Here is a 56,487-nt window from a genome sequence, read left to right on the forward strand (position 1 = left end):
CTAACCCCCTCCCGTGAACGGGAGGGGGAATTGAATTTTTAGTTTCTTTTTGACGGAAACCAGAACGAGAGAGCCGCGCGAGCGCGGCCGATTGGCGCACGGCGCTTATGTTGAAAGCGCCGTGGGTCCGACACGAAAAGCCCAGCTGAAAACCAGGGTTTTTCTGCACTCCCGCCCGCCCGTGACAGGCGACCGATTTCACGGTTTGCCTGCTTCAGTGCGACCCTCGTCGCAGTTGCACGACTTGCCGATCGATCGACCCTTAAGCGAACGCTCGTAGGGCCGATGCCCGCTGTGTCTGCCGTTACACCGACGGCACCGCTTTACAGACCAGCTGGAGTTAAGACAAATGAATCGCAAGTTGCTCACCATCGGCGCTGCTCTCGCCGTCGCCTTTGGCGCGGCTACCGCCCAGGCCGAATGCGCCTTCCCCAAGGCCCCGGCCTCCATCCCTGACGGCAAGACCGCGTCCGAAGCGGAAATGGTCGCCGCCATGCAGGCCTTCAAGGCCTACAACGAGGAAGTGAACGCGTTCGGCGCCTGCTTGGAAGAAGAGACCAAGAGCAAGGCCGCCGGCACGGCTCAGCTGATGCAGCTGAAGACCATGCAGACCAAGAAGCACAACGCCGCCATCGACGAGCTGCAGGCCAAGGCCAAGCTGTTCAACGAGCAGGTTCGCGTGTTCAAGGCTCGCGGCTAAGAGCTCCGAGCAAAGCCGGGCACATCCTGGGCAGGGAGGCCCGCCTTGATTTCTCGAAAGGCCAGGCGCTTGCAGCGCCGCTGGATTGATGTGCCATCGGCGAAGCAGGCAACAGGCCTTGGAATGGAGCGAATCAGCCGCTCCATGGGGAGCTACGGAGCAGTTTCCCTGCTTACGCGCGGATCTGGATCCACGGAATTGAGGCCTCCAGTCCCGCGTCTTTACCAGCCCGAGGCGATAGTCTCGGGCTGGCACAATCTTGCTCATTTCTGCGCAATTCCCGATCCGATATAGCGCTGCCGGATGGCTCGTGACACACTGCCCGGGTGTCCAGCCGCCTCCTCACACCCGCTGAAGCCGAAGCCGCGATTCGCCAGCACGCGACGCAGTTGCCGGCCGCCCGCTTGCCCCTGACCGAGCTGTCGGGCGCGGTGCTGCGCGAGTCGATCACGTCCACCCGCGATCAGCCGCCGTTCGATCGGGTCACCATGGACGGCATCGCCTTTTCGTTCGCTGCCTGGGAGGCCGGGCGCACTACTTTTCGCGTCGCCGGTACGCAGGCGGCCGGAGCTGCACCGCTGACTCTGCGTGAATCGAGCGACTGCATCGAAGTCATGACCGGTGCGATGCTGCCGGCCGGCTGCGATTGCGTCGTGCCTGTCGAGAACATCGACGTGAACGACGGCGTGGCTCGACTTCGCGATGACGCCCCTGCCCCGGTTCGCAATATCAACGTGCACGGTCGCGGCATCGATTCGCGTCGCGGCGATTTGTTACTGCCGTCGGGCTGCCGACTCGGCCCGGCCGAAGTCGCAGTGATCGCGTCCAACGGACAGACGCATGCATTGGTCGCGCGTCCGCCTCGCATCGTCGTGATATCCACGGGTGACGAGTTGGTCGAACCGGGCCAGCCGCTGCAGGACTGGCAGATTTCCCGCTCGAATGTTTATGGCGTGCTCGCCTCGTTGCGTAAGCACGGCTATACCTCGCTTGCCCACGATCACGTGCCCGACGATCTGCCCACGCTGCGCGAGCGGCTCCGATCTCACCTCGAAACGAACGATGTGATGATCCTGAGCGGCGGCGTCTCGATGGGCCGTTTCGATTACGTCCCGCAGGTTCTGCAGGAACTGGGCGTGCGCATGATCTTCCACAAGGTCGCGCAGCGCCCCGGCAAGCCGCTGTGGTTCGGCGTAGGCCGCGACGGACAGACGGTGTACGCGTTGCCCGGCAACCCCGTCTCGACGCTGGTTTGTCTGACACGCTATGTGTTGCCTGGCTTACAGGCCGCCCAAGGCGCCACACCACTCGCCGTTGAAACCATCACGCTTGCCCAAAGCTACGAAGTGAAACCGGCGCTGACAGTGTTCCTGCCCGTGATGGTCGCCGGCCGGTCCGCTGTGCCTCATCCCACACGAGGCTCCGGTGATTTTACATCGCTGATCGGCACCGTCGGATTCGTGGAACTGTCGCCCGGTCCGCAGGTCGTTTTGGAAGACGCCTCGTTGCCCCTCTATCGTTGGTAATGGATCGCAGCCCAGCCATGACCTCCGACATCGTCGATCTGCCCGTGAAGCACCGCCCGCACGACACGCTGGGCAGGCCGCTGCACGATCTGCGCATCTCGGTGATGGACCGTTGCAACTTCCGCTGCCCCTACTGCATGCCGAAGGAAACGTTCCATGAGAACTATCGTTTCCTGAAGTCCAACGAACGGCTGTCGTTCGAAGAGATCACGCGCTTGACGCGCCTGTTCGTCGATCTCGGCGTGAAGAAGGTGCGCCTAACCGGCGGCGAGCCGCTGCTGCGTTCGAACCTTGCCGATCTGGTGGGCGATCTCACCGCCATCGAGGGTGTCCAGGATGTGGCGCTCACCACCAACGGCGTGTTGCTCGCTCAGCACGCGGTCGAGTTGAAGGCCAACGGCCTGCATCGCATTACCGTCAGTCTCGACTCGCTGGATCCCGAGATCTTCAAACAGATGAGCGGCGGGATGGGCGAATTGGATCGCGTGCTGGAGGGCATTCGCGCCGCCCAGGAAGCGGGCCTCGCGCCCATCAAGATCAATACGGTGATCGAGCGTGGCTTGAACGATCACGCGGCCATCGATCTGGTCGAGCATTTCCGTGGCACGGGCGTGATCGTGCGCTTCATCGAATATATGGATGTGGGCAACCGCAATCATTGGAGCCAGGACCGCGTCGTTCCTTCGCGCGAGCTGGTGGACCGCATCGGGCAGCGCTGGCCGCTGCATCCGGTTCAGGAGAATTATCGCGGCGAAGTGGCCGAGCGTTACGCATTCGACGACGGCATGGGTGAGGTGGGATTCATTTCTTCCATCACCAATCCGTTCTGTGGCGATTGCACGCGGGCCCGACTGTCCTCGGAAGGCGTGCTTTACACTTGTTTGTTCGCGCGCTCGGGCGTCGACCTGCGCGCACCCATGCGCGACGGTGCTTCGGACGCGGAGCTGAGCCAGTTGATCTCGAACACCTGGCTCAAGCGCGGCGATCGCTACAGCGAAATCCGCTCGACGGTCAAGAACGGCGAGCAGCCGTTGCGCAAGATCGAGATGTATTACATCGGTGGCTGACCGAATGGCGACTTTCACTCATGTCGACTCCAGCTCACGACCGACCATGGTCGACGTGGGCGATAAGGTCGTCACCAAGCGCACGGCGACGGCGCAGACGCGCGTGCGATTTCCCTCAGATGTAGCTGAGGCGCTGCGCTCGCAGCAGTTCAACACTTCCAAGGGGCCGGTGTTTCAGACGGCGATCATCGCCGGGACTATGGCTGCGAAACGAACGCATGACCTGATTCCGTTCTGTCATCCGCTCGGCATCGAGAAGTGCAAGCTCGAGATCGACATGGAAGGCGACGATGCGGTCATTCGCTGCACGGTGTCCGTTCATCACAAGACCGGCGTGGAGATGGAGGCGTTGACGGGCGCGAGTGTCGCGGCGTTGACTGTTTACGATATGTGCAAGGCGCTCTCGCATGACATCGTCATCGCGGAGACGCGCCTGGTCGAGAAGCGTGGAGGCAAGAGCGATGTCGGCTGAAGCACCTTTGTTCGGCCTGGTGCTGGCCGGGGGCGCCAGCACCCGCATGCAGCGGGACAAGGCGGCGATCGAGTATCACGGTCAGTCGCAGCTGCATTGGACGTTTCATTTGCTGTCGCACGTGTGCGCGGCGACGTTCGTTTCCGTTCGCCCCGATCAGCGTGAAGAGCCGACCCGCGCGGGGTTGCCGCAGATCGTGGATCGGCAGCCAGGCATCGGGCCGATTGCCGGCATCACGGCGGCTCTGCAAGCTCACCCGAAAGCTGCATGGCTGGTTGTTGCTTGCGACCTGCCGTTCTTGAACGAGCAGACGCTGCGTCATCTGATCGAGCACCGCGATCCGCACAAGCTGGCCACTGCTTATAAAAGCAGCCACGACGGCCTGCCCGAACCCTTGTGCGCCATCTGGGAGCCAGCCGCTCGCGAGCCCCTGCTCGCCTATCTCGCCGCCGGCAAACAGTGCCCGCGTAAATTCCTGATCAACGCCGACACGCTGCTACTCGACCTCCCGGACGCCCGCGCCCTGGACAACGTGAACACCGCCGACGAATACCGCGCGACTGTGACCGAACTCGGCGCCCCCTCAACTCCGAGCCACGCCGGGCACGGCGACCATCATCCCTCTTCTCCGAGCCAGAGCGGCACCGATCAATCAATCAATACGGCTGCGTTAAAAGCCGAGGCTGGCAGTACCGACTCCAAGCCCCGCACGCTCCGAATTCAGTACTACGCCATCCTCCGCGAACAAGCCGGACGCAGTGAGGAAACATTGGATACGACGGCTGCGACGCCTGCCGAGCTGTACGACGAGCTGAGTCGCCGTCATCCGTTCCAACTAGCAGCAGCGCAGCTGAAAGTCGCGCTCAACTCCGAATTCAGCGACTGGCATACGCCGTTGCGCCACGGCGATACCGTCGTGTTCATACCTCCGGTGGCAGGCGGATGAAACCATTTTCCTTCAGCACCACGGCCCTCACCCTGGACACCTACCGCCAGGAGCTGGCCGATCCCGCCGCCGGCGGCTATGCGTCCTTCGAAGGCTGGGTGCGCAATCACAACGAAGGCCACGCCGTCACGCGCCTGGAATACGAAGCGTTCGAAGCGTTAGCGAACAAGGAAGGCGAGCGCATCGTCAACGAAGCCATCGCCCGCTTCGGCGTCCTGAAAGCCGCCTGCGTGCATCGCGTCGGTTCGCTGGAAATTGGAGATGTGGCCGTGTGGGTAGGCGTCAGCTCGCGGCACCGCGCCGAGGCGTTTGCCGCCTGCCGCTACATCATCGACGAAGTGAAACACCGTGTGCCCATCTGGAAGAAGGAGCACTACATCAACGGCGATTCAGGCTGGGTGAATTGCGAGCGCTGCGCGGTGCCGGGCCACGATCATGCGCACGAGCATCCTCATGCGCACGATCACAAATAATCAGCCGCTACCCTGCACGTGAATGACCAGGTCGATGCGCCGATTGCGCGCGCGACCGGCGGCGGTCTCGTTGGTCGCGACCGGCCGCGCCTCGCCATAACCGATCGAGCTGACCTTCTCGGCGTTCGCACCGAACTGCGACACCAGATACTGCTTCACCGCATCCGCCCGATCCTGCGATAGGATCAGGTTGGCCGAGTCGCTGCCGTTCGCATCGGTGTGCCCTTCGATCACGATCGACGCGTCAGGAAACATCGCGAGCGCCTTCTGCACTTTCTGCATCAGCGCCGCGCTGCTGCCATCGATGTTGCTGCGACCCGAAGGGAAATTGATCCCCATCAAAGACACCACCACGTCCTCGCCCTGGCGATAGACGCGAGCCTCGTCCGCGGTGAACGATGCTTCGATGGATGCAATGTTCGAACGCAGCCGCGCCTGCGCATCGACTTGACGCTGTAAGGCAATGCGCTCCTGCGACTCGCCGCCGAGCCGCGACTCGACGCGCTTCACCTGATTGTTGAGCGATGCAATCTGCTCGTCGCGATCCTGCAACTCCAGCTTCAGCCGGCGCACTTCCTGCGACTGTTGCTGCGCGTATTCCCCCAGTTCCTTCATCGCGCCCTGGTGCCCTTCGTCGAAGCGGACATCCAGCTCCATCGTCGAAGCAACGCGCTGAAGCGGCTCTTCCCAGGACAGGATCAACGCTTCCACGCCGGCCTGATCGTCCTTCTCCTGCTGCAACACCCGCTCGATCTGCTTCGCCAAGTAACTCGCATGCCGAGCCTCGTAGCGCGCTTGCGCCGCGAGCTTGCGAGGTTGAGCAACGTCGTATCGATTGCGCTGAATTTCCTGCTCGGCCTCGGCCAGATGCCGCTTGGCCGCTTCCAAAGTGCGGGGCGCATAGCGGGCAACCTTCGCCTCGTCGGCTTGCGCGATCAGATTGCGCGCCTCGTTGAGAATGCCGCCTTTGATGCCGATCAACTCGGCGTCGCGCAACAGCACTTCGGCCTCGGCCGCGCGCTTCTGCGCATTGGGCAGATCGCCACTCTCGTTCTCGCGCATGGCCTGCAGAAAACGTTCGTGCGCCTTGGCCCATGCTTCCGGCGCGAACTTGGGCGCCTCCGCAACCAATGCATCCTGACGAGTCTTGATCACGCCGCCCAGCGTCTGCTTGGCGCTATCCGCGACACTGCGCGCCTTTTGCAACGCCGCCTCGCCTTCCTGCACCCGGGTGGCGACTCTCTCGGCAGCGCGCCCGCGTTCAGCTTCCTTGGTTGCGTTCTGGCTGGCCTGTACGGCTGCAGCGAAAGCGCGGGGCGCGAGCACATCGAGCTGCTCGGCGCGTCCTTTCTCGACGGCGGCCGCCAACCCGGCGGCGTCGAGATTGCTGGCCGCCAGCGCCGGTCCCGCGACCAGGCTCAGAAATGTAACAACGATCAGCGCGAATACCTGGGCCATACGAACGGGCTCGAGTCGTGACTTAATGCGGGAGTATACGTCGCCTGGCGCGCCAGGGACCTTGCACTGGCGCTCATCCAGGCCGGATTTGTCCCGAACCGCGCACGACATACTTGTAACTGGTGAGCTGCTCGACGCCCACCGGCCCGCGCGCATGGAATTTATCGGTGGAAATGCCGATTTCCGCGCCCATGCCGAATTCGCCGCCGTCGGCGAACTGGGTCGAGGCGTTATGCAAAACGATGGCGCTGTCGACGCCGCCAAGGAAGCGTTCGGCCGTGGCCTGGTTGGCCGTGACGATGGCTTCGGTGTGAGCCGATCCGTACCTGGCGATGTGCGCGATGGCCTCGTCCACACCGTCGACCGCTTTGGCGGCGATGATGGCGTCGAGATATTCGGTGCTCCAATCCGCTTCGGCGGCCGGCACGATGCGCGAATCGAGGCGTTGTAACGTTTCATCGCCGCGCACTTCGCAGCCCGCATCCAAGAGCGCCTTCAACACCGGCGCGGCCGCGTTGCCGCCGCGATCGAACAACACCGTTTCGGCGGCTCCGCAGACACCGGTGCGACGAAGCTTGGCGTTGAGCACGACCTCATGCGCCATGGCGAGATCGGCCTCGCGATCCACATACACGTGACAATTGCCGTCGAGGTGACCGATGACAGGCACTCGTGCTTCGGCCTGCACTCGCTCGACCAAACTGCGACCGCCGCGAGGCACGACGACATTGATGTACTGAGTCATGCTCGACAGCATGTAACCCACCGCGGCGCGGTCGGTGGTCGGCACGATTTGAATGGCAGCGTCGGGGAGCCCGGCGGCGCGCAGCCCAGCGACGAGGCACGCATGAATCGCGGCAGTCGAACGACTGCTCTCGCTGCCTCCACGCAAGATCACGGCGTTGCCCGACTTCAAACAAAGCGCGCCGGCGTCGGCAGTGACATTCGGTCGGCTCTCATAAATGATGCCCACTACGCCGAGCGGCACGCGCACGCGCTCGATCTTCAAACCGTTCGGCCGTGTCCAGCTGGCGATCACGCTGCCGATCGGATCCGGCAGCGCGACGATGTCCTCGATGCCTCGCGCCATCGCTTCGACGCGTTGCTCATTCAAGATCAGACGATCGCGCAACGACGCAGAAATCCCACGCTGCGTGGCCTGCTCGACATCGGCGCGATTGGCCGCGAGCAACTCGTCTCGCCGCTCGCGAATCGCCGCGGCAGCGGCTCGCAAGGCAACGTTCTTGGCGTCGGCGTTGGCCTGGGCCAGAGTTTTAGCGGCGTTTTTTGCCGCGCGGCCGAGGTTCTGCATCAACTCGGCAATGGCGGCGGCGTCACCTTCGGGCTGGGGTCTGGGAGAGGAGGCGTTCATCAGTCGATTCTAGCGGCAGCGGGCCCGGGTAAAGAAGTGTCAATGGGGACTCTCGCTTCTACATCGCGAAACTGGTGGGCCGCGCCAGCGCCCGATCGGGACAGTCATGGTCATTTCTTGACCAGGCGCGCCATTACAAACGCGCCCTGCGGTGACACAATGCCGCGACGTTCGACAAGGGGGGATCGTATGGCAGTAGAAGCTGGACCGGTCGGCGACCGAGCCGTGAATGCGAGCGCCGGCTCGGCCACATTCAGCGCCAGCAATGCCTACCGCAACTACGTCGTCTGGCTGCTGTTCGTCATCTACGTGTTCAACTACGTCGACCGGCAGATCCTGTCCATCGTGCTGGAGCCCATCAAGCAGGAATTCGACCTGCATGACTGGCAGCTCGGCCTGCTGAGCGGTCTCGCGTTCGCCGCGTTCTATTCCACGCTCGGCATTCCCATCGCGCGCATGGCCGACACGCGCAATCGAGTGAACATCATCACCGCCTCCATCGTGGTATGGAGCGCGTTCACCGTCGTGTCAGGCATGGCGAAGAATTTCTGGCACCTGCTGATCGCGCGCATCGGCGTCGGTGTCGGCGAGGCCGGCTGCAGTCCGTCGGCGTATTCCATCATCAGCGACTACGTGGAGCCGAAGAAGCGCGCCACTGCACTGTCGATCTACTCGATGGGTGTGTATGGCGGCAGCGCGCTCGGCTTCCTCGTCGGCGGTCTGGTCGCGCATGAATACGGCTGGCGTGCCGCGTTCTTCACGGTGGGCTTGCCGGGCCTGGTCGTCGCGCTCATTTTGAAACTCACCGTCAGAGAACCGCCTCGCGGCTTCTCCGATCCCGGCACCACTGTGGCGGCGGAGCCGCCGCCCTTCAAGCAGGTGATGGGCAATCTGTGGGCGAAGAAATCCTTTCGTCACTTGTCGGTGGCGGCCGGCCTGCACGCGTTCGTGAGCTACGGCCTGAGCTCGTTCTATTCGCCGTTCTTCATGCGCAGCCATGGCATGAGTCTGGGCGATGTGGGCGCGTGGCTCTCCCTCGTCGTGGCGCTGGGCGGTTTGAGTGGAACGTATCTTGGCGGCGCATGGTGCGATCGTTACTACGCTCGCACGCAAGACCCGCGTTGGTACGTGTTGATTCCTGCCATCACGCTGATCATCGTCGTTCCGTTCGGGATGGTGGTGTACTCCCTCGACAACACCGTCGCCGCGATGCTGCTGCTGACGCTGTACATCGCATTGGCCGCCGCGTACTTGGGCCCGAGCATCGCCTCGACACATCGCCTGGTCGGATTGCGGGAGCGCGCTCTGGCTTCGGCCTTCCTGCTGCTGATCCTGAACTTCATCGGGCTGGGCCTGGGCCCGATGTTCACCGGCGGCCTGAGCGATCTGTTCAAGGAATATTTCGTATCGCAGGGAGTCGCCGAAAAGGTGGCGCTCGCGGACGGCTTGCGCTGGTCCATCCGCGTCACCTTGCTGATCAACCTGTGGTCCGCGCTGCATTACTATCTGGCGGCCAAGACCCTGCGCGAAGACATCGAAGCGGGCAACACAGCGCGCGCCGCCAGCTAGCTCGAAGATCACACCAGCGACGGCTCGTTCTTCAGAAATTCCTGTTCCTCGGGCGTCGACTGGCGCCCGAGGATGGCGTTGCGATGAGGAAAGCGGCCAAAGCGCTCCACCACGTCGTAATGATGGCGCGCCCACTTCATCCCATCGGGGTCCAGCTCGCTGAACAGGCGCATCGATTCGGCCTGCGTCGCGCGATCTTCGCTGTGCATGAACGGCATATAAAGGAAATGCCGTTGCTTCTCTGGCAATAATCGATCTTTGCCATTGGCCACCGCAGATTTCGCAAGCGCCAAAGCGTTGCTGTCCGTCGCATAAGCCGCCGGCGTGCCGCGATAAATGTTTCGCGGAAATTGATCGAACACGATGATCGCAGCGAGCATCGTGCGCACATCCGCGCGTTCCAGCGCTGGAGGATCGTCCCGCAAGGCCGCGCACAAATCGCCGAAACGCTCGCGGATCTTTTCATCCAGACGAGCGTGACTGCTGAACCAGTCCCGAGGCTGCAACTCCTGGAACCAGAAATGCAGCACATCCTCGGCCCAGCCGTCCGGAAAAAGGCGTGACTTTTTCCGGACTTCTTCGGTCGAAAGTGGCCGAGGCCCTTTCGACACATCCGGTAATTTTTTCGAGGACATGGTCCCTCAGTGATCCGCGAGATCCGGAGAGAGTACCAAAGCCGCGGTTCGTGCGAATGTTCCCGACGTGCGCGGGCTCGCTGTACAAAATTTTTGGCGCTGAATCGATCCAGGCTGCCCTCTCACGCATTAGTACCTACGCACGAGCGAGGAAGCCGGGACATGTTCAAAGGGTGGCGATCGGTTGGGTTGAAAGCATTCGCTGTACTTGGCTGCGCCATGCTCGCCGCCTGCAGCAGCAACGACGACGATGACGAAGGCTCGGAGTCGGAGCAACCGCCGCCGGCGCCCGCGCCGACCGCGGGCACGCTGATCGAGAATCCGCCGCAGCGGCTGGTTTCGTTCTCCATCACCGACCTGATCAACGCGGTCAACGTGAATTCCACGGCGGGAGCGATTCTGGACTTCATCGTCGATCCAGAATGCGGCGTCGACGTTCACCAGCTCCGATACAACACGCTCGACCCGGCTCAACAGGCGACCACCGCTTCCGGCGCGCTGATGATTCCAACGGGTACGAACGCTGCCTGCCAGGGCGCCCGGCCCATCATCGTGTACACGCACGGCACGTCGGCCGAGAAGAACTACAACATCGCAAATCTTGCGAACCCGGACAATGCAGAAGGATTGCTGATCGCCGCCGCGTTCGCCGCGCAGGGTTACATCGTCGTCGCGCCCAACTATGCGGGCTTCGATACGTCGACGCTGCCATATCATCCTTATCTGCACGCCGAACAACAGGCGAAAGACACGGCTGATTCGTTGAGCGCCGCGCGAAGCGCGCTGCCGATCAGCACTGCCCCAACGATCACCGACAACGGGCAACTGTTCATCACCGGTTACTCGCAAGGCGGTTTCGTGGCGATGGCCACGCATCGGCTGTTACAAACGAACGGCGCCCCGGTGACAGCCTCAGCGCCGATGTCTGGGCCTTATGCACTGGCGGCGTTTGGCGATGCCGTGTTCCAGGGTCAGGTTATCGGCAGCGCGCCGCTGCTGATGAGCTGGACGATGACGACCTATCAGCGCGTCTACGGCAACATCTATTCGACTCCAACCGATGCCTTCGACGCCCGCTACGCCACCGGTATCGATGCGTTGCTGCCGACGACCGGCACTCGCTCGCAGCTGTACGAACAAGGCCGCTTGCCACGGGAGCAATTGTTCAGCAGCACGCCGCCCGATCCCGCTTACGCCGCTTACACACCGGCGACGACGCCAGCCGATCTCGCTTTCGTGTTCGCTCGTGGCTTCGGACCCGAGGCGTTGATTACGAATTCGTTCCGAGCGAACTATCTGCAGGACTCGTTAGCACACCCCGATGGCGGCTTTCCAACGGTCACCGACGGTCGCCCGGCGGCAGCGCCAGCCAATACACTGCGTATCGCGTTCAAAGCGAACGACCTGCGCAACTGGAGCCCGACGGCGCCGGTCCTGCTCTGCGCGGGGCATGACGATCCGACAGTTCTATATATGAATACGGAGTTGATGCAGCAGTATTGGGCGGGCGCCGGAGTCACCGCCAACATCCGCGTGCTCGACGTGGATGACGAACCGTCCTTCGACGATCCCGATGCGGGCATCAAACTCGGCTTCAACACCGCTAAAGCATCCATCGCGGCGTCCGCGGTCGCGGGCGGAGCGACGGATGGCGGCGCTGCTGCGGTGGCCGAGGCCTATCACAGCACGTTGGTGCCGCCGTTTTGTCTCGCTGCCGTCCAGTCGTACTTCGACGATTTCTAAATGGAGCTCAGCAGCGCGGAGTACTGATCGCGCAGGTCGCGCTTCAACACTTTGCCAATCGCATTGCGAGGCAGCTCAGTGGCCAACTCGACCGCGGCGAGGCGTTGTGTCTTGCCGAGGCGGGAGTTGGTCCACTGCTTGATGTCTTCGGCGCTCGCAGTCACGCCCGGCCGCAACACCACGAACGCGATGGGCGTCTCGCCCCACTCTTTGGACGGCACACCCACGACGGCGCCGTCGCGCACCGCCGGATGTTGAAACAGCACGCTCTCGAGATCGCTCGGATAAATGTTGAAACCGCCGGAGATGATCATGTCCTTGCGGCGGTCCATCAGCGTGAGAAAGCCGTCGGCATCGAAGCGGCCGACGTCGCCAGTGCGAATGAAACGATTGCCTTCGGCGTCGTACCACTCGGCTTCGGCCGTCTTGCCGGGCTGATTGAAATACCCCTTCATCATCGCCGGCGAACGACCCACGACTTCGCCAATGGCGCCCGCGGGCACTTCCTTGCCCTGCTCGTCGATCAATCGGATGTCGTGACCGGCGACGGGCTGACCGACCGTGTGCAGTTTGTCCGGGAACTGATGGGCGAGCAGCATGCAGGTGCCGCCGCCTTCCGTCATCCCGTAGTACTCGATGAGTCCGCCCGGCCAACGACGCAGGATGTCGGCCTTCAACGCAGCCGAGAACGGCGCGCTGGTGCAGAACTTCATGCGATAGCTGCTCAAGTCGTAGCTATCGAAATCCGCTCGATCCATCAGACGCTGATATTGAACCGGCACCAGCATCGCGTGCGTCACGCGATGCCGCTGCGACAGCTCCAGGAACTTGCCGGCCTCGAACTTCGGCATCAGCACCACGGCGCCGCCGCCTGCGATCGCGGGAAAGAAACTCACCAACGTGGTGTTGGAGTAAAGCGGCGTCGAGCACAGCGTCACTGCTTCCCGGTCGTAACCGAAGTTACGAGCACGGCGCACGTGCGCCCAACGCATGCTGTGAGGCTGCACGATGCCCTTGGGCGTGCCGGTGGTCCCCGAGGAATAAATGATGTTGAACGCCGCATCGGGCGCGGGCGTCACCGGCACGGGCACACTGCCCGATGGAGCGAGCCACGACTCCAACGAACGCACACCTGGAGCGCTATCCAGACGCACGAGTTGCAAGCCGGCCGGCAACGCGACGGTCGCCAGGGTCACCGCGACATGCTCGTCGAGAAACAAAAACCTCGCGCCGCAGTCGGCCAGCATGGTCACCAAAGATTCGGCGGTGGACGACGGCGACAGCGGTGCCACGGCGGCACCAGCCCGCAGCACGCCGAGAAAGACGACCCCGTAATCGACGCTAGCCGCCGCGCAAATCGCAATCGCTTCACCGCTGCGGACCTGATCCCGTTGCAGCGACATGGCGACCCGGTCCATGCGTTGATCGAGCTCGCCGAAATCGACGCTGCCTCGTTCGTCGATCAAGGCCGGATGCCGAGGGCGTTCGTGAGCGTGGGCATGGATCAGCTCGGCGATCAGACCGAAGTCCTGCTCGAGCAACATCTCGGGAGATTTCACGTTCATCGTGGCGCCACCGGATCGGGCGAGCACCATGCCACAGCGGACCCCGGTCCAACAGCGGGGTTGCCGCGCCATTGCATTAATTCATACTCGCGGACACACTCGAAGCCTGTCGACGCCCGCTCACATACAGACCAGAAGGGCGTTCCGAGCTGCGAAAAACGCTTTCAAAAAACAGGTGAAGGACAGCTATGCAAATCCCCGATCCCGCCGTTGAAGGTCAGCTCAAAGGCAAGGTCGCGCTGGTCACCGGCGCGGCGAGCGGCATTGGTCGCGCCAGCGCTATCGTATTTGCCCAGGCCGGCGCGGCGGTGGTCGCCTTGGATCGCGCGGGCGAAGTGGAAGACACCGTCGCCTGCATTCGCAAAGACAACGGCCGCGCGGTGCCGATCGTCAGCGACTCGTCGGACGAAGGAAAGATCGCCGAGGCCGTCGACACCGCGGTCCGTGAGTTCGGCGCGCTGGATGTTTGTTTCGCCAACGCCGGCATCAGCGGCGGTCTGGTGCCGCTGCAGGAACAAACGCCGGAGCACTGGCTGCAGGTGCTGACGATCAATCTGGTCGGCACGTTCCTGGCCGTGAAGCATGCGGCCAGAGTCATGACACCCCGTAAGCGGGGTTCGATCATTTGTACCGCGTCGGTCGCGGGGCTGCGCTCGGGCGCGGGCGGCTCGCCCTACAGCGCCAGCAAAGCCGGCGTCATCAGCCTGGTGCAGACCACCGCTTATCAGTTGTCTGGCAGCGGCGTGCGGATCAACGCCATCTGTCCCGGCCTCATCGAGACGGGCATGACCCGGCCGATCTTCGATCAGGCGCGGGCCCGCGGCACGGATAACAAGATCGGTCAGCTCAACCCGCTGCGACGCGCCGGTGCTCCCATCGAGATCGCGCGCATGGCTTTGTTCCTTGCTTCGGACGCGGCGTCGTACGTCAACGGTCAGGCATTCCCGGTCGACGGCGGTCTGTCCAGTTCGCACCCGATCGTGCCGCCCCGAGTGCCCTGAGGAACTCCGGTCCGCGGCGGAGCGTCTCCTTCCCACACCGACGGAGAACGCTCATGCGCGACTACGAGCGCTACGCTGACGATTTTGACGATGATTTGGACGACTACGCGCCGACCCGGCGCCGCTCGGCGTTCGACGCAGTCGAGTCGCTGTTGCTGTTAGGTGCGCTCGCCCTGATAGCAACACCGGCGATCAAGGGCATCGCGCGGCGCTATCGAGTACACCACCCGCACGCAGCCTGCGAAAACGAAGTCGATAAGTCACTCAAAGACACGTACCCCGCCAGCGATCCGCCGGCGCAACGTTACGTCGACATTCCGGTGAATCGGCGCTAACCCGCGCCGGTTATCGCTTCAACCGCAGCAGCTGCGTGATCAAGACGTTGGGTAGCACTGGCTTCGACAAGCGCGGCGCTCCCAGCGTAGCTGCCTGCGAGAACAACCGATCTTCGTCCGCATAGGCAGTCGCGAACACGAACGGCACATCCTGCGAGCGCAGTTGGTCCGCCAGCGGAAACACGTACTCGCCGCCAAGATTCACATCGAGCACCGCGACCGTCGGCCGCTCGCTCGCCAGCAATTCCCGAGCTTCGGCCAAGCTGTGCGCAGGCCCCAGCACGCGCGCGCCTTGCTCTTCCAACATCATCTGCATGTCATAGGCGACGATGAAATCGTCTTCGACGACCAGCACGGCCATGCCAGACATCGGCCCTTCGTTTTTCCCCTCACCGCCGGAACCATCGCTGCCGTCCCCATACGGCGCGCGCCGAGCAGGGAACAACAACACGCGCGCATTCCGCACGACCGAGGGCAGCCTCAGCGGCGAAGCGCCCCCGGTGCGGACGACCTCAGGTGGCGGGCATGATGTGGAGCTTGGTGAGGTTGACTCGGATGCGCGTCCCAGGCCGCCGCCCTTGCGCAGCAAGGCCTTCGTGAAATCGAGCAGAACGCTCCGGACGCCCGCCGAACTGGCGCGCGACCATGTCGATGATCTTGGTCCCCAAGCCGCCCGCTTCTTGTGAATGTTGCTCATGCCAGCCCACTCCGTCGTCCGAAACTTCCAAAACCGCCACCGAATCCTTGCCGGGCGCGAGCACCACGCTGACCTCCCCGGCTTCGCCCGGCGCGAACGCATGCTTGACCGCGTTCATCACCAGCTCGCTGGTCAGCACGCCCAGAGACACGGCGTCGCGCGCGTTGATTTCCAGCGGTTCGACCTGGCACTGAATTCGGATCAGATCTCCCGGCGGCAACCCCGCGCTGATGTCGTCCAGCACGGCCCCGAGCACTTCGTTGACTTTCACTGTCGCGAAGTCCGCACCCAGGCGCAGCTTTCGATGCGCGGAAGCGATGGCCTGCACGCGCATACGAGCAGCGCTCAGAGCGCGAGCCGCATCGGGATTCTTCACCGCGCGCTGCTGCATCGTCAGGAACGAAGACACCAGCGCGAGATTGTTGCCGACGCGATGATTCACGTCGGTGAGCAGCGACTCCGCCCGGGTCCGCTCGCGATGCGCTTCTTCGGCCGCTTTCTCCAGCTCTTCGGTGCGCGCCTGCACCCGCTGCTCGAGCTCAACATTATGCGAAGCAAGTCGCAACCGACTTTCGTGCACCGTCGTGAGATACCGACGTACGCTGATCAATGCGAACAAAGTCAGCACGCCCGAGGCGAGCAACATCACGACGACCGCGTTGGAAAAGCGATCGCGCAGCTCGGCCGCCGCTCTCTGGCGCTCACCCAGCAGACGCTGCTCCAGCTCCGACGCAGCTTCGATGCGCGAGCGGATGTTGTTCAAGGTCGGCAAGCCAGTGCGCTGAAGTGCGGCGATCGCATCTGCGCGACGGCCGGCGCGCTGCGCGGTTACGGCCGCATCGATATCCGCCAGCCGCTGCTCGATCAACGGAGCGAACACATCGAAGTTGGCGAGTTGCTCTGGATTGTCCGCGATCAGCGCGCGCAAGTCGGCCAGTTGCTTGGGCATCAGCTCGCGGACTTCCGAGTGAGGCTTGAGAAAGGATTGATCGCCAGTCAGCAGGAAACCCCGCAAACCCGACTCAGTACCGCCGATCGTGAGTAACGTCGCGTTGAGCGCGCGCTGCACTTCGGTGGTGTGCTCCACCAACGCATCGGCGGCGACGCCTTGTTGCGACACATGGAAGGTGAGGCCTGCCGAGCACAACAGCAGCAAAAAACTGAGCGCAATCGTAGCGACCAGCGCGCGGTTCCTGCGCAGAGAAGGTTCTTGTAAGACTTGCATGCATCCGCTGATGGACGGCGGTCCAAGCGAACGATACTAACAAACTTACATTGTGAGTCAGCTCGGGCAAAACCCGCAGTCTGTTGGCGAAAGGACCCTAGAGCGCTTGCGATCGAAACATTCAGCGCGTGAGCACCAGATCGTCGCGATGAATCATCTCGTCGCGTCCATGAAAGCCGAGCAGCGCTTCGATCTCGTTCGACTTGTGCCCGAGCAAACGCTCGGCGTCCGCGCTCGAATATGCAACCAGACCGCGCGCGATCTCCATGCCCGTTTCGTCGCGCACGATGAGCGCATCGCCGCGTTGAAACGGACCGGCGATGCGAGTGACGCCAGCTGGCAACAAACTCTTGCCGCGAGCGAGTGCGGCAGCGGCGCCCGCGTCGACGAACAACTCGCCAGCGGGTTGCAGCGTGCCCGCGATCCATTGCTTGCGCATGGTCGCGGGACTCGCCGATGGATAGAACCAGGAGCAGCGCGCGCCTTCTTCGATTCGCCGCACCGGATGCAACTCTCTGCCCAGCGCCACGCACATATGGCAACCTGCACCGACGGCAATTTTCGCGGCCGTGATTTTCGTCGCCATGCCGCCGGTGCCCACCGCGGATGCTGACCCGCCGGCCATCGCCTGGATTTCGGGGGTGATGGCGCGCACTTCGGGAATGAATTGCGCGTTGGGATCGCGCGTCGGATCGGCCGTGTACAAACCATCCACGTCCGACAGGAGAATCAGGCAGTCGGCGCTGATCATCTGCGCGACCCGCGCCGCCAGCCGGTCATTGTCACCATAACGTATCTCGGCGGTGGCGACGGTGTCGTTCTCGTTGATGACCGGCACCGAGCCGAGCTTCAGCAGCGTTCGCAGGGTATTGCGCGCATTCAGGTACCGGCGGCGCTGCTCGGTATCGCCCGGAGTGAGCAGGATCTGGGCCACGCTGAGCTCGTGATGCTCCAGCACTTCGGTCCAGGCGTGCGCCAGGCGGATCTGGCCCACGGCCGCGGCTGCCTGCTTCTCTTCCAGTTTGAGCTTGCCCGGCGCCAGCCCCAGCTGACGACGGCCCAGGGCAATGGCGCCCGACGACACCAGCAGCACTTCCTGACCGCGCCGGCGCAGGGAACCTATGTCCGCCGCCAGAGTTTGAAGCCAGTCGCGTTTGACCGCGCCGCTGGCGCTATCGGCCAGCAGGGCGGAACCGACCTTGATGACGATGCGCCGTGCCTGCAATAGCGGCTGGGCGGATGCATGAACTGGAGGCGACGGTGTCATACGCAAAGGTGAACCAGACATGGCATTAACAGGGACGGCGGGCGCTCTGGCACGAAGCATGTAAGGGCGCGGCAGTGTAGGCAGGCGCCGAACCTCCGTCCATCCGCCCAGCCGGTCGCCGCGCCGCCGCTGTTTCACTCACTTGGCAGTCTTGGAGAATGCCCCTAATATTCCGCCGCCGGTGAGCACACCGGTCCCCCGTCTTGAGGTGTTTGCGTGGCCAGAGATTACGACCCGGTCCAGGGAAAATGGTACGAGGATCTCGAAGAAAACGAGGTCTTCAAAGTCCTGTCCGTGGATCCCGACCAGGAGTTGGTCGAAGTGCAGTACGAGAATGGCGATATCGAGGAAATCGACCTCGATACCTGGCATGAGCTCGACCTCGAGCAGGCCGAGGAGCCGGAAGGCTGGGCCAGCGACGACGAGGAAGAAGAGGAAGAAGAAGAGGAAGACGAGGACGAGGAAGACTGGGACGAGGACGACGACGATTGGGACGACGACGAGGACGAAGACCTCGACGACGACGATGACGATTACAACGACCGGGACGACGCCTAAAACACGTCTCGGTGCCGCCACCCCGCCTCACTGCACAGCGATAGCCGCCCGCGGCCGCCTGGCTGAGGCGGCGTGAAAGCCCACCAGACCGCCCTGGTCTGGTTCCGGCGCGATCTGCGCCTCACGGACAATCCAGCACTGCTCCACGCGCTTGCAAATGCCGAGCGCGTGGCGCCGTTGTTCGTGTTCGCGCCTGACGAAGAGCAGCCCTGGGCCACGGGCGCCGCCAGCCGCTGGTGGCTGCACCACAGCCTCGCCGCGCTAGCTGAGCGGTTGCGACAACTCGGCAGCCGGCTGGTGGTGCAGCGAGGGCCTTCCCAGGCGGCGCTGCTGTTCGAGCCGGGCACGATCTTGAACGGACAGAAGCTGCCCTATCGTGTGTTCACACCATTCTGGCGCACGGTAGAAAAGGCCCTGCCGTCGTTAGCCGTCCCGCGCAAAGCGCCGCGCAAGTTGCCGGCAGTTCCGCGCAAACTCACCGGGATCGAGATCGCGGACCTGCAACTCCTGCCGACGATTGCCTGGGACCAAGGACTCGCGGAAACGTGGACTCCGGGCGAAGCGGGCGCGCTGAAACAGCTCGAGCAGTTCACCAAGCAAGTCGCGAGCTATCCCTCCGGGCGGGATCGACCGGACCGACCGCAGACGTCGCGCCTGTCACCGCATTTACATTTTGGTGACATTGGCCCAGGGCAGATTGTCGCCGCGCTCCGACACTCGAGCGCTGGAGCTGCACAATCCCGAGGGGTCGACAGCTATCTGCGGCAGGTCGGTTGGCGCGAGTTCGCGCATCACCTGTTATTCCATTTTCCACAGACCACCGACGCCCCATTGGACGCTCGCTTCGCCAAACAAAAATGGCGACGCAGTCGTGCCGACTTGCGCGCCTGGCAGCGCGGCGCGACTGGCATTCCACTCGTCGATGCCGGCATGCGCGAGCTGTGGCGTGTTGCAGGCGAAGCGCTTCGATCCTCAACGCAATTACATCCAACAGTGGCTGCCGGAGCTCGCGCGTTTGCCGGATCGATGGATTCACCAACCTTGGGCTGCCCCCGACGCAGTTTTGCAACAGGCGGGCGTCGAGCTCGGCGTGACTTATCCAAAACCCGTGCTCGATTTGCGGGAATCCCGCCATCGCGCGCTTCAGGTTTATTCCCAACTGCGTTAATGATCTAGCTCTGAATCCGTAAATCGCAGCTCGTGCGAAATCCTGTTCCGAGGAACGCATGAGCATGACCAACTCCACCACTGAAGCCGCGCCGCGACGCAGCCTGTTTACGAGCCTGACCAGTTGGCTCGATGCAGGCGCGGGCTTGGCCAAATTCGACGCTGCGAAAATCGACAGCGTCGATTGGATGCGCGTGATTCCGTTTATCGGCATGCACCTCGCCTGCGTTGCAGTCGTGTTCGTCGGCGTGAGTCCGATCGCATTGCTGGTCGCCGGCTTCATGTACGTGATCCGCATGTTCGCGATCACGGGTTTTTATCACCGCTACTTCTCGCATCGCTCTTTCAAGACTTCGCGCGCCGGCCAGTTCGTGTTCGCTCTGCTCGGCGCATCCGCCGTGCAGCGCGGCCCGATCTGGTGGGCTGCGCACCACCGTCATCACCACGCGTTCTCCGATACCGAGCACGACGTCCATTCGCCGGTGCAACGCGGATTCCTGTGGAGCCACATGGGCTGGTTCCTGTCGCGCCGTCACTTCGAACCGGATCTGTCGCGCGTCCGTGACCTGCTGAAATTTCCCGAGCTGAAGCTGCTCGATCGGTTCGACATCCTGGTGCCGGTCGCGCTGGCCGTCGGATTGTTCGGTCTCGGCGCCCTGCTCGAACATTACGCGCCGGGCCTCCACACCGGTCGCTGGCAAATGCTGGTGTGGGGCTTCTTCGTGTCGACGGTGGTGACCTATCACGCCACCTACACCATCAACTCGCTCTGCCATCGCTTCGGCAAGCGCCGTTACGAGACCAGCGACGACAGCCGCAACAACCTGTGGCTGGCGCTACTCACCTTCGGCGAAGGCTGGCACAACAACCATCATCACTATCCCGTGTCGACGCGCCAGGGATTCTATTGGTGGGAGATCGACCTGACGTACTACGGGCTGCGTGTGCTCGCGCTGCTCGGCATCGTCTGGGATCTCAAGCCGGTGCCACGCGAAGTGCGCGATGCGCGCACTCGCATGCGCGCCGAAACGAACTAAGAACAAGCATTCATCACTTACCGGGTAAGGAACCAACATGCGCATCGGAGTCATCGGCGCGGGAATAGCAGGGCTTTATGCGGCCTGGCGGCTCAGCCGCCAGCACGACGTCACAGTGTTCGAAGCGGGCAACTATCCGGGCGGACACACCAACACCGTCGATGTCGAGTGGCAGGGCAAGCAGTACGCCGTCGATACCGGCTTCATCGTCTTCAATGACTGGACGTATCCGAATTTCATCGCCATGTTGCGCGAACTGGGTGTGGCGTGGCAGCCGTCGAACATGAGCTTCAGCCTGCGCTGTGAGCGCACCGGCCTGGAGTACAACGGCACTTCTGTGAACGCGCTGTTCGCGCAGCACTCGAACATCGTGAGCCCGTCGTTCCTGCGCATGATCTACGACATCCTGCGCTTCAATCGCGAGTCACGCGCGCTGCTGAAGACCAACGACGACAAGCTGACGCTGAGCGAGTACTTGCGGGCGAACGGCTATTCCCAATCGTTCGCGGAGCGCTACATCCTGCCCATGGGGCGCGCGATCTGGTCCGCCGAAGCGGACGCCATGCTGTCGTTCCCGGCGCGCTTCTTCGTGGATTTCTTCGAGCGTCACGGCTTCCTCAACATCGACAACCGTCCGCAGTGGCAGGCGGTGAAAGGCGGCTCGCGGGAATATGTTCGCAAGCTGATTGCATCCATGAAAGCCGACGTTCGGCTGTCGACCCGCATCGAAGGTGTGCGCCGACGAGCGAATGAAGTCGAGGTTTGCACTCAGCGCGGCGAAGTTCATCGCTTCGATCACGTCTTCATCGCCTGTCACAGCGACCAGGCGCTCGACATGTTGACCGACCCGTCACCGGCGGAACGTGAAGTGCTCAGTGCGTTTCCGTACTCGGCGAATGAAGCCATTCTGCACACGGACACGTCGGTATTGCCGCGGCGTCCGCTGGCTCGCGCTGCCTGGAACTATCACGCGCTGAAGAGCCCGCAGCAGCCGGTCGCGCTGACGTACGACATGAACATTCTGCAGACGCTGGATGCGCCGACGAAGTTTCTGGTCACGCTCAACCACGCGGACGCGATCGACAAGAGCAAGATCATTCAGCGCATCCCCTATCACCACCCCGTGTATCTGCCGGCCGGCGTCGCCGCCCAGGCGAGACACCGTGAAGTCAACGGCGCGCGCCGCACTTACTACTGTGGCGCGTACTGGCGTTATGGCTTCCACGAAGACGGCGTCGTGACGGCGATGCGGGCGCTGGAACATTTCCAGTGGGATCTCACCTCTCGCGGCGACGGCGCCGTCGAGCCGCAAGCTGTGCCGGCTGCCGCCAGCGTCGCGTAACCCGGTCGATTCGAAGCGAGCCACGCTCATGGAAAGCTGTATCTATAACGGCTCGGTGCGACATCGCCGGCACGAGCCCTCCGGCAACCAGTTCCGTTATGAGCTCTTCATGATGTATCTGGATCTGGCCGAGCTGCCGCACCTGTTCGATCAGTACTGGGGCTGGTCGGCGCGCGGCCCGGCGCTCGCGCGCTTCAAACGCTCCGACTATCACCACACCCTCAACGACGGCGACGACGATGGCGAGTTGAGCCTCGACGAAGCCGTTCGCCGCACGGTGACTGCGCAGACGGGTCGGCGGCCGGAAGGCCCCATCCGCATGCTCACCCACATGCGCTACTTCGGTTACATCTTCAACCCGGTGTCGTTCTACTACTGCTTCGACAGCAGCGGCACCAAGGTGCAGACCATCCTGGCCGAAATCACCAACACGCCGTGGAAGGAACGCCACGCGTACGTGCTGCCGATCTCGGCGGCGACGCGCAGCGACTCGGTGATGCGCTTCGAGTTCGGCAAGGAATTTCACGTCTCGCCGTTCTGGCCCATGGATATGCGCTATGACTGGCGCTTGAGCACGCCGGGCGAGCACCTGCGCATTCACATGGACAATCTGCAGCAGAAGGACGGGCATACCCGACGCGTGTTCGACGCCACGCTCACGCTGCAGCGAGAGGAGATCTCCAGCGCCGCGCTGTCGCGCGCGCTCATGAGATATCCGCTCATGACTGCCAAAGTTTCCGGTGCGATTTACTGGCAGGCGCTGCGCCTGTGGTTCCGACGCACGCCGTTCTTCACTCACCCGAAGTGGACCGTGACGCCATGACAACAGCAAGACCGTCGATTCTTCCCAACACGCCCGCCCTGGTCGCGAACGACTCGTGGCTGCAGCGGACCGGCCGCAACGCCCTGCTGGGTCAGCTGAAACATCTGAAGCATGGCGAGATCGCCGTGGTCGAGGGCAATCAAGTGCATCGCTTCGGCAAGCACACGCCCGAACGCTCGCTATCCGCCACCGTCGAAGTCGTGCATCCGCAGTTCTGGGCCGACGCCGCGTTCGGCGGCACGACCGGCGCGGGTGAAGCGTACATTCACGGTCATTGGCGTAGCGACGATCTGGTCGCGCTGGTTCGCATCATGGTGCTGAATCGCGAGATCATGCAGAACATGGAAGGCGGGCTGGCGTTCCTCACCTCGCCACTGCGGCGGATCTTCCATTGGATGAATCGCAACTCCAAGGACGGCAGCCGCAAGAACATCGCCGCCCACTACGACCTGGGTAACGATTTCTTCCAGCTGTTCCTGGACGACACGATGGCGTACTCGTGCGGCATTTTCGAGGCGCCCGAAGCGACGCTGAAGGAAGCTTCGCTCGCCAAGTTCGAGGCGGTATGCCGCAAGCTGCAATTGAAGCCCACCGATCATCTGGTCGAGATCGGCACCGGCTGGGGCGGGCTGGCGATCTACGCCGCGAAAAAATATGGCTGCCGCGTCACCACGACGACGATCTCCAAGGAACAGTATGCGTTGGCCAAGGAGCGCGTAGCCGCCGAAGGGTTGAGCGATCGCATCGATCTGCGCCTGGACGACTATCGGGATCTCACCGGGCAGTACGACAAGCTGGTGTCCATCGAGATGATCGAAGCCGTCGGTCATCAGTTCCTCGACACTTACATTGCCAAGTGCGCTTCGCTGCTCAAGCCCGACGGGGCCATGCTGATTCAGGCCATCACGATTCAGGATCAGATTTATGACGATGCGTTGAAGAGCGTCGATTTCATCCAACGCTTCGTGTTCCCGGGCAGCTTCATTCCCTGTGTCACGGCGATCACCAATGCGGTGACGCGAGCCACGGACATGAAGGTGTATCACCTGGAGGACATCGGCCCGCACTACGCGACGACGCTGCGCATGTGGCGCGAAAACTTCTTCGCCAACATCGGCCGCGTGCGCGCGCTTGGTTACCCGGAGGAGTTCATCCGTCTCTGGGACTACTACCTGTGCTACTGCGAAGGCGGTTTCGCCGAGCGTCAGCTCGGTGACGTGCACATGCTAATGGTGAAGCAGGGCTGGCGCGGGTAAAGTCGCCGGCAGCATGCTGCCGCTACGCCTCGCCATCTTCGCCGCGGTCTTCGGTATCGCTCTCTCCGGGCTGTTCTGGCTGCTCGGCAACTTGAGCGAGCCGGAACTGCTACGTTCCAAGAAAGCCGTGGTCGTCAAAGGCTGCGATCCCATTGAAACCGAGGACGCGGCCCGCATTTGTCCGCAACTGTTCTGCCAGAAGTTCCTGCTCGACTCGCGTGTGTTTGAGCTGCGGTATCGGTTCGATGTCACGGTCGACAAGAAGTCAGGGGCGGAGCAGTTGATTGGCGGAGTGGCCAAGCCGTTCGTCGCCAAGCCTGGCGACGGGCCGGTGCGGAGCTTTGTGTGCGTGCTCGAGCGGAACAAGGTGATCGAAGGCCGCGCGTTGGATGCGGTCGAACTCGATGAGCTTGCCGAGCAAGACACCTGGCTCGCGGCTAGCTCCGACGAGGAATAATCGCGTTATCGCGAGCGGCCCCGGGCGCCGACCGGCCAGATTTCCACCAGCGTGCCGCCACTGACGACGTGGTACGAGTCGTATAAGTTGACGGTCGGGTCGCAGTGAGGCACGGCCAACCTCACCATATCGCCAATCGTCCAGACCTTTTTCATGTCCGGATCGACGATGGCGCCGTGCTCATCGCCCCTGAAGTGATACACAGTGCCCTTCGGTGCGCCGCTCAGCACGACCGGCGCGCCCCCATCCGTCGCGAATGCTTTGTAACCTGCATCGATGGTAGCCATGCCGGGCGTGTTGGCGCTCACCACTCTGGCGTCGACGAACAAGGAGTACTCATACGGCACGCTCGGCTGATTCGCTAGATCGCAGTCCGCGTACTGGCGGTCCATGAAGACATACGAGCCGACCTGCCATTCGTTGAACGCTCCGAGCGCGGCGTCGATGTAGTGCGTGCCTGTCCCACAGCCAGTTATGACTTGCGGCGCGCCTCCCTGAGCCTCTAACTCCGAAATGACCGTCCGCAAGTATTCCACGCGGTCACGAATGGCCGCGGCGCGCTCGTCGTAGTTGACGATGTGCTGCTGAGTGCCGCAGTACATTTGCACGCCCCGGTAGTTCAAGTTCTTCCGTCTGCGGATCGCCTCGAGCAACTCAACGGCAGCCGCCGCCGACGGCACGCCCGTGCGCTTGATGCCGGGATCGATATCGATCAGCACATTCAGCGGGCGCGTGAGCACGTTCGCGAGCGCTTCGACGTTCGCGACATTGTCGACGACCACCGCCAGATCAGTTATTCGCTCGTTGAGCGCGCTCAAGCGCGCCAGCGCGGGCCGCGAGACTACGGGCGAGGTAATCAGGATCGACTCGACACCGCCGTCGGCCAGCACCTCCGCCTCGCCCAACTTGGCGCAGCACAAGCCCACCGCACCGGCCGCGATCTGCAACTTCGCGATGTCCACGCTCTTGTGAGTTTTTGCATGAGGTCGCAGCGAGACACCGTGTGTCTTGGCTAGCTCGGACATTCTGCGGATGTTCCGAGCCAGGGCGTCGCGATCGACGACCAGCACGGGCGTGTTGAATTCGCCGCGCGAATCCGCCCGGCCGATCAGCGCCTGATGCAAACGAACGTCATCCAACATCGACCTCTCCCGCTCGACCGCCCCGCCCATGATAGGGCCTTTGGCGGTAAGCTTGCAGGCATGAGCCTCAACACCTCCCTGCTCGCCGATCTCCGCCGCGTCGTCGGACCCCAGGGTTATCTCGATCAGGCGGCGGACCTCGAGCCCTTTCTGGTCGACCATCGCAAACTGTATCGAGGCGCGACGCCGTTGGTGCTGCGACCGGACAGCACCGAGCAGGTCTCAGCCATCATGCGCATGTGTAACGAGGCCCGAGTCGGTGTCGTGCCTGTCGGCGGCAACACCGGCTACTGCGGTGGAGCGACGCCGAGCGAGGACGGTTCGCAGATCGTGCTCTCGCTCGGACGCATGCGACGCATCCGCTCGATCGATCCATTGAACTACACGATGATTGCCGAAGCGGGCTGCGTGCTTGCGGAAGTGCAGGCGGCGGCGGCCTCGGTGGATCGCTTGTTCCCAATGAGCCTGGGCTCGGAAGGCTCGTGTCAGCTCGGCGGCAATCTGTCCACCAATGCGGGCGGCACCGCTGTCCTCCGCTACGGGATGATGCGCGATCTCGTCCTGGGGCTCGAAGTCGTGCTACCGGATGGCCGCGTCCTGGACGGCCTCAAGCCTCTGCGCAAGGACAACACAGGTTATGACCTGCGCGATCTGTTCATGGGCGCGGAAGGCACGCTCGGTGTCATCACCGCGGCCGCCTGCAAATTGTTTTCGCGGCCGGCCTCGACGGTCACCGCCTTGGTCGGTCTCACCGAGCCTCGAAACGCGGTCGCATTGCTCTCCCGGCTGCGCACGTTCACCGGCCACGCGGTCTCTACGTTCGAGCTGATTCCCCGCATCGCTCTCGAACTGGTGCTCGAGCACGTTCCGAACACCGCCAACCCTCTCGACACCCTGCACGACTGGTACGTACTGCTAGAAATCGGCATGGGCAGGCACGACGAATCGCTTCGTGGCGCCATCGAAGCGGAGCTGGCGGCGGCCATGGAAGAAGGCCAGATCAGCGACGCGGCGCTGGCGGCCAGCGAAACGCAACGTGAGATGTTCTGGCGGCTGCGCGAGACCATTCCCGAAGCTCAGCGCCGCATCGGCGCCAGCATCAAGCACGATGTTTCGGTCACGACCAGCGAATTGCCGGAATTCATCGTCGAAGCGTCCCGGCTGGTGCGTGCGATTTCGCCGCAAGGTCGCATTGTTTCTTACGGCCACCTGGGCGACGGTAACCTGCATTTCAACATCAGCCGCCCCAGCGACGGCGACGATGAATCGTTTTTGCGGCTGGCGCCGAACATTAACCGCGCGGTGCACGATCTGATCGCCCGTTACGGCGGCAGCATCAGCGCCGAGCACGGCATCGGGCGACTGAAGCGCGAGGAGCTGGTTCGTTACAAACAACCGGTCGCGCTCGATGTCATGCGCGCCATCAAACAGGCGCTGGACCCGAACGGCATCATGAATCCGGGCAAGGTGCTGTAGGGAGTCTGATCACTAGTACCAGGGAGGTCACAATGACGGCACGGCGAAGTCTGTTCGCGCTGCTCGTCATTTGCGCCGCTGGTTCGGCCAGCGCGGCCGACCAGGCCGAATGGCACCATCCAGGCCTGCTCCGCGGGCGCGATCTCACACCGTTCGGATTGTTTCGCCTCGACATGCTGCCCGCGCATACCGTCGATGCGCGGCCTGGCAGCTGGGCTGTCGAGGTTCTGACTGCATATCAGAACACCTTCGTGATGAGCGACAACGTGCGCGACTATCTGGAAGCGCGCGATGTTGGCCGGCAACGGCTCAGCAGCGGCGACGCCAACGCGATCCTGAACATGCCAGGCGACGCCTATTACGTCGACGCCGAGATCGGCCTGATCGACGTGGTCTTCCACAAGCGCATGAGCACCTGGTGGACCACGTATCTGAGCATTCCATACATCGCCTATGGACGCGGCGTGCTCGACGGCACCATCGAATCCTTTCACGACGGAGTTGGATTCAGCCAGCAGGGCCGCGATCTGGTGGCGCGCAACCAGTTCCAGATGGTTTACAACATCCGTGGCGCCCGCCTTTCGCAATTGGCGCAGTCGCCTGGGGGCTTCGGCGATCCTGTATTCGGCGTCCGTTATTCCCTGCCCGAGCCGCGTTATGGATGGGATGTCGTGTTCGAGCTGGCGGCGAAGATCGCGGTGGACGGCGAACGTTTCCTGTTATCGACGGGTCGCGACGACTACGGCACGCAGCTCACGTTCCAGCGCACCTGGGGCCGGCATGCCGCATACATTGCTGGCAGCGCCGTGTATTACGCCGGCGGCCCGGAAACGCCCGCGGACGAGCATCAGATCATTCCAACGGGGCTGCTGGGCTACGGCTTCGGCATCACTCGCAACACCACGGCCATTCTGCAGGCGTATGCAAGCCGCAGCACCGTGCAGAACGCGGAGGATCTCGAAGAGCTCACCGAAAACAAATATCAGCTCAGCATCGGCCTGCAGCAGCGTGTCGGTCAGGTGCAGTGGAGCTTTGCGGTGACCGAGAACGTTTCAAACTTCAGCAACACGCCGGACATCGGCGGGCAGTTGACCGTGGCCTATCTGCCCGTGAGCCTCCGCTAACCGTTCAGCTGCCGACGACGCCTCCGTCCTCTTTCCGGATCGCAATCACACTTGGCCGCGGCTGGCTCGTGCCGCCGTCGGGCCAGTGGCTGCGCGGCGAGGCGGTGCTGCCGCCCGCGCCCGGATGCTGAATGCTGATGAACAATGTTTCATCGTCCGGCGAGAACTGGCAGCCGCAGACTTCGCAGCCCACGGGGCCGCTCATGAACTGCTGCAAGCGGCCGCGATTCGGGCCGACGGTGGGCGTTACCCAGCAGCCATCGTTGCCGCCGCCAGGCTGCGAACCATCCGTGACCATCCATAGATTGCCCGCCCTGTCGAAACCGACGTTGTCGGGCGAGCCGATGGGACTCAGCTCGGCGGCGTTGGCGTAACCGGCGTAATAAGCGCTGTCGCTCTTGACCTGGCTCAGATCGGTGATCAAACGGCCGCCGGAGGGATCGCCGGCGAGCAGGAACACTTCCCAGGAAAATTCCAGCGACGTGTGATCGTCGCCCGCTTCCGTGATCTCGATGATGTGGCCGAAGTTGTTTTGGCCGCGCGGATTCGCGGCATTGGGAGCGGAGTCGATCTCGCGTCCGCCATACGTGATGGTGCCCGCCTCGACGGTGCGATTCTCGTTACGCGTGCACGCGATGTAGATGCGACCGGTCGTGGGATTTGCTTCGACATCCTCGGGGCGATCCATCGGCGTCGCGCCCAGGAGGTATGCGGCCATTCGAGCCTTGATGAGCACGTCAGCCTGATTTCGGAACCCGGCGGCGGCATTCAGCGGGCCCTTCGGATCGAACACCAGCGGCAACCATTGTCCTTTGCCACTGGCGTCGAAGCGCGCCACGTGCAACGTCCCTTGATCGAGCAAGCTGCGATTCGCCGCTCGGTTCTTCGGGTCGAAGCGATTCGTGGAGATGAACTTATAGACGTACTCGAACTTGTCGTCGTCGCCCATGTACACGGCGACGCGACCGTTGCCCGCGATCACAGGGCTCGCACCTTCATGCGCAAAGCGTCCCAGCGCCGTGCGCTTGACGGGAGTGCTGGTCGGGTCGAGTGGATCGATTTCGACGATCCAGCCGAAGCGGAACGGCTCGGTCGGCGACGTCGGCAAGTCGAAGCGGCGGTCGGCGATGTCCCAGTTGTACAGCGATTGCGCCTTCCACATGCGCCAGCGACGATGCGCTTCGACAATGAACGGATCGACGTCCTTGCGCGCCTTGAGCTGATCGAGATTGGCGAAGTAGTCCTGGATGTTTTCTTCGGCGGTGAGATACGTGCCCCACGGCGTCTCGCCGCCCGCGCAGTTCGCGAACGTTCCGAAGGCGCGCTCACCATTGGGATCGTCCTTGGTTTTCATCAAAGCCGCGCCGCGCGCCGGACCGCCGATGTCGATGGGCGTGTCCGCAGTGATGCGACGATTGAAACGCGAGTCCTTTACGAAGCGCCAGCGACCGCGCTCGCGCTTGATCTCGACGACCGACACACCCTGCGCCGCTTTGGCAACGGGCACGACTTGCGGATGTTTCTGCACATAAGCGCGGGCTACAGCACCGCTGATGCCGCCGAAGCCCGGATGGCCTGGAAACATCAGCGAGTCCTCGGTGTACTCGTTGTTCACGCACAGCACACCGTGATCGCTGCGGCCGTTCAGGGGGAAGAAATGAATCGCATCGCAGTTCGTGCCGAACTGATTGCGTTGGTGCTCGGCGGCCGTGGGCTCCAGTAGCGCGCCGGCGTCGAGCTTGGTTGCGTCCAGATCCGGCACCTTCGACGTCAGACTCTCGCCCCATCGAATCAGCACGTCGTAGGTGTATCCCGGCGGCAGGACGACGGCATCGGCCTTGCTGCCTTTGATGGGCTTGAAACCCAACTGCGCGGTCTTCGAGGCCTGCGCCGGCGTCAACAACGCGGAGCCGACCATGGCCATCGGTGCGATGGCGGCGCCGGCTTGCAGCAGATGCCGGCGGGTCAGTCGCTGTGTGAGCAATTCCTCGAAAACTGGAGCGTCGGGGGCGCGGCGGGTCATGAGCAGTGGACGTCGTAGGCTGGGGCTGAAGACTCCCCAGCCTACCGCAAATCTACTGCTCTCCGTATTACAGTGCGGTTACTGCAGGCCGCTTTGTTTGCGGAACCAGTCGACCTGCTGTTGGAAGTAGCCGTCCTCGTACCCCAGGATCTCGCGCTCGCCGTCTTCCTTCTGCTCGAAGCGCAGGATGCCGTGCTCGGCCTCGGGGTAGACGAAGTACTGGATGGGCTTGCCGGCGGCCTGCAACTTGCGCAGTTCTTCGACGCTCCACTCCGTGGGAGCGCTCGAATCCTTACCGCCGAAAATCCAGAAGCTGGGAGTGTCGAGCTTGGCGAGCGTCTGCACGGGGTCGTACAGGCGATCGATGAAGGGCGGATCCATGCGGCCGTACTTCCACCACACGTAAGGACGCACGATCCACAGCGGTTTCTCGGTGCCGACGATCATTCCGAACATCGAATCGCTGTGTTTCGCGGTTTCGAACCAGGGCTTGTCGCGCGCAGCCTGGAGTGCGTCGGAGAAGTCGGACCAGCGATCCTGACCGCGATCGAAGATGTCGCCGATGATGGCGGAGATGCTATCCATCTCGGCAATCTCCTTGTCGCCGAAACCTTTCCGCTGGAGCGCGTAGACGTAACCCCAGCGATCCTCGCCCGTGACGGGCACCGCCACGCCGAATCCGACGAACACGCTGCAGATGTTGCCGTCCTTCAACGCGGCCAGCGGCGCGATCCAGCCACCCTGGCTGTAACCGCCAAGATGAATGTTGTCGCCCTCGATTTCCGATCGCTTACGGAGATATTGAACGGCCGCGATTGTGTCGTCGGAGAGGACGTCGAAGTTCGCGGTGTATTCGCCTTCCGATCCGCCGGTGCCGCGTTTGTCGTAAACGAATGCGGCGACTCCGTTGGCGGCGTGCATGTAAGGATCGGAATAGTGATCGACGGCGCTGTAATCTTCGGAGCCGTGCACGGGGATCATGACCGGAAACGGGCCGTCGCCTCGAGGAAGAATCAATTTCCCGCGCAACTTGAGCTCGCCGCTCTGAAACGTCACGATTTCTTCGCGCAGAGGTACGCGCGCCGCTTCGATGTTGGACCACTGGCCGTCCGAGATTCGCTCCCACCTCATTCCGGTGAGTTGACCCGCGGCGTTACGCTCGAATCGCACGCGGTTCGCGACTGGTTCACGGCCATCCCAACCTGCGCCGCCTTCGAACGTGTCGGCTTTGTCGGTTGGCCACAGCGCGCCGGTTTCGCCATTCATTTTCTTGAATCGCAGATCGACCACGTCTCGCGGCCCGACGACCACGAGCGTGCCGTCTTCGAATCTATAAGCGCCCGTATATCGGGTTTCGGTGGGTTGCTCGCGATTCTTCGCAAACAACGCCACTCCGGCCAGGAGCAAGACTCCGGCCAAGGTCCACATTATTTTTTTCCGCATGTGCGGCGCGTCTCCCTGAAACATCATGGCGGCCCGGCGTGGGCCTTCAGGGCGTTGGACGCAGCAGCCGCGCGGAAGGTTGCGACGCGGCTATTTACTCGAAATATTCGGTGTTACGAACCTTTGCGGCCCGTCACCATCATCCACTCCACCCCCGCCGGCGTCTGCCGCCCCGGCGGCGCATAACGAAACGTCTCCACCCACGCCGTCAACGCCTGCTGCATACACGCCGGCCCCGGCGGCGCCTGAATGTTCCCAGTGCGCCCGTCACTCAGCACCGTGAACTCCACAAAATAACTTCCCGTGACCTCACACGTCTCCGCCACCTTCAGCGGCTTCGCCTCCAGCAACTGCAACTCCGGCGCCGGCGGCGCCACCGTCGACACCGTCTGGCACCCGCTCAACGCAACCGCGCCGGCGAATAAGAGCACGAAGGTCGAACGTCGGCGAATGTGGTACATCGACATGTTCATCTGTGGCTCTCGCAAGCTAGTCATCGATCCCTTACTGTGCGCTTCCGCTGCGAGGGTTTATACCAGCTCTTTGTTTCAAACGGCACAAGCCCCCCTCCTTTCACGGGAAAGGAAGTCGCGCGCCGAATGACGGCGTCCGGCGAGCCATAGGGCGTCTCGCGCCCTTCGGACTTGGGGGATTTCTGTTGTTTCAATCGCTTAGTGCCCGCTTGCGCAGCGGACCTCCGGCGTTTGGGTGAGCTTGCCGAATTCCGCGCGGCTTTGACTGCCGAAACCGTCAGATTCCGAGGCACCTGATATTCGATCCCCTTGCCATCTTTTATTTCACGGATTGCCTGAATGAGTTCAAGACCGATGTCCCGCTTTGCATCTCTGGATTGAAGAACTTTCTCGCGCCTCGACATGCCTCTTATCCTCTGCGACCGAGAAATGACGCACGCGATATATCTGCCTCTGGCGCCCATCGCAATGGCTGGACACTCACGTGCTTCGCGCGCACGGCCGCGCAAAGTGCGCGGAGCCCGCGCCACTGAGCTGGTGATTTAGCAGCGCAAGAAATCGCGCTGAACAATCGACTCAGCGATATCTGCTGTTACGCGAGCTGAAATTCCGGGCGCGGGGATGGCGATTCCGTGATATAGGCGCGGGTCCAGTGCAGACCTTCGAGGAGGCCGCGGTAGGAGAGGAGTTGCTGGCATTCGTCAGCGGTGCACCAGCGGGATTCGGAATGTTCCCAATCGAGAGTGATGCGGTCGGTGTGTTCGACTTCGGCGGCAAAGACTGGGATGAGCATCATGCTGTCGAAGCGGCGGTTGTAGATCGGATACACGTGCTCCACCGCCCAAATGGATTTCGCGACTAGCCCCAACTCGCTCAGACAGCGGTGGCCGGCAGCCACGACGGATTCATCTTTTTCAATCAGCGTGGCAGGGATCTGCCAGAAGCGGCCGCCATTGAAGAAACGATCGGCCTTCTCTTGTGACGTGTGCAGAAGCAGATAACGCACGCCATCGGGGCCGCGGCTGAATGCCCAGAGATCCATCGGATCGGTGCGAAGCTCCATGGCTATCTGTCCGTGCTGGTGCGAAAGGTGAAATGCGTTACGGCCGCAGGTTCGCCGCCATGCTGGCCATGATGCCTCCACGTCGGTTTCACCGCCACTGTCCCTTACAGCCGCTGGTTACTCGTAGCGAGTCGGAGCCCGGAAGGAGCTCCGACTCGATTATTTCCTCACGAAGAACGGACCAACGCGGCTGTGGCTCGCCGCACGACGGGCAGTACCAGCAGCAGCGTTGGAAACGCGACGAGCCACGAAATCAGCCAGGCGCTTGGCCAGATGCGCAGGAAGTTCGGCGTGAACCCGACGCCGCGCAAGGTGCTGATTGCGGAAACGATGCAGGTCATCAGGATGGACAGCAGCAAGGGCATTACCAGCGAGCCATAACGCGCCGGCAACTTGGGCAGTCCGAACAGGGAAGTTTCTCTAGCGTTCACAAAGATCTCTCGAAGAAATCCGGTCAAGCAAAGGCGCCGCGCCTCGCGTGGAGGCTCCGCCCCGGCGAGCCGGAGGGTTGGCGCGTTGTTTGACGTGAGACGCTTACGACAGCTCGCGACCGAGCTGCGGGCGCGATACTACTCAGCGACGCTGAACCACACAAGCCGAGCGCATCACAAACGACAGCGGGGCTGCGCTCAACACGCAGCCCCGCATGTAAGTCATGCAGCGAGGTGCGATCAGGCGCTCAGTCGTTGCTGAAATCCACCAAGAGTGGTGACGCCCTTCGCAACTTCCGCGACCGGCACCGGCTGACCGTTCTGCGACAAGCCAGCAGCGTCGAGCAGACCCTTTTCCGCCAGCCACTTCTTGTTGAACAAGCGCGACTGATACTTTGCGCCGTTATCGCAAAGAATGGTGACGATGGTGTGACCGGGACCGAGTTGCTTGGCGATCTGCACGGCCGCGGCGACGTTCACGCCGCTGGTGCTGCCGAGGAACAAGCCTTCATCGCGCAACAGCTGATAAACGGTGCGCACACATTCGATGTCCGTCACATGCAGCGCATCGTCGATGGGCGAGCCTTCGAGGTTCGCGGTGACGCGGCCGATGCCGATGCCTTCGGTGATCGAGCCTGGGCCGGTGGCCTTCAGCTCGCCATTGCGAATCCAGTGATACAAAGAGCTGCCCTGAGGATCGGCCAAAGTGACGCGCACCTTCGGATTCTGTTTCTTCAGGAAGCGAGAGATGCCGCCCAGCGTGCCGCCCGTGCCGGTGGCGCAAACGAATGCGTCGATCTTGCCGTCGGTCTGCACCCAGATCTCGGGGCCCGTGGTCTGCTCATGAGCATCGCGATTGGCCGTGTTGTCGAACTGGTTGCCCCACACCGCGCCCGGAATCTCGCCAGCCAGGCGGCCCGCGATCTTCTGGTAATGGTTCGGATCGCTGTACGGCACTGTCTTCACGCGCAGCACTTCGGCGCCGAGCGTTTCAATCATCTGATACTTCTCGTTGGACTGGTTGTCCGGCATCACGATGACGCAGCGATAGCCGCGAGCGTTGCAGACGTGCGCGAACCCAATGCCGGTATTGCCCGCCGTGCCTTCCACCAGCGTCCCGCCCGGCTTCAATTTGCCGCTACGCTCGGCCGCTTCGATGATGGCGCGCGCGGCGCGATCTTTCACCGAGCCGCCCGGGTTCATGAACTCGGCCTTGCCCAGGATTTCGCACCCAGTGAGCTCGCTGAAACGATTCAGGCGGATCAGTGGCGTGTTGCCGATGGCATCGGCGAAGCCACGACGGATAATTTCATTCGAGCTGCTCATGCGGACAGCCTTCCTTCATCTGTAGGCGCGCCTTCGACGGCGCGCGCGTTGAACCAGTGCAGTGCCTCGTGCAGGCGGGTGACTTCGCCCACGATCAGCAACGCCGGCGATTCCACTTGGGCATCGGCGGCTTTACGAACCAGATCTTCCAGCGTGGCGGTGACCACACGCTGCGACGGACGCGTTCCGTGCTCGACCAATGCAGCAGCACGCGTTGCCGGCGCGCCGTGTTCACGCAAGCGAGCGACGATGGCCCCAAGCTGATTCAGCCCCATATAAAACACCACCGTATGACCAGGACGCGACAGCGCGGCCCAATCGACATTGTCGGACTCACCCTTGCAATGTCCGGTAACAAACGTGAGCGCCTGCGCGTGATCGCGATGAGTGAGTGGGATGCCCGCGTACGCGGCACAGCCGGCCGCGGCAGTCACGCCCGGCACCACCTCGAAACGGATGCCTTCGGCGGCCAGCGCTTCCAACTCTTCGCCGCCACGGCCGAAGATGAAAGGATCGCCGCCCTTCAAGCGACAAACGCGCTTGCCCGCCTTCGCCAGCTTCACCAACAGCGCGTTGGTGTCTTCCTGCGAGACGTGGTGATTGCCAGCGGCCTTACCGACGTAAATTCGCTCGGCGTCACGACGCGCCAGATCGAGCACTTCGTCGGAAACCAACCGGTCGTACAAAATCACATCGGCGTTCTGCAAAGCCCGCAGCGCGCGCAACGTCAGCAACCCCGGATCGCCCGGACCTGCGCCGACCAACGCGACCTCGCCCGCGAACTTCGATTGCTTGGCAAAGCGAGTGAGCGAGTTGCCGATGCGATCGAGAATGCCCTGCCCCGCCGCGTCCTCGCGACCCGACAACACATCGGCGGCAATAGCGCCATCGAAGAAGTTTTCCCAGAAGCGGCGCCGCGTGCCGGCGTGCTCCAGCTTCGCCTTCACCGTCGGACGCAATTTGCCGGCGAGCTTCGCGAGATCGCCCAGTCGCTGCGGCAGGAACGATTCGAGCTTCTCGCGCAGTCGACGCGTCAACACGGGCGCATCGCCGCTGCTGCCGACGGCAACGACCACAGGAGAGCGATCCACGATGGCAGGCATGATGAACCGCGACAGCTCGCGATCGTCGACCACGTTCACGGGAATGTTCCGCCGCTCGGCCTGATGAGCGACCCAGGCATTGACCGAGGGCTTATCGGTCGCCGCGATGGCGAGCCGCTTGCCGTCCAACAACTCGGGCTCGAATTCGCCAGGGATGTATGTGATGACGCCAGCCGCGGCCTTGTCCGCGAGCGAGTCGATCAACTCGGGAGAGACGACGGTGACCTTCGCCTGCGTGCGCAGGAGCAGATCGATCTTGCGCGCGGCCACTTCCCCGCCGCCGACGACCAGCACCGGTTCGTTCGCGAGCCGCAGAAAGATCGGAAAGTAATCCATGGTGTGCGTCGTCCTGCGACGCGCCGGCGTCGCGGGTTACTGGCCGGCCGCGCGACGCGGCTCGACCTTCAGCGGAATGACCCGACGGCGCGGCTGCAGGCCGCACTCGCGAGACTCCGGGTTCTCCCACCACCAGCGACCCGAACGCGGATCCGCGCCGGGCTCCACTGCCCGAGTGCAAGGCGCACAGCCGATGCTGGGGAAGCCTTTGTCATGCAGCGCGTTGTAAGGCAGGTTGCGAGCCTTGATATACGCCCACACGTCGGTTTCGGTCCAGTCCAGCATGGGGCTGATTTTCCAGAGACCGTAGCGATCGTCCCAGGCCACCGGCTCGCCCTGGGCGCGCTCGGCCGACTGCTCGCGGCGGACGCCGGTCACCCAGGCCTTGCGGCCGGCGATGGCGCGCTTGAAGGGTTCGATCTTGCGGATGCCGCAGCAGGACTGGCGCTCGTCCACGCCGAGGTAGAATCCGTTGATACCATTGTCACGCACGTACTGCTCGATGGCCGCGGCTTGTGGCGCGAACACCTGAATGCGGCGCTGATAGCGGCGCTCCAGGCGGTCCAGCAGCGCCAGAGTCTCGTCGTGCAAGCGGCCGGTATCGAGCGTGAACATGTCGATTTCCGGCGTATAGGTGCTGATGATGTCGGTCAGCACCATCGCCTCGGCGCCCAGGCTGTTGGAGTAGACCACGTCCTGGTGCTCGCGAACGGCCTGCTCCAGCAGGGCGCGAGTGCCCTCCACGAGGGCTTGCAGACGGGGCGACAGTGCATCGGTCATGGTCAATCTGGTCCTTATTCCGTGGGCAGCACTGTAGCTAACCGGCTTATAACCAGGGAAAGGCTGGTTTGTTCTGTCATGATGCGGGCCGGTTATGACTTCGGATTGCCTCCGTCGCTATAGTTAAGTGCATGAAACTACAACAATTACGATACCTCGCCGCCATCGTCGAGAACGACTTGAACATCACCGCGGCGGCGGAGCGCCTGCATACCTCCCAGCCGGGCGTCAGCAAACAGCTGAAACAGCTCGAGGACGAGCTGGGCTTTCCCATCTTCCTGCGCCAGGGTCGGACCCTGACGCGCGTCACCCCGGCCGGCAAACGAGTCATCGACCGGGCGCAGAAAATCCTGAAGGAGGTTCAGAGCATCAAGCGCCTGGCGGACGAGCAGAAGGGCGATGGGCGCGGCTCGCTGGCCATCGGCACGACGCACACCCAGGCCCGCTATGTCCTGCCACAGGTCATCCGTCGGTTCCGCGAGCGCTATCCCGACGTCGAGTTGCACTTACATCAGGGCACGTCCGAGCAGATCGCCGACATGGCCGCGCGGGATCGCATCGACTTCGCCATCAACACCGGGTCGCAGGAGCTGTTTACCAACCTGGTGCTGCTGCCCTGCTATCGCTGGCACCGGCGCATCGTCGTGCCGCAGGGTCATCCGCTGGCCAACGAGGGTAAGGTGACCATCGAGACTCTCGGTAAGTACCCGATCGTCACGTACGTGTTCGGGTTTTCTGGTCCCTCGTCGCTCCAGCAGATCTTCGCGCGTCATGGCATCACACCTCATGTCGCGTTGACGGCGCGGGATGCGGACGTGATCAAGACTTACGTGCGGCTGGGCATGGGCGTCGGCATCGTCGCTAGCATGGCGGTGGATCCGCGTGAGGATTCGGATCTGGTGTCCATCGACGCGTCGCATCTGTTCCCGGCGCATTCCACCTGGGCGGGATTCCATCAGGGCGCCCTGCTCCGCAGTTATATGTATGACTTCCTGCAACTGCTGGCGCCGCACCTGACGCGCCGTCTCGTCGATCGCGCAGGCAATGCGGCCACGCCGACGGATGTGGAGGCGTTGTTCGCCGATGTCGAATTGCCGGTGTATCGCTAGGTACGGATCGCCCAGCGTTTTTAGATAAGGACCCATGTCAGCTAATCCGGAAAGACCCAAAGGCCGCTCGCTGAAACCTCTGCGCGAGCTGTGGCCTTATCTACGCAAGTATCGCGGCATCCTCACATTGGCCATGGTCGCCCTGCTGTTGGCGTCCGCGGCGGCGCTGGCGGTGCCGATGGCGTTTCGCGATCTCATCGATCGCGGCATGGCGGCGCAGGACGCCGCCACGCTCAATACTTATTTCGTCGCATTCCTGGCCGCGGCGGCGGTCTTCGGCGTGTTCGCGGCGTTGCGCTTTTACTTTGTCACCTGGCTGGGCGAGCGAGTCGTCGCCGATCTGCGTGCCGATGTCTATGCGCGCGTGGTTCGGATGGATCCAACGTTCTTCGAAGTCACGCGTACCGGCGAAGTGCTGTCCCGACTCACGACGGACACGACGGTGGTGCAAGGTATCGCCGGCGTGAATCTCTCCATGACGTTGCGCTCGATCGTGCAAATGGTCGGCGCGCTGGTATTGATGATCGCCACCAGCCCGTCGCTGGCCGGCATGATCGTCTTGCTCATTCCGCTGGTCATCGGGCCAATCATCTTCGTCGGGCGCAAGCTGCGCACCTTGTCGCGCGAGTCGCAGGACAAAGTGGCGGACACGAGCGGTCTCGCGGGCGAGACGTTGAACGCCATTCAGACGGTGCAGGCGTTCACGCTCGAGGAGTTGCACACGAAGCGCTATGGAACGGCCGTGGAAGAGTCGTTCCGCGTGTCTATCAAACGATCCAAAGTCCGCGCGGCGATGACGGCGATCGGCACGATGATGATTTTCGGCGCGATCACGTTCGTACTGTGGCAAGGCGCGCATCGCGTGCTCGATCAGGAGATGACGGGCGGCGAGCTCAGCCAGTTCTTGATCTATGCGGTACTGGTGGCTTTGAGCGCGGCGACGTTGAGCGAGATGTGGGGCGAGGTGCAGCGCGCGGCCGGTGCGATGGAGCGTCTGATCGAACTGAAGGTCGCGACGCCGAACATCGTCGCGCCGCCTAAACCGCAGGCGTTTCCGTCGCCGCCGTCGGGGCGCATCACGTTCGAGCACATCTCGTTTCGGTATCCGTCGCGACCGGAAACACTGGCGCTCGATGACTTGTCGCTGGCGATCGAACCGGGTGAGACCGTCGCTTTCGTCGGCCCTTCCGGCGCCGGCAAGAGCACGACGTTTCAGTTGCTGCTACGTTTCTACGATCCCGCGTCCGGACGCATCACCATCGACGGCGTCGATATCGCCAAGGCCCGGCCGGAAGATGTGCGCGCACGCATCGGTTTGGTCCCGCAGGAAACGGTGCTGTTCGGCACGAGCGCGCGAGAAAACATTCGCTACGGCCGCCCCAACGCTTCCGACGCCGATATCGAGGCCGCCGCTCGCGCTGCCGGCGCGGACGAATTCCTTCGCGAACTGCCACAAGGGTATGACACCTTCCTCGGCGAAAAAGGCACCCGCCTCTCTGGCGGCCAACGCCAACGCATCGCCATCGCCCGCGCCCTGCTGAAAGATCCGCCGATCCTGCTTCTCGACGAAGCCACCAGTTCCCTCGACGCAGAAAGCGAACGCTACGTCCAGGAAGCGCTCGAAGGCCTGATGCAAGACCGCACCACCTTGGTCATCGCCCACCGCCTCGCCACCATCCTCAAAGCCGACCGCATCGTCGTCCTCGACCACGGGCGCATCGTCGACATCGGCACCCACTCGCAACTGCTGGAATCCAACGAGCTCTACGCTCGCCTCGCCGCCCTGCAGTTCGCCGATCTCTCCGGCAGCGCGCCAGCCACGGCCGCTTAACGCGCTTTTGACCAGCCCCAGGCGTATTATCGTACGCATGGCCACCCTTGATCCCAAAGACGCCCGTAACTACCTTGCTCGCTGGGAATTGGTTCACAAGGTAGAAGTCGCGCAACTGCGCGAGACATCCATGGAAACGAAGGCGCGGCAGCTTGCCGTCCTTATGGCTTCGCGCGAACTGTTTGCAAAAGATCAGAAGCGCGATCAAGAAATTGCCGATGTCAGAGCGCGCTGGGCCAAGATCCGGAGCGCGCTGAGTGGCTGAACCACTGCCCACGAACCTGCTGAAGCCGCTGCGGGATCTCGGCCGGTGGCTGGATGCAATCAAAGCCGAAGCCGTCGTGGTGGGTGGGGTCGCGGTCTCTATCCTCGGTCGCCCCCGTTTCACTCAGGACATCGATGCGTTAGCCATTATTTCGGAATCTGAATGGAGCGCCGCCGTGGACGAGGCAGCAAACTACGGCATCGTTCCGCGGATAAATGGCGCGGTTGAGTTTGCGCGACAGTCGCGAGTTCTGCTGCTCAAGCACCAGGAATCCTCGATCGAAATCGACGTTATTCTGGGCGGCCTGCCGTTTGAAGAAGACGCGGTAATCAATGCGCAACGCTATGCCATCGGTGGCGTGAGCGTACGGCTGCCCAAGGTCGAGGACTTGATGATCATGAAGGCTGTGGCGCACCGACCTAGAGATCTCCAGGATATCGAGGGCTTGCTGGAGTCGCATCCAAACCTGGATCTGCGCAGCGTGCGTCAGTGGGTTCGGGAGTTCGCCTCGGTCACCGCGATGTCCGATGTTATCGAGGATTTCGATAAGTTGCTCTCTCGCCTGAATCGGACTCCCTAGCGCTCCTTCAGCGAGCGGTGCCGAGGCGGTTGCCGCCGTCGACGAGGATGAGCTCGCCGGTGACGGTGGGGCCGCCGGTGAGGAGCCAGACGGCGACGTCGGCGATGTCTTCGGGAGTGCTGGTTTTTTGCAGGGCGGAGTTGCTGGCGAAGCGAGTGCGGGCCTGTTCATATTTTGGGCCGATGGCTTCCTGCAGCCAGCGAGTCTCGACGAAGCCGGGGCACACGGCGTTGACGCGGATATGTGGGCCGAGGGCGCGGGCCAGGCCCATGGTCATGGTGTTGAGTGCACCTTTGGAGGCGGCGTAGGCGATGGAGGTGCCGATGCTGTCGATGCCGGCGCGGGAAGAAACATTGACGATGGAGCCTCGGCCCTGCTGGCGCATGGCCGGCTCGACGGCGCGGATCATCTGAAAGGCGCCAACCACATTCACCGAATAAATCTTGTGGAAATCCTCCGCCGAGAGCGCATTCAGATCGGCGTGGTTGAACGCCACTTTGGTCGTACCGGCATTGTTGATCAGGCCGTCGATGCGCCCCCACTTCTGCAGCGTGGCATCCGCCATTCGTCGGCAGTCCGCATCTTGTGATACATCGGCGCGCACGAGCAGCGTCTCGCTACCGTGTTTCTCACATTCGCGCGCCGTCTGCTGAGCTTCGGCCTCGCTCTTGGTGTAATTGATGACGGTGCGCCAGCCGCGCCGAGCGAGCTCGACCGCGCACGCAGCGCCGATGCCGGTCGCCGAACCGGTGATGATGCAGACATTGCCAGTGCTCAAGATCCACCCCTCGATCCAACACTCATTCGGCGTGAGTGTGCACCGACCACGCTCAGCGATCCAGCAGCGGCTTGATCAAATCGAGCGGCAACGGAAAGACCACCGTGGAAGTCCGCTCGCTGGAAATGTCACTCAACGTCTGCAGATATCTCAACTGCATCGCGCGAGGCTCGACGCTGAGCGCCTGCGCGGCCTCTACCAGCATGGCTGCTGCCTGTTTCTCACCTTCTGCGTGAATGATCTTCGCGCGTCGTGTCCGTTCCGCTTCGGCTTGCTTGGCCATGGCGCGAATCATGCTTTCATTGAGATCGACGTGCTTGATCTCCACGTTCGCCACCTTGATGCCCCACGCATCCGTGGCGTGATCCAGAACCTGCTGAATATCGAGATTGAGCTTCTCGCGCTGGCTCAGCATTTCATCCAATTCGTGCTGACCGAGCACCGAGCGCAACGTCGTCTGCGCCAGCTGACTGGTGGCCTCCAGGGGCTGGGCCACCTGGATCACCGCGCGCGCCGGCTCCACGATGCGGAAATAAACCACCGCGTTGACCTTCACCGAAACGTTGTCACGCGAGATCACATCCTGCGTGGGCACGTCGAGCACGACGGTCCGCAAATCCATCTTCACCATTCTTTGCACGAACGGAATCACAAAGATGATCCCGGGCCCGCGCGTCCCCGTGTAGCGTCCCAGCGTGAAAATCACGCCGCGCTCATATTCGTTCAAAATGCGAATCGCGCTGAAGAGCAGAAACAACAGGATGGCGGCAGGTACGATCAGGTACATAGCTCGATCCTCGGTTGCTGAAGAATCAGTCCTCGCCCGGCGCGACTTCCAGCGTCAGGCCATCGACGCGCAATACCTTCAGACGCGCCCCCTTGCGCACCGGCGTTCTCGTCAAAGCGCTCCAGATCTCGCCGTGAATAGTGACGCGTCCGACGCTGTCGAAATCTTCCAGCGCGACGGCGGGCTCCTGGAGCAGTTGCTCGACGCCAGTCGCAACACGCGTACGACGAGATCGCATGAACATGCTGCCCATCAACAACATCACGACGGCAGCCGCCAGCGCCACGCCGCCAATGAGGCCGCGCGCGATCTGGAAACCCGGCACTCCCCCGTCGAACAGCATGATGGATCCGATCGTGAACGCGACGACGCCACCGACGCCAAGCGCGCCAAAGCTCGGCGCGAAGGCTTCCCCCACAATCAACGCGATGCCCAAAATCATGAGCGCGAGCCCCGCGTAGTTGACCGAGAGAATCTGAAATGCGTACAGCGCCAACAGCAGGCACACGGCGCCGAACACTCCGGGTGCGAAGCTGCCCGGGTTATAACCTTCCAACAGCAATCCATACACGCCAGCAAGCATCAACAGATACGCGACATTTGGATTCGTGAGGATGCTCAGCAGTTTGGTGCGCCAGTCGGCGGTGAACTCCTCGGTTACCAGCCCCTGCGTCGCGAGCGGGACGACGCCAAAACGCGTCTTCACTTTCCGGCCATCGAGCTGACGTAACAAATCCTGCAGATCGGTCGCGACCACATCGATGACCTTCTGTTCCAGCGCAGCTCGCGCCGTGAGACTCACTGCCTGTCGTACCGCCGCCTCGGCCCAATCTGCATTTCGATCACGCAACTCCGCCAGCCCACGAATGAAAGCAACGGCATCGTTCACTGCCTTACGCTCCATGGCAGTGCCCGGCTCGGGTGGCTTCTGCGGCTCTTCGTTTTTGTCCTCGCGCTTATCGTCGCGTTTGGGCTCGGCGGGTTGCGGCCCGCCGATCTGAACCGGCGTGGCGGCGCCCAGACTCGTCGCCGGAGCCATGGCTGCGACGTGGCTCGCGTAGAGCATGTAAGTTCCCGCGCTCGCCGCTCGCGCGCCCGAAGGTGAAACGTAAATCGCCACCGGTACCGGACTGGCCAGAATGGCCTGAATCATCTCGCGCATGGCCGTGTCGAGGCCGCCCGGCGTGTCCAGCTCCAAGACGACGAGCTGCACATTGCGCTCTTGCGCGCGCTCCAGGGCTCGCAGAAAGAAACCGCTGGTGGCCGGCCCGATCGCGTCGCGTATTTCCAAATGCAGCAGCACACGCTGCCGCGTCTCCGGCGGAGTCTGCAGCGCCAGGCCTGCCCAGGCCGCCAAGAGCAACGGCAGCAATAGCGTTGCACCGACGAACTTCTTTGATCGGCGGAGGGATTTCGTGTGGATCACAACGACCTCCTCGGCGCCCGGCGGTCGGTGCCAGCTTCAAGGAGTCCGCGTCGGCGCCCAGGAATGGAATCCGCGGCGCCCCCGCTTGTTCCCTATAACGCGCAGGTGCTCGCCGACAAAGCGGCGCTCAGAGCGACGTCACCGCCGGAAGGATCAGGACGACGCGACCGACCAGGGTGTCGCGGGACACCGTGCCGAAGTAACGGCTGTCACGAGAGTTCTCGCGATTGTCGCCCAACATGAAATAGTGGCCTTCGGGAACCACCACATCGCATCCGATTGCGGGTCGCGCCGGCAAGTGGGTAACGGTGTAAGACGCGCCGTCGATACTCTCCCTGACGTAGTGATATAGATCGCCCGTGCGTTCGGTCTGCGCCGCGATCGGCGTGCCATCGATGACGATCTGTTGCTCCAGGCACTCCACATGCTCGCCGGGCAGGCCAATCACCCGCTTGACGTAGACCGTCTCCGGATTGTCGGGGAGCCTGAATAGCAACAACTCGCCTCGCGATACGTCGGCGGTGGCGGGGACGCGCCGAATCTGCCACCCGAGCGAGCCGTAATCGCCATATCCGAGCTTTTTGACGAACACGAGCGAACCCTCGGGAAGCGTTGGATGCATCGCATGGGAGGGAATCCGGAACGGCTCGAACAGGAAAGAGCGGAACACCACCAGCAAGCCATAGAAGACGAGCAGGACGCCGATGAGGCCGTACCAGCGTGAGTACCAGTGTCGCGTACCGATCGGCGGGCTCGCGCCTGCGAGCCGAAAGACATGAATGACGCCGATGATGCCCACCATCCAGCCAACCATGACCAACGCCGACGCCGAGAATCCCAGGCCGAGCTTTACCGCCAGAGCCACCGTCAGGATCAGTAACGTCAGCGTCGCCAGCAGATAGCCGACGGCGAGCCGTGGCCGCTGGATATAAAGGAATCCTAACGGAGAAATGAAAAGGTTGAGCAGGACCGCCAGCCAGCGTTTGGGCCGCCATTCCATGAGCATTCAGCCTCGTGCTGACGCACTTATGTGCGCGCGGTCACTTGCGACTGCGCGCGTGGAAGTTCTTATTTAGTTTAGCCGACCGCGCGACGTTGGATATGAACGCCGCCGAGATCCGCGGCGCCCTGATAGGCCACCGAGAAATCGTCGAACGCCGTCAGCGCGACCTCCAGGTCCGCAGCTTCCGGCAGCTCGAAAGTATCGAAGCCACAACGCGCCATGTAGAACAACTGATCGCGCTGGATGTTGCCCACGGCGCGCAGCTCGCCCGTGAACTTGTAACGACTGCGAAGCAACGCAGCCTGGCTGTAGCCGCGACCTTCGGCGATGCCGCCGAACTCGATGGCGATCAAGCCAATGCGCGTGAAATCGTTCTTCAGCTCCGCGACCGGGTCGGTCGGCCCAAGACGCACGCCGAGCCGGCCATCCCATAGCCACCACTGTTCGCGCTCCGCCTTCCAGCGGGCGAACGGCAGGATCAGCGCGCGCTCGCGGCCGACCGGATCCTCGTCGGCGTAACGCCACTCATCGACGATGACTTCACGCTGCTTGATGAGACGGCGCATAAACCCTGGCCTTGAACGGAGCGATGCCGATGCGGCGGACGGTGTCGAGGAACCGTTCCTCTTCCTGCCGCTGCTCGACGTAAACATCGAGAATTCGTTCGATCGTCAGAGCCACGTCGTCGTGCGCGACGGACGGACCGATCACCTTGCCCAGCGATGCGTCCTGACCGCCGGTCGAACCGCCGAGCGTGATCTGATACCACTCCTCGCCGTCCTTATCGACGCCGAGCACGCCGATGTGACCGACCGAGTGATGGCCGCAGCCATTCATGCAACCGGACATCTTCAGCTGGATCTCGCCCAGGTCGTAGAGGTAATCGAGACTGTCGAAACGTTCGTTGATCTGCTTGGCCAGCGGAATCGAGCGGGCATTGGCCAGCGCGCAGAAATCGCCGCCCGGGCAGCAGATCATGTCGGTGAGCGTGCCGATGTTCGGCGTCGCCAGATCGATGAGCTTGAGCTCCTGCCACAGCGCGAACAGATCGCTCTGCTTCACGTGCGCGAACACCAAATTCTGATCGTGCGTCGAGCGGATCTCGCCGAGCGAGAACTGCTCCGCGAGATCGGCGACGCGATCCATCTCGTCGGCAGTGATGTCTCCGGGCGGACGGGTCGGCGACTTCAGCGACAGGAACACGGCCCGATAACCCGACGCCTTGTGCTTGCGGGTGTTGTACTGGTACCAGCGGCGGAATTCCTCCGGCTTGCCGGTGACCACGTCCTGGTCTTGCAGCGATTCGTAGTTCTTCGGCGCGAAGAACGCCTTGATACGCTCGAAGTCGGCGGCGTCGAACACCGGCGCGGTGTCTTTCGCAGCCACGAATTCCTCTTCGACCAGCTCGCGGAACTTCTCCGGGCCGATCGCCTTGACCAGGATCTTGATACGCGCCTTGTGAATGTTGTCGCGACGGCCTTCGAGGTTGTACACACGCAGGATGGCTTCCAGATACGCGAGCAGATCCTTCTTCGGCAGGAACTCGCGGATCACGTGGCCGATCATGGGCGCACGGCCCAAGCCACCACCGACCAGCACTTCGAAGCCGACTTCGCCCTGCTCGTTCTTCACCAGATGCAGACCGACGTCATGCACGCGAGAAGCGGCACGGTCCTGCGGCGAACCCGTGACAGCAATCTTGAACTTGCGCGGCAGATACGAGAATTCGGGATGCAGCGTCGCCCACTGGCGAACGTATTCGCACCACGGACGCGGATCTTCCAGCTCATCGCTCGCGACGCCCGCGAGGTGATCCGCCGTCACATTGCGAATGCAGTTGCCGCTGGTCTGAATGCCGTGCAACTGGACCGTCGCGAGCAGCGCGAGGATGTCCGGCACCGTCTCGAGCTTCGGCCAGTTGAACTGCATGTTCTGGCGCGTGGAGAAATGGCCATAGCCTTTGTCGTACTCACGCGCGATACGCGCGAGCATGCGAACCTGCGCGGGTCGCAACAGGCCGTACGGAATCGAAATGCGCAACATGGGCGCATGCTTCTGGATGTACAGCCCATTGCGCAGTCGCAAGGACTTGAAGTCGTCCGCGGACAAGGTGCCCGCAAGGAACCGCTGCGTCTGGTCCCGATACTGGGCGACGCGCTGGTCCACGAGCGATTGATCGATCTGGTCGTACTGATACATGGTGGGCGACTGTAAGCCTGCTCCGCGAAAGCAGAAATTCGACTTGGATATGAACAGATGACGGTTAGAAAGGGGTCACAAGGATCAACGACTTAGGTCGATTCCCGACCCTCGGTGGCGTTCAGAAACGGGGCCCGTTCACCGACCCTTGTCCGTTCCTCCGACGCGCCGGACCAACCCTTCCTGGGCGGTCGAGGCCACCAGCCGGCCGTCCCGGCTGAACAGACTGCCCCGAGCGAAGCCTCGGGCGCCCGAAGCCGTGGGGCTATCGGTCACGTAAAGCAGCCACTCGTCCGGCCGCGCCGGCCGGTGAAACCACATTGCGTGATCGATGCTGGCCATTTGCAACTGCTCGCGCTCATTGGTCATGCGCGCGTCCATGCTCGCCGCGCCCAGCAGGAAGTAATCCGAGGTGTAGGCCAGCAGGCAGTGATGCAGGATGGGATCGTCGGGCACGCGATCCTTCAGCCTCAGCCAGATCTTGATTCGCGGCTCACGCGGGATGTCGGCGAGTGGATCCGGCAACTCGGCGGGCCGGAAATCGAACGGATGCTCGTGGATGCGAAATGGCCGCGGACGATCCGGCGCCTTGCGCTTCAGCTCTTCGACGGCCGTCATCAAATCCGGCAGCGATTCGGGATCCGGCGCTTCGGGCATGTCACCTTGCCGGTCGATGGCGGGTTCGCCCACTTGAAACGACGCCGACATGTGAAAGATCTGCTCGCCATGTTGAATGGCGACCACGCGGCGGGACGAAAAACTCTTGCCGTCGCGACTGCGGTCCACCTCATAGACGATGGGATGATCGGGATCGCCTGCGCGCAAGAAATAAGCGTGCAGCGAATGCACCTGGCGATCTTCGATGGTGGCGTACGCCGCGGCCAGCGCCTGTCCGAGCACTTGCCCGCCGAACACACGATGACCGCCGGGGTCGCGACTCTCGCCACGAAACAAATCGACTTCCAACCGCTCCAGCTTCAACACCTGGAGCAGATCGGCGAGCAACGGGTTCACTGGTGTTGATCCCCCGCGACGCCCAGCCGTTTCTGCATGATGGGGCTGGTGGTCGTGTATTGCAGCGGGATCTTCTTTGCCGGATTGAGATGCGCGGCCACCGCGAACGCCGCCAGCGCCGCTTCGTGAAAGCCCGACAGGATCAGTTTTTTCTTGCCCGGATAGGTGTTGATGTCACCCACCGCGAAAATGCCGGGCACGCTGGTCTGGAATTTTTCGGTGTCGACCTGGATGGCGCGCTTGTCGAGCGCCAGGCCCCACTCGGCGATGGGCCCAAGCTTGGGATGCAGGCCGAAGAACACCAGCGCGCGATCGGCGTGCAGATCTTCGACCTCACCATCGTTGCGCTTCACACGCACGCCTTTGAACTCGCCACCTTCAGTGATGAGCGACTGCGCGATCGCTTCCACGTAACGCATGCTTCCGGACGCAACGAGGTCCCGCATCTTTGCGACCGACGCGGGGGCTGCGCGGAATTCCGGACGACGATGCACCAACGTCAGGCTGCGCGCCTTGCCCGCCAATTCCAATGTCCAGTCGAGCGCCGAATCGCCGCCACCGAAGATCAGCAAGTGCTTGCCGGTGAACTCCGAGGAGTTCTTCACCTTGTAATGAACGCTCTTGCCTTCGAAGGCTTCGACGCCTTCGCAACCGAGCCGGCGCGGCTGGAACGAGCCGAGACCGCCGGCGATGATCACGGTCTTGGCATGAAAGCGAGTGTCGAGCGACGTTCTGATCAGGAATGTGTGGTCCGGCAGCACTTTCAACTCCGTCACTTCCTGCCCGAGATGAAACTGCGCGTTGAACGGCTTCGCCTGTTGCAACAGACGGTCGACCAATTCCTGCGCGCCACACACTGGCAGGGCGGGAATGTCGTAAATCGGTTTCTCAGGGTACAGCTCGCTGCATTGGCCGCCGGGATGCTGGAGCGAGTCGATGATGTGGGCGCGAATGCCCAGCAGGCCCAGCTCGAAAATCTGGAACAGACCGCAAGGGCCCGCGCCGACGATGACGGCGTCCGCCTGGATCGCACCGCTGACATCGGCGGCTGTCGCGTTATCACTCACATTGGTGCTCAAAACTGCTCTCCCTCGAGTGTGTCGGCGATGACGGCGGTCGATTCTACACGGGCCGCCGATTCCACACTGCGGCTAGCTGACAGGAATGTCAGCTTGACTACCCATCGGCTGCGATCAGTCGCCATCGAAGCGCGGCCGGCTGCATTGTCCATCACGGGAGGCCGTGAAAGAATCGGGCGCTTCGTCCCAGCTTTGCGAGCCAGGAAGATTCTCATGCGCCTGACCATCAACGGCAAAGAACATGTTGTAAACGATGTCGCCGAGGACACGCCCTTGTTGTGGGTCCTGCGCGATCATGTCGGTCTCGTCGGCGCCAAATACGGCTGCGGCGTCGCTCAGTGCGGAGCCTGCACCGTGCATCTCAATGGCGCGCCGGTGCGCTCCTGCTCAATTCCTGTCACCGCCGCGGTGGGCCAGCAGGTGACGACCGTCGAAGGTCTTGCCGGCAAGGACGGCAAGTTGAATGCGGTCCAGGCTGCGTGGATCGAGCACGATGTCGCTCAGTGCGGCTACTGCCAGGCGGGCCAGATCATGCAGGCGACTGCGCTTCTGAAGAGCAATCCCAAACCCACCGATGCCGACATCGACGCCGCGATGGCGGGCAACCTGTGCCGCTGCGGCACCTACACGCGCATTCGCAAAGCCATTCACGCCGCGGCAGCCAAACTGAGCGGTGAGATGGTGAGCCAGAACTGATCGTCTGCGGAATAGAAGAGGATTTAGAGATGACCGCAATCGAATCTTCGATTCTGTCCGCCGATGCGTATGTGCAGGACCTGCTTCGCGCCGCCGAGGCGCAGTCCGCGATCGGCACGTTCAGTCGTCGTACGTTCCTGAAAGTCACCGGCCTCGTTGGCAGTGGCCTGGTGCTCGCGTTTTACGTCGGCGAGGAAGGTGTCGCTCTGGCCAATGCCAAAGCGAAAGACTTCGCGCCGAATGCCTTCTTGCGCGTGTCGCCGGACGGCACCATCACGCTGTTTTCCAAAGCGCCGGAAATCGGCCAGGGCATCATGACCGCGTTCCCGATGATCATCGCCGAAGAGCTCGATGCCGATTGGGCGCACGTGAAGGTCGAGCAAGCCGCGATCAATCCCGCGGTGTATGGCCGTCAAAGCGCGGGCGGCTCTCGTTCCATTCCTGTGTCGTGGGATCAACTGCGGCGCGCAGGCGCGGTTGGCCGTGCGATGTTGGTCAGCGCGGCGGCCAAGCAATGGAATGTGAGCGAAGCCGAATGCACGACCGAGAACAGCACCGTTTATCACAAAGGCAGCAAACGCAAGGCGACTTATGCCTCGCTTGCCACGGCAGCCGCTTCGTTGCCAGTGCCTGATGAGAAGAGCCTCAAGCTCAAGACTCGCGCGGAGTACAAGCTGCTAGGCAAGCGCATCGGCGGCGTCGACAATCACGCCATCGTCACTGGCAAACCGCTGTTCGGCATCGATCAGGTTTTGCCCGGGATGCAGTACGCCGTATTCGTGAAGTGTCCCGCGGTCGGCGGCAAAGTCGCCGAAGCCAATCTCGATGAGATTCGTAAGCTGCCGGGCGTGACGCAGGCGTTCGTCCTCGAAGGCACCGGCAAACCCACTGAGGTGATGCCGGGCGTGGCCATTCTCGCCAAGTCCACGTGGGCCGCGTTCAGCGCTCGCCAGAAGTTGCAAGTGAAGTGGGACGAGTCTGCCGCTTCCAAGGACAGTTGGACCGCGTATGTCGAGCAGGCCAAGAAGCTGGCGTCGCAGTCGGGCCCGGATTCGATTCGTAACACCGGCGATGTCGATAAGGTGTTCGCCGAGTCCAAGCCCGTGGAAGCGTTCTACACCTATCCGTTCATCGCGCACGCGCCGCTCGAGCCGCAGAACACGACGGCCTCTTTCAAAGACGGCGCGATCGAAATCTGGTCACCGACCCAGACGCCGGAAGCCGGCGTGAAACTGGTCGCGGACGTGCTGGGCATCGCTCCCGAAAAAGTCACATTGCATCAGACGCGCGTCGGCGGCGGATTCGGCCGTCGCTTGATGAACGATTACATGTGCGAAGCCGCTGCCATCGCCAAGCAGGCGGGCGTGCCGGTGAAGCTGCAGTGGACGCGCGAAGACGACATGCATCATGACTTCTATCGCGTCGGCGGTTTCCACTCCTTCAAGGGCGGCCTCGACAAGACCGGCAAGCTGATCGCGTGGCAGGATCATTTCATCACTTTCACGCAGGATGGCCAGCGCCCGACCAGCGGCGGCGATCTGAGCGCAGACGAATTCCCTGCTCAGCTGCTGCCTAACGCGCGCCTGACTCAGACCAAGCTCCCTCTGAAGATCCCCACCGGCCCTTGGCGCGCGCCGCGCTCCTGCTCGATCGCGTTCGCCACTCAATCGTTCCTTCACGAGTGCGCCGTCGCGGCCAAGCGCGATCACCTGGACTTCCTGCTCGAAGTCATGGGCGAGCCGCGCTGGCTACAACAAGGCAACGAGTTCGCGCTGAACACCGGCCGCGCCGCCGCTGTCATCAAGCTCGCCGCCGAGAAAGCCGGCTGGGGCAAGCAGCTTCCGAAAGGCCGCGGCATGGGCCTCGCCTTCCACTTCAGCCACGCAGGTCACTTCGCCGAAGTCGCCGAAGTCTCAGTCGATGAGAATCGCAAGCTGACAGTGCATCGCGTGGTGGTCGCAGGTGACATCGGCCCCATCATCAACATGAGCGGCGCCGAGAACCAAACCGAAGGCGCCGTGGTCGACGGCTTCAGCGCCGCCATGGGCCAGCAGATCGATTTCGAAAACGGCCGCATCGTCCAAAACAACTTCGACGCCTATCCCATCCTGCGCATCGCCAACGCGCCGAAGGTGGAAGCACACTTCATCCAAAGCGACTTCACTCCGACGGGTGTCGGCGAACCTGCGTTGCCGCCGGTCGCGCCGGCCATCGCTAACGCGATTTTCGCGGCGACGGGGCATCGGGTGAGGTCGATGCCGTTTACTAGCGAGGGGTATACGATCTAGCTTCCGCTGCGTACCCGTTAGCCAGTCCCTCTCCTCATGCGAATGAGGAGAGGACCTATCTTGAGCGCGGTGCGGGTAATTCGTCGTGAAGCAACCTGCGGGGGCAGCCCGCGAGTTCGACGTGGTGCCATCGTTCTCCTGCGCCCGCGCTTCCCAGCTCGTAGACTGCTGTGCATTCTTGCGCTCAGAAGTTTCTCAACTGGTGCATCCAATGCTGTTAGCTCGGAAGGCTTTGTAGATTCGCCATCGTTCCTGCTTCGTGAGGATTCCGGCGAACGGTGAGGATTGCCTCAGGCGAGCCGCATTCTCGCTGGGCTCGGTGATGATCGCTGCGACGTAGTGCCATGGCTGATCCAATATTTCACGCCACTCTTCCAGCCATGGCAGTGGAGTCTCCCACCTCGCACTCCATCGATCGATATTGTGACGGGCGATCTGCAGCAGGCTTGGATCGCGCTGGATTTTTCGAGCGATGACCGCGTGCATCGCGAGACTTCGGGCCTCAAGCAGCCGATGCGACGAATAGACTTTGACGGGAAGCATAGGTGATCGGATTTAAGTGATTGCTCCGATTTCGGAGCGGCGGGGCATCTCGTCGTAGACGCGGCCGTCCAGCATCCTTCCGGTCAGGTCCTTACGCACGCCACCCCATTGCTTGAAGAAGAACGCGACCGCAGCGGCGCGGCACTGTTCCTGTATCGACCTGACCCATTCTTCTTTCATCGGTCGAGCACGCGGCCCGGACTCACCGCCGACGATGACCCAATCGATGCTTTCCAACGGTATGTCTTCTAGTGGTCCAATCAGCGGTTCGCACGACAGAAATCGAACCACGGCGGGCACAGCGGCAAGGTCAGTGACCCTGTGCATCACACGCGCATTCTCTACGCTGACACCCATCCAGACGTTCGGAGGCCATCGCAGGTGCGTCGCCAAGTGGCGCAATCGTTCGCTGCGCTTGGTGAGGATCTGAAAGGTGTGTTGCGGGCACGCCTCCATGGTGCTGAACACGCGCTGGATGAATTCCTCTGGAACGTCGTCTTGAAAGAGATCGCTCATCGAGTTCACAAACACGAGCCTCGGCTTCTTCCAGCCGCGCGGTGCTTCGATGAGATCCCAGTGCAGGGTCGGCTCGAATCCGTTCGCATAACGAGCGGCACCCATTGCCTTCAGGCGTTTTGCCATTCGGTCCGCATAACAGTTCTTGCAGCCCTGACTGATCTTGAGGCAACCCGTGATTGGGTTCCAAGTGTGCTCGGTCCACTCGATATTCGAAGCCTGGCTCATTAGCGCAAATCCTTCAGAAGATAACTCGCGATTCGAAGCGCGACCCTCTGTGCACGAGGATTGTCGTTGCCGACGGCAAAGCACAGCAGGTACAGAGGATTGTTCGATGAATTTCGCAGAACTCCGGGTTCAGCTGCAACAGCGGCAAACACAGTCCTCAGACGCGCAAGAAAGTACTTGCCAATCACATCCATGCTTGCCTTGACCACCCGCTCATTGATGTCACCCAGAAGATCCGATGCGACCTCCACTTTATAGAACTCGTCGTACCAGTCATCTGTGCCCAACAGAGCCGTCAGCCGCTGCCGCCAGGAGTCGGGAATCTCTCCCGACCTCGTCAACAGTCTGTTTACTCCGATACCCAGCGGAAATAGCAGCCAAAGATCGATCGCTTTTGTCTTGGCTACCGCTGCGATGGTCTTCCATTCGACCTGCATACCATAGGGATCGAGAAAGAGAACAGCCCGGCGCCGGGACCAGCCCGTGCGGCTACAGATTGCCTGGATCACTGTATTGGCGTCACCGCGACGGATATCGATCGCACTGCCTAACGCCGGGAAGTCTCGCTTCAACTGAGCCAGCTGCCGGCACCTGGAAGCGTTCTTCTCAACGAAGATGTAATTGTCGAAAGGCGGATTGATTCCCAGCGCCAGTCGTGCGGAGCCATCGAGAAGCCCCTGAGAATCAGGCGTACCAAGTTCAGTGAAGAGATCATCTTGCCGGGATGACGCTAGCGCGCCCCGTGTGGGTGAGCGACAACCGGTGCCTGCGAAGGCATCGATGAACGCTTTCCGAAAGGGCCGATCTGGAGTGGGCTTGTTCTTCAACGCGATGGTGTAGCTCTTCAGGTATTTAGACAGAACATTCAATTTCTGTGTCGTCCAGTCGCCTCCAAAAACATGTGACGCGCCTGTGCTCCGCCGGTTCTTAGAGTTCATAGCCAATGCGACTTCACTTGTTGATCGGGAAATCGTAAGCTGATTTTATATACAGAGATGTACGCGTATCCCCTCGATCTGACTCTTCAACTTAGATTCGCTGACTCGCGCTCGCCGCCACGTAGCCGGCGCGGAGAAGTCCGCGCGGCACACGCTCGACGCCGTTCCGCGGCAGAGTTCGCGCGTGCGCTCGCGGCCGGCTGTCCAGGCTAGAATACCGTCAAGCAACTCAGCCAACGTACAGCAAGCTCATTCACCAGCGATCGCAAGGACCTCAGACGAACTAGCGCTGGGTCGATGTCCTCATGATGCAACTCCAAACAGATGTTGGCTTGATCGAGGTTGTGAATGGACCGACGTATACCTTCGGTTCCGCAGATAATGTTCGTTCCTACAGCGTCACGAAGAACTTCGCGGGCGTCTCCAGGCCATCATCCATTCATGGCCTCATTCTCGACGGCGTTCCGATCGCTGTCTTTGGACAGGCAGGCGGCGCTTCCGGCGTGCACGAGCACTCACTCGTCTACGTCGACGGGCTGCTTTACCTCGCAGTTGGCGACAGCGTGGTTTGCGTTCGCCCCAAACCTTTTTCGTTTGAATGGGCGCTACAAACCGACCCGGCGACGTGCTTTGGAGTGCATTTCGACGAGCGTCATCGCGCGCTGATTTCGCATGGCGAGCTGGCGATTAGCCGCTTTTCCAGCGAGGGCAGCCTGATATGGCAGGTTTGCGGCGAGGATATCTTCACGGGCCCGTTCTCGTTACGTCCTGAATATATCGAAGCCACAGACTGGAACGGTCGGATCTGCCGCTTCAGCTACAACATAGGCCAGCCGTGATTGTTAGATCCGGCAATCAGGATCTTCCGCATGTTTCTTCGTTGCTTGGACAACCGTAACGCGTTACGTTTGCTCAATGGGAAGAGCACGGAGCATGGCTGGAGGCGAATCCAGCGAAGAGGCGCACACGGCTATCGTCGAAGCGATTCGCAAACGAGCGCTGCTGCAATTCAATTACAAAGGGCACATCCGCATCGTCGCCCCATATTGTTTCGGCGTATCCACCCGAGGTGAAGACGTACTCCGAGCCGTGCAGGTCCGCGGCTCGAGTGCGTCGAATGGAATGGGGTTCGGCAAGCTCTGGACGGTGACGGATATCGCCGAGCCGCGGGTGCTCGATGAGGGGTTCACGCCCGATGACCCGCACTACAATCCGGACGACAGCGCGATGACGCATATTTATTGTCGCGTGGAGCGGTCGCGACGTCAGGCCAGCGCGTGAGTTCCTGCTGACTCAACGAGTGGGAAGTGGAATAGTCGCACCCAGGCCGGCTTCATCGAAGCGCGCACCAAACATTTCCTTCAGGACGGCGAATCCCAACTCGCTCGTGCAGTGAGCGGGCGCGACACGTTCGATCTTCAACGTATCTCGAAGCAGCAGCCCGACGCGCCGGATCTCAGGTTCGGGCGTGCGGACGAGATGGAAACCGCCGGTAACTGTGTAGAGCTGCGGATCGATGCGGGCCGCATGCTCGAGAATCTTCTCCACGCCGGGATGCGAGCAGCCGACGACCACCGCGAGGCCGCGAGGCGTGCGAATCGCGAGCGACAACTCGTTCATTTCCACGGTGCCGGGTTTCTGCGATTGAGTACTAAGCAGGTGAAACCCAGGCAAGATTTCGGTGGGCTTCGTGACTATGCGGAAGTTCGCCTGTTCCCAAGGCGAGCCCGTGGCCCAGCGCTCGGGTTGTTTGCCCTCGAAGTACTGCAGCGACACAGGCAAACCTGGTTGCCGCT

Annotated in this window: 55 protein-coding genes and 1 pseudogene (1 of these 56 only partly in view); 28 read left to right on the plus strand and 28 right to left on the minus strand. The window is 62.3% G+C overall.

The annotated features are described in order from the left end of the window. Positions 1 to 349 precede the first annotated feature (349 nt). The 6 genes from VGD45_RS15510 to VGD45_RS15535 all read left to right on the plus strand — a co-directional run bounded on the left by VGD45_RS15510 (position 350) and on the right by VGD45_RS15535 (position 5,184). Complete coding sequence (locus VGD45_RS15510; protein ID WP_331156234.1) at positions 350 to 700, plus strand: hypothetical protein; 351 nt, start codon at positions 350 to 352, stop codon at positions 698 to 700. A gap of 326 nt (positions 701 to 1,026) precedes the next feature. Then, entirely contained in the window at positions 1,027 to 2,226 is a 1,200-nt protein-coding gene (locus tag VGD45_RS15515; RefSeq protein WP_331156235.1) for a molybdopterin molybdotransferase MoeA, read from the plus strand. A 17-nt stretch (positions 2,227 to 2,243) separates the two neighbouring features. Continuing rightward, positions 2,244 to 3,293, plus strand: coding sequence for a GTP 3',8-cyclase MoaA (gene moaA / locus VGD45_RS15520; RefSeq protein WP_331156236.1), 1,050 nt, complete (start codon positions 2,244 to 2,246; stop codon positions 3,291 to 3,293). Between the two features lie 4 nt (positions 3,294 to 3,297). Next, on the plus strand, positions 3,298 to 3,765 hold the full coding sequence (gene moaC / locus VGD45_RS15525; protein ID WP_331156237.1) for a cyclic pyranopterin monophosphate synthase MoaC: 468 nt from the start codon (positions 3,298 to 3,300) through the stop codon (positions 3,763 to 3,765). Then, positions 3,755 to 4,711: an NTP transferase domain-containing protein gene (locus VGD45_RS15530; RefSeq protein ID WP_331156238.1), complete on the plus strand. Its 957-nt coding sequence runs from the start codon at positions 3,755 to 3,757 to the stop codon at positions 4,709 to 4,711. The genes moaC and VGD45_RS15530 overlap by 11 nt, the downstream gene beginning before the upstream one ends. Further along, positions 4,708 to 5,184: a molybdenum cofactor biosynthesis protein MoaE gene (locus tag VGD45_RS15535; RefSeq protein ID WP_331156239.1), complete on the plus strand. Its 477-nt coding sequence runs from the start codon at positions 4,708 to 4,710 to the stop codon at positions 5,182 to 5,184. Before VGD45_RS15530 ends, VGD45_RS15535 begins: the two co-directional genes overlap by 4 nt. On the opposite strand, the gene VGD45_RS15540 is transcribed toward VGD45_RS15535, so the two are convergent. Then, the gene (locus tag VGD45_RS15540) at positions 5,185 to 6,642 is read right to left on the minus strand and encodes an OmpA family protein (RefSeq protein ID WP_331156240.1); all 1,458 of its coding nucleotides are present in this window, start codon (positions 6,640 to 6,642) and stop codon (positions 5,185 to 5,187) included. A 73-nt stretch (positions 6,643 to 6,715) separates the two neighbouring features. Then, positions 6,716 to 8,014, minus strand: coding sequence for a glutamate-5-semialdehyde dehydrogenase (locus VGD45_RS15545; protein ID WP_331156241.1), 1,299 nt, complete (start codon positions 8,012 to 8,014; stop codon positions 6,716 to 6,718). Positions 8,015 to 8,203: 189 nt separating this feature from the next. Between VGD45_RS15545 and VGD45_RS15550 the strand changes: the two genes are divergently transcribed. Next, entirely contained in the window at positions 8,204 to 9,583 is a 1,380-nt protein-coding gene (locus VGD45_RS15550) for an MFS transporter (protein WP_331156242.1), read from the plus strand. 8 nt (positions 9,584 to 9,591) lie between these two features. On the opposite strand, the gene VGD45_RS15555 is transcribed toward VGD45_RS15550, so the two are convergent. Then, positions 9,592 to 10,218, minus strand: coding sequence for a DUF924 family protein (locus VGD45_RS15555; RefSeq protein WP_331156243.1), 627 nt, complete (start codon positions 10,216 to 10,218; stop codon positions 9,592 to 9,594). A gap of 189 nt (positions 10,219 to 10,407) precedes the next feature. Here VGD45_RS15555 and VGD45_RS15560 point away from each other — a divergent pair, with 189 nt between their 5' ends. Then, complete coding sequence (locus VGD45_RS15560) at positions 10,408 to 11,961, plus strand: alpha/beta hydrolase family protein (protein WP_331156244.1); 1,554 nt, start codon at positions 10,408 to 10,410, stop codon at positions 11,959 to 11,961. On the opposite strand, the gene VGD45_RS15565 is transcribed toward VGD45_RS15560, so the two are convergent. Continuing rightward, positions 11,958 to 13,526, minus strand: coding sequence for a class I adenylate-forming enzyme family protein (locus VGD45_RS15565; RefSeq protein WP_331156245.1), 1,569 nt, complete (start codon positions 13,524 to 13,526; stop codon positions 11,958 to 11,960). The genes VGD45_RS15560 and VGD45_RS15565 overlap by 4 nt on opposite strands. A 188-nt stretch (positions 13,527 to 13,714) precedes the next feature. Between VGD45_RS15565 and VGD45_RS15570 the strand changes: the two genes are divergently transcribed. Continuing rightward, on the plus strand, positions 13,715 to 14,527 hold the full coding sequence (locus VGD45_RS15570) for an SDR family NAD(P)-dependent oxidoreductase (RefSeq protein ID WP_331156246.1): 813 nt from the start codon (positions 13,715 to 13,717) through the stop codon (positions 14,525 to 14,527). Positions 14,528 to 14,580: 53 nt separating this feature from the next. Continuing rightward, positions 14,581 to 14,862 carry a hypothetical protein gene (locus VGD45_RS15575; protein WP_331156247.1) on the plus strand — a complete coding sequence of 94 codons (282 nt, stop codon included), beginning with the start codon at positions 14,581 to 14,583 and terminating at the stop codon, positions 14,860 to 14,862. A 10-nt stretch (positions 14,863 to 14,872) separates the two neighbouring features. Here the strand turns inward: VGD45_RS15575 and VGD45_RS15580 are convergent, their stop codons facing one another. The 3 genes from VGD45_RS15580 to proB all read right to left on the minus strand — a co-directional run bounded on the left by VGD45_RS15580 (position 14,873) and on the right by proB (position 18,051). Next, a complete protein-coding gene (locus VGD45_RS15580; protein ID WP_331156248.1) occupies positions 14,873 to 15,232 on the minus strand; it encodes a response regulator in 360 nt (119 codons plus the stop codon). 142 nt (positions 15,233 to 15,374) lie between these two features. After that, on the minus strand, positions 15,375 to 16,784 hold the full coding sequence (locus VGD45_RS15585; protein WP_331156249.1) for a sensor histidine kinase: 1,410 nt from the start codon (positions 16,782 to 16,784) through the stop codon (positions 15,375 to 15,377). Positions 16,785 to 16,905: 121 nt separating this feature from the next. After that, the gene (gene proB / locus VGD45_RS15590) at positions 16,906 to 18,051 is read right to left on the minus strand and encodes a glutamate 5-kinase (RefSeq protein ID WP_331156250.1); all 1,146 of its coding nucleotides are present in this window, start codon (positions 18,049 to 18,051) and stop codon (positions 16,906 to 16,908) included. 216 nt (positions 18,052 to 18,267) lie between these two features. Here proB and VGD45_RS15595 point away from each other — a divergent pair, with 216 nt between their 5' ends. The 8 genes and pseudogenes from VGD45_RS15595 (at position 18,268) to VGD45_RS15625 (ending at position 24,691) form a co-directional block, all read left to right on the plus strand. After that, positions 18,268 to 18,609, plus strand: a complete 342-nt coding sequence (locus VGD45_RS15595; protein ID WP_331156251.1) for a DUF6763 family protein — start codon at positions 18,268 to 18,270, stop codon at positions 18,607 to 18,609. A 72-nt stretch (positions 18,610 to 18,681) separates the two neighbouring features. Continuing rightward, positions 18,682 to 19,492: pseudogene (locus VGD45_RS15600) on the plus strand (deoxyribodipyrimidine photo-lyase); the annotation flags it as partial. Between the two features lie 39 nt (positions 19,493 to 19,531). Continuing rightward, the gene (locus VGD45_RS34120) at positions 19,532 to 19,777 is read left to right on the plus strand and encodes an FAD-binding domain-containing protein (RefSeq protein WP_349263289.1); all 246 of its coding nucleotides are present in this window, start codon (positions 19,532 to 19,534) and stop codon (positions 19,775 to 19,777) included. A gap of 64 nt (positions 19,778 to 19,841) precedes the next feature. Then, complete coding sequence (locus VGD45_RS15605; protein ID WP_331156253.1) at positions 19,842 to 20,813, plus strand: acyl-CoA desaturase; 972 nt, start codon at positions 19,842 to 19,844, stop codon at positions 20,811 to 20,813. Between the two features lie 37 nt (positions 20,814 to 20,850). Continuing rightward, positions 20,851 to 22,155 (plus strand): NAD(P)/FAD-dependent oxidoreductase, encoded by a 1,305-nt coding sequence (locus VGD45_RS15610; RefSeq protein WP_331156254.1) that lies wholly within the window; start codon positions 20,851 to 20,853, stop codon positions 22,153 to 22,155. Positions 22,156 to 22,183: 28 nt separating this feature from the next. Then, on the plus strand, positions 22,184 to 22,978 hold the full coding sequence (locus VGD45_RS15615; RefSeq protein ID WP_331156255.1) for a DUF1365 domain-containing protein: 795 nt from the start codon (positions 22,184 to 22,186) through the stop codon (positions 22,976 to 22,978). Continuing rightward, positions 22,975 to 24,234 carry a cyclopropane-fatty-acyl-phospholipid synthase family protein gene (locus VGD45_RS15620; protein ID WP_331156256.1) on the plus strand — a complete coding sequence of 420 codons (1,260 nt, stop codon included), beginning with the start codon at positions 22,975 to 22,977 and terminating at the stop codon, positions 24,232 to 24,234. Before VGD45_RS15615 ends, VGD45_RS15620 begins: the two co-directional genes overlap by 4 nt. 13 nt (positions 24,235 to 24,247) lie before the next feature. Then, the gene (locus tag VGD45_RS15625; protein ID WP_331156257.1) at positions 24,248 to 24,691 is read left to right on the plus strand and encodes a hypothetical protein; all 444 of its coding nucleotides are present in this window, start codon (positions 24,248 to 24,250) and stop codon (positions 24,689 to 24,691) included. Between the two features lie 5 nt (positions 24,692 to 24,696). Here the strand turns inward: VGD45_RS15625 and VGD45_RS15630 are convergent, their stop codons facing one another. After that, on the minus strand, positions 24,697 to 25,833 hold the full coding sequence (locus VGD45_RS15630; RefSeq protein ID WP_331156258.1) for a DSD1 family PLP-dependent enzyme: 1,137 nt from the start codon (positions 25,831 to 25,833) through the stop codon (positions 24,697 to 24,699). A gap of 60 nt (positions 25,834 to 25,893) precedes the next feature. Between VGD45_RS15630 and VGD45_RS15635 the strand changes: the two genes are divergently transcribed. Next, positions 25,894 to 27,309 (plus strand): FAD-binding oxidoreductase, encoded by a 1,416-nt coding sequence (locus VGD45_RS15635; protein ID WP_331156259.1) that lies wholly within the window; start codon positions 25,894 to 25,896, stop codon positions 27,307 to 27,309. A 32-nt stretch (positions 27,310 to 27,341) separates the two neighbouring features. Beyond that, positions 27,342 to 28,433, plus strand: coding sequence for a DUF3187 family protein (locus VGD45_RS15640; RefSeq protein WP_331156260.1), 1,092 nt, complete (start codon positions 27,342 to 27,344; stop codon positions 28,431 to 28,433). 4 nt (positions 28,434 to 28,437) lie between these two features. On the opposite strand, the gene VGD45_RS15645 is transcribed toward VGD45_RS15640, so the two are convergent. The 8 genes from VGD45_RS15645 to VGD45_RS15680 form a co-directional block, all read right to left on the minus strand. Continuing rightward, positions 28,438 to 30,456 (minus strand): PhoX family phosphatase, encoded by a 2,019-nt coding sequence (locus VGD45_RS15645; protein WP_331156261.1) that lies wholly within the window; start codon positions 30,454 to 30,456, stop codon positions 28,438 to 28,440. A 78-nt stretch (positions 30,457 to 30,534) separates the two neighbouring features. Then, the gene (locus VGD45_RS15650) at positions 30,535 to 31,899 is read right to left on the minus strand and encodes an alpha/beta hydrolase family protein (protein WP_331156262.1); all 1,365 of its coding nucleotides are present in this window, start codon (positions 31,897 to 31,899) and stop codon (positions 30,535 to 30,537) included. 113 nt (positions 31,900 to 32,012) lie between these two features. Further along, complete coding sequence (locus tag VGD45_RS15655; protein WP_331156263.1) at positions 32,013 to 32,372, minus strand: hypothetical protein; 360 nt, start codon at positions 32,370 to 32,372, stop codon at positions 32,013 to 32,015. Between the two features lie 592 nt (positions 32,373 to 32,964). Further along, positions 32,965 to 33,435 carry an NUDIX domain-containing protein gene (locus VGD45_RS15660; RefSeq protein WP_331156264.1) on the minus strand — a complete coding sequence of 157 codons (471 nt, stop codon included), beginning with the start codon at positions 33,433 to 33,435 and terminating at the stop codon, positions 32,965 to 32,967. Between the two features lie 167 nt (positions 33,436 to 33,602). Beyond that, a complete protein-coding gene (locus VGD45_RS15665; protein WP_349263290.1) occupies positions 33,603 to 33,800 on the minus strand; it encodes a DUF2798 domain-containing protein in 198 nt (65 codons plus the stop codon). Between the two features lie 306 nt (positions 33,801 to 34,106). Beyond that, on the minus strand, positions 34,107 to 35,192 hold the full coding sequence (locus VGD45_RS15670) for a cysteine synthase A (RefSeq protein ID WP_331156266.1): 1,086 nt from the start codon (positions 35,190 to 35,192) through the stop codon (positions 34,107 to 34,109). Next, positions 35,189 to 36,631 (minus strand): siroheme synthase CysG, encoded by a 1,443-nt coding sequence (gene cysG, locus VGD45_RS15675; protein WP_331156267.1) that lies wholly within the window; start codon positions 36,629 to 36,631, stop codon positions 35,189 to 35,191. Before cysG ends, VGD45_RS15670 begins: the two co-directional genes overlap by 4 nt. A 36-nt stretch (positions 36,632 to 36,667) precedes the next feature. Continuing rightward, positions 36,668 to 37,411: a phosphoadenylyl-sulfate reductase gene (locus VGD45_RS15680; RefSeq protein ID WP_331156268.1), complete on the minus strand. Its 744-nt coding sequence runs from the start codon at positions 37,409 to 37,411 to the stop codon at positions 36,668 to 36,670. A 131-nt stretch (positions 37,412 to 37,542) separates the two neighbouring features. On the opposite strand from VGD45_RS15680, the gene cysB reads away from it, so the two are divergent. Genes cysB through VGD45_RS15700 form a run of 4 tightly spaced genes read left to right on the plus strand, consistent with a single transcriptional unit; the run spans position 37,543 to position 41,196 of the window. Beyond that, positions 37,543 to 38,520, plus strand: a complete 978-nt coding sequence (gene cysB, locus VGD45_RS15685; RefSeq protein WP_331156269.1) for an HTH-type transcriptional regulator CysB — start codon at positions 37,543 to 37,545, stop codon at positions 38,518 to 38,520. Between the two features lie 34 nt (positions 38,521 to 38,554). Beyond that, positions 38,555 to 40,351 carry an ABC transporter transmembrane domain-containing protein gene (locus tag VGD45_RS15690; RefSeq protein ID WP_331156270.1) on the plus strand — a complete coding sequence of 599 codons (1,797 nt, stop codon included), beginning with the start codon at positions 38,555 to 38,557 and terminating at the stop codon, positions 40,349 to 40,351. A gap of 37 nt (positions 40,352 to 40,388) precedes the next feature. Continuing rightward, on the plus strand, positions 40,389 to 40,616 hold the full coding sequence (locus VGD45_RS15695; protein WP_331156271.1) for a hypothetical protein: 228 nt from the start codon (positions 40,389 to 40,391) through the stop codon (positions 40,614 to 40,616). Further along, on the plus strand, positions 40,609 to 41,196 hold the full coding sequence (locus VGD45_RS15700) for a nucleotidyl transferase AbiEii/AbiGii toxin family protein (protein WP_331156272.1): 588 nt from the start codon (positions 40,609 to 40,611) through the stop codon (positions 41,194 to 41,196). Before VGD45_RS15695 ends, VGD45_RS15700 begins: the two co-directional genes overlap by 8 nt. Before the next feature lie 7 nt (positions 41,197 to 41,203). Here VGD45_RS15700 and VGD45_RS15705 read toward each other — a convergent pair whose 3' ends face one another. From VGD45_RS15705 to VGD45_RS15740, 8 genes are all read right to left on the minus strand, one after another. After that, positions 41,204 to 41,974, minus strand: coding sequence for an SDR family NAD(P)-dependent oxidoreductase (locus VGD45_RS15705; protein ID WP_331156273.1), 771 nt, complete (start codon positions 41,972 to 41,974; stop codon positions 41,204 to 41,206). A 52-nt stretch (positions 41,975 to 42,026) separates the two neighbouring features. Next, positions 42,027 to 42,761, minus strand: a complete 735-nt coding sequence (locus VGD45_RS15710) for a slipin family protein (RefSeq protein ID WP_331156274.1) — start codon at positions 42,759 to 42,761, stop codon at positions 42,027 to 42,029. A 25-nt stretch (positions 42,762 to 42,786) separates the two neighbouring features. Next, positions 42,787 to 44,187, minus strand: coding sequence for a nodulation protein NfeD (locus VGD45_RS15715; RefSeq protein ID WP_331156275.1), 1,401 nt, complete (start codon positions 44,185 to 44,187; stop codon positions 42,787 to 42,789). A gap of 127 nt (positions 44,188 to 44,314) precedes the next feature. Further along, positions 44,315 to 45,193: a signal peptidase I gene (gene lepB, locus VGD45_RS15720; RefSeq protein ID WP_331156276.1), complete on the minus strand. Its 879-nt coding sequence runs from the start codon at positions 45,191 to 45,193 to the stop codon at positions 44,315 to 44,317. Positions 45,194 to 45,264: 71 nt separating this feature from the next. Beyond that, entirely contained in the window at positions 45,265 to 45,756 is a 492-nt protein-coding gene (locus tag VGD45_RS15725; RefSeq protein ID WP_331156277.1) for a DUF934 domain-containing protein, read from the minus strand. After that, a complete protein-coding gene (locus tag VGD45_RS15730; protein ID WP_331156278.1) occupies positions 45,731 to 47,389 on the minus strand; it encodes a nitrite/sulfite reductase in 1,659 nt (552 codons plus the stop codon). Before VGD45_RS15730 ends, VGD45_RS15725 begins: the two co-directional genes overlap by 26 nt. Positions 47,390 to 47,527: 138 nt before the next feature. After that, complete coding sequence (locus tag VGD45_RS15735; protein WP_331156279.1) at positions 47,528 to 48,403, minus strand: acyl-CoA thioesterase II; 876 nt, start codon at positions 48,401 to 48,403, stop codon at positions 47,528 to 47,530. Next, entirely contained in the window at positions 48,400 to 49,470 is a 1,071-nt protein-coding gene (locus VGD45_RS15740) for an NAD(P)/FAD-dependent oxidoreductase (protein ID WP_349263292.1), read from the minus strand. The genes VGD45_RS15735 and VGD45_RS15740 overlap by 4 nt, the downstream gene beginning before the upstream one ends. Positions 49,471 to 49,695: 225 nt before the next feature. Between VGD45_RS15740 and VGD45_RS15745 the strand changes: the two genes are divergently transcribed. Both VGD45_RS15745 and VGD45_RS15750 read left to right on the plus strand, forming a co-directional pair. Next, positions 49,696 to 50,178, plus strand: a complete 483-nt coding sequence (locus tag VGD45_RS15745) for a (2Fe-2S)-binding protein (protein WP_331156281.1) — start codon at positions 49,696 to 49,698, stop codon at positions 50,176 to 50,178. A 29-nt stretch (positions 50,179 to 50,207) separates the two neighbouring features. After that, the gene (locus tag VGD45_RS15750) at positions 50,208 to 52,466 is read left to right on the plus strand and encodes a xanthine dehydrogenase family protein molybdopterin-binding subunit (protein ID WP_331156282.1); all 2,259 of its coding nucleotides are present in this window, start codon (positions 50,208 to 50,210) and stop codon (positions 52,464 to 52,466) included. Between the two features lie 195 nt (positions 52,467 to 52,661). Here the strand turns inward: VGD45_RS15750 and VGD45_RS15755 are convergent, their stop codons facing one another. The 3 genes from VGD45_RS15755 to VGD45_RS15765 all read right to left on the minus strand — a co-directional run bounded on the left by VGD45_RS15755 (position 52,662) and on the right by VGD45_RS15765 (position 54,691). Beyond that, on the minus strand, positions 52,662 to 52,952 hold the full coding sequence (locus VGD45_RS15755; RefSeq protein ID WP_331156283.1) for a hypothetical protein: 291 nt from the start codon (positions 52,950 to 52,952) through the stop codon (positions 52,662 to 52,664). A gap of 69 nt (positions 52,953 to 53,021) precedes the next feature. Further along, entirely contained in the window at positions 53,022 to 53,753 is a 732-nt protein-coding gene (locus tag VGD45_RS15760) for a phage Gp37/Gp68 family protein (RefSeq protein WP_331156284.1), read from the minus strand. Further along, positions 53,753 to 54,691, minus strand: coding sequence for a three-Cys-motif partner protein TcmP (locus VGD45_RS15765; protein WP_331156285.1), 939 nt, complete (start codon positions 54,689 to 54,691; stop codon positions 53,753 to 53,755). Before VGD45_RS15765 ends, VGD45_RS15760 begins: the two co-directional genes overlap by 1 nt. 305 nt (positions 54,692 to 54,996) lie before the next feature. On the opposite strand from VGD45_RS15765, the gene VGD45_RS15770 reads away from it, so the two are divergent. Together VGD45_RS15770 and VGD45_RS15775 are read left to right on the plus strand one after the other, a co-directional pair. Then, entirely contained in the window at positions 54,997 to 55,530 is a 534-nt protein-coding gene (locus tag VGD45_RS15770) for a hypothetical protein (RefSeq protein ID WP_331156286.1), read from the plus strand. A gap of 94 nt (positions 55,531 to 55,624) precedes the next feature. Next, entirely contained in the window at positions 55,625 to 55,972 is a 348-nt protein-coding gene (locus VGD45_RS15775) for a hypothetical protein (RefSeq protein WP_331156287.1), read from the plus strand. 12 nt (positions 55,973 to 55,984) lie between these two features. Here the strand turns inward: VGD45_RS15775 and VGD45_RS15780 are convergent, their stop codons facing one another. Beyond that, positions 55,985 to 56,487 carry the 3' portion of an MBL fold metallo-hydrolase gene (locus VGD45_RS15780; protein WP_331156288.1) on the minus strand. Its footprint extends 388 nt past the window's final position, so only the last 503 of its 891 coding nucleotides appear in the window; its start codon lies beyond the right edge, outside the window; the stop codon is at positions 55,985 to 55,987.

This window comes from Steroidobacter sp., from assembly GCF_036402275.1.
Lineage (GTDB): Bacteria > Pseudomonadota > Gammaproteobacteria > Steroidobacterales > Steroidobacteraceae > Steroidobacter.

Excerpts from the sequence above, each read along its gene's own strand:
- VGD45_RS15640 (WP_331156260.1), top strand. The coding sequence starts at position 27,342 with ATGACGGCACGGCGAAGTCTGTTCGCGCTGCTCGTCATTTGCGCCGCT.
- VGD45_RS15650 (WP_331156262.1), bottom strand. The coding sequence starts at position 31,899 with ATGCGGAAAAAAATAATGTGGACCTTGGCCGGAGTCTTGCTCCTGGCC.
- VGD45_RS15725 (WP_331156277.1), bottom strand. The coding sequence starts at position 45,756 with ATGCGCCGTCTCATCAAGCAGCGTGAAGTCATCGTCGATGAGTGGCGT.
- VGD45_RS15665 (WP_349263290.1), bottom strand. The coding sequence starts at position 33,800 with ATGCCCTTGCTGCTGTCCATCCTGATGACCTGCATCGTTTCCGCAATC.
- VGD45_RS15660 (WP_331156264.1), bottom strand. The coding sequence starts at position 33,435 with ATGGAGCTTCGCACCGATCCGATGGATCTCTGGGCATTCAGCCGCGGC.
- VGD45_RS15670 (WP_331156266.1), bottom strand. The coding sequence starts at position 35,192 with ATGAGCAGCTCGAATGAAATTATCCGTCGTGGCTTCGCCGATGCCATC.
- VGD45_RS15750 (WP_331156282.1), top strand. The coding sequence starts at position 50,208 with ATGACCGCAATCGAATCTTCGATTCTGTCCGCCGATGCGTATGTGCAG.
- VGD45_RS15745 (WP_331156281.1), top strand. The coding sequence starts at position 49,696 with ATGCGCCTGACCATCAACGGCAAAGAACATGTTGTAAACGATGTCGCC.
- VGD45_RS15555 (WP_331156243.1), bottom strand. The coding sequence starts at position 10,218 with ATGTCCTCGAAAAAATTACCGGATGTGTCGAAAGGGCCTCGGCCACTT.
- moaC (WP_331156237.1), top strand. The coding sequence starts at position 3,298 with ATGGCGACTTTCACTCATGTCGACTCCAGCTCACGACCGACCATGGTC.
- VGD45_RS15530 (WP_331156238.1), top strand. The coding sequence starts at position 3,755 with ATGTCGGCTGAAGCACCTTTGTTCGGCCTGGTGCTGGCCGGGGGCGCC.
- VGD45_RS15755 (WP_331156283.1), bottom strand. The coding sequence starts at position 52,952 with ATGCACGCGGTCATCGCTCGAAAAATCCAGCGCGATCCAAGCCTGCTG.
- VGD45_RS15775 (WP_331156287.1), top strand. The coding sequence starts at position 55,625 with ATGGCTGGAGGCGAATCCAGCGAAGAGGCGCACACGGCTATCGTCGAA.
- lepB (WP_331156276.1), bottom strand. The coding sequence starts at position 45,193 with ATGCTCATGGAATGGCGGCCCAAACGCTGGCTGGCGGTCCTGCTCAAC.
- VGD45_RS15730 (WP_331156278.1), bottom strand. The coding sequence starts at position 47,389 with ATGTATCAGTACGACCAGATCGATCAATCGCTCGTGGACCAGCGCGTC.
- VGD45_RS15510 (WP_331156234.1), top strand. The coding sequence starts at position 350 with ATGAATCGCAAGTTGCTCACCATCGGCGCTGCTCTCGCCGTCGCCTTT.
- VGD45_RS15645 (WP_331156261.1), bottom strand. The coding sequence starts at position 30,456 with ATGACCCGCCGCGCCCCCGACGCTCCAGTTTTCGAGGAATTGCTCACA.
- VGD45_RS15550 (WP_331156242.1), top strand. The coding sequence starts at position 8,204 with ATGGCAGTAGAAGCTGGACCGGTCGGCGACCGAGCCGTGAATGCGAGC.
- VGD45_RS15610 (WP_331156254.1), top strand. The coding sequence starts at position 20,851 with ATGCGCATCGGAGTCATCGGCGCGGGAATAGCAGGGCTTTATGCGGCC.
- VGD45_RS15620 (WP_331156256.1), top strand. The coding sequence starts at position 22,975 with ATGACAACAGCAAGACCGTCGATTCTTCCCAACACGCCCGCCCTGGTC.
- VGD45_RS15535 (WP_331156239.1), top strand. The coding sequence starts at position 4,708 with ATGAAACCATTTTCCTTCAGCACCACGGCCCTCACCCTGGACACCTAC.
- VGD45_RS15695 (WP_331156271.1), top strand. The coding sequence starts at position 40,389 with ATGGCCACCCTTGATCCCAAAGACGCCCGTAACTACCTTGCTCGCTGG.
- VGD45_RS15680 (WP_331156268.1), bottom strand. The coding sequence starts at position 37,411 with ATGACCGATGCACTGTCGCCCCGTCTGCAAGCCCTCGTGGAGGGCACT.
- VGD45_RS15565 (WP_331156245.1), bottom strand. The coding sequence starts at position 13,526 with ATGAACGTGAAATCTCCCGAGATGTTGCTCGAGCAGGACTTCGGTCTG.
- VGD45_RS15770 (WP_331156286.1), top strand. The coding sequence starts at position 54,997 with ATGATGCAACTCCAAACAGATGTTGGCTTGATCGAGGTTGTGAATGGA.
- VGD45_RS15760 (WP_331156284.1), bottom strand. The coding sequence starts at position 53,753 with ATGAGCCAGGCTTCGAATATCGAGTGGACCGAGCACACTTGGAACCCA.
- cysG (WP_331156267.1), bottom strand. The coding sequence starts at position 36,631 with ATGGATTACTTTCCGATCTTTCTGCGGCTCGCGAACGAACCGGTGCTG.
- VGD45_RS15580 (WP_331156248.1), bottom strand. The coding sequence starts at position 15,232 with ATGTCTGGCATGGCCGTGCTGGTCGTCGAAGACGATTTCATCGTCGCC.
- VGD45_RS15630 (WP_331156258.1), bottom strand. The coding sequence starts at position 25,833 with ATGTTGGATGACGTTCGTTTGCATCAGGCGCTGATCGGCCGGGCGGAT.
- VGD45_RS34120 (WP_349263289.1), top strand. The coding sequence starts at position 19,532 with ATGCCGGCATGCGCGAGCTGTGGCGTGTTGCAGGCGAAGCGCTTCGAT.
- VGD45_RS15575 (WP_331156247.1), top strand. The coding sequence starts at position 14,581 with ATGCGCGACTACGAGCGCTACGCTGACGATTTTGACGATGATTTGGAC.
- VGD45_RS15690 (WP_331156270.1), top strand. The coding sequence starts at position 38,555 with ATGTCAGCTAATCCGGAAAGACCCAAAGGCCGCTCGCTGAAACCTCTG.
- proB (WP_331156250.1), bottom strand. The coding sequence starts at position 18,051 with ATGACACCGTCGCCTCCAGTTCATGCATCCGCCCAGCCGCTATTGCAG.
- VGD45_RS15540 (WP_331156240.1), bottom strand. The coding sequence starts at position 6,642 with ATGGCCCAGGTATTCGCGCTGATCGTTGTTACATTTCTGAGCCTGGTC.
- VGD45_RS15605 (WP_331156253.1), top strand. The coding sequence starts at position 19,842 with ATGACCAACTCCACCACTGAAGCCGCGCCGCGACGCAGCCTGTTTACG.
- VGD45_RS15625 (WP_331156257.1), top strand. The coding sequence starts at position 24,248 with ATGCTGCCGCTACGCCTCGCCATCTTCGCCGCGGTCTTCGGTATCGCT.
- VGD45_RS15545 (WP_331156241.1), bottom strand. The coding sequence starts at position 8,014 with ATGAACGCCTCCTCTCCCAGACCCCAGCCCGAAGGTGACGCCGCCGCC.
- cysB (WP_331156269.1), top strand. The coding sequence starts at position 37,543 with ATGAAACTACAACAATTACGATACCTCGCCGCCATCGTCGAGAACGAC.
- VGD45_RS15585 (WP_331156249.1), bottom strand. The coding sequence starts at position 16,784 with ATGCAAGTCTTACAAGAACCTTCTCTGCGCAGGAACCGCGCGCTGGTC.
- VGD45_RS15615 (WP_331156255.1), top strand. The coding sequence starts at position 22,184 with ATGGAAAGCTGTATCTATAACGGCTCGGTGCGACATCGCCGGCACGAG.
- VGD45_RS15635 (WP_331156259.1), top strand. The coding sequence starts at position 25,894 with ATGAGCCTCAACACCTCCCTGCTCGCCGATCTCCGCCGCGTCGTCGGA.
- VGD45_RS15765 (WP_331156285.1), bottom strand. The coding sequence starts at position 54,691 with ATGAACTCTAAGAACCGGCGGAGCACAGGCGCGTCACATGTTTTTGGA.
- VGD45_RS15655 (WP_331156263.1), bottom strand. The coding sequence starts at position 32,372 with ATGAACATGTCGATGTACCACATTCGCCGACGTTCGACCTTCGTGCTC.
- VGD45_RS15570 (WP_331156246.1), top strand. The coding sequence starts at position 13,715 with ATGCAAATCCCCGATCCCGCCGTTGAAGGTCAGCTCAAAGGCAAGGTC.
- VGD45_RS15710 (WP_331156274.1), bottom strand. The coding sequence starts at position 42,761 with ATGTACCTGATCGTACCTGCCGCCATCCTGTTGTTTCTGCTCTTCAGC.
- moaA (WP_331156236.1), top strand. The coding sequence starts at position 2,244 with ATGACCTCCGACATCGTCGATCTGCCCGTGAAGCACCGCCCGCACGAC.